This window comes from Thermodesulfovibrio thiophilus DSM 17215 (assembly GCF_000423865.1).
Classification (GTDB): Bacteria; Nitrospirota; Thermodesulfovibrionia; order Thermodesulfovibrionales; family Thermodesulfovibrionaceae; genus Thermodesulfovibrio; species Thermodesulfovibrio thiophilus.
The window spans coordinates 1-48,265 of record NZ_AUIU01000001.1; the positions used below are offsets into that span (position 1 = coordinate 1).

Consider the following 48,265-nt stretch of genomic DNA (forward strand, 5'->3'; position numbering starts at 1 on the left):
CAAGATCATCAAGACAGCCTCCTCCTGTTATCATGCTCACTGCCAGTCCCAGTACTGCCTCAGACTCCCTGTATCCACGCTCTCTTTCTTTGACCCTGACTGTGGAATCAATCATCTCTGCCAGTCCAAGCCTGTGGATAAATTCGTCTATGAGGATTCCCCCGCCATGACTGACGAGAGTTTCGTCTTGCTCAAGAATTATCTTGACTCTCTTGGCGGTGTTAATCTTTTTGATCTTCTTCATCTTCACCCTCCAGGTGATAACTTTAAAGATATTTTACATGATATCCAAAACCTTGTGTATATCTGATTTGAAGAACATTAGAAATAATGCAAATAGAAGTTATCGCTGGATTTGGGATCAATATTAATAAAAAATTTTCTTCCAAAATGCAACAATATGCTCATATAGCATCTATCGCAATGGGATTATCACTTAGAGGAACGGAGAAGATAAAGTGATAAAAATAAATCTTCTCCCAGAACGCAAAATAAAAAAACCAGTTAAAAAATTTGAACTCAATCTGTCAGGAGATATTGTTAAAAAACTTCTGATCCCTGCAGGAGTAACTCTATTTATTCTTGTTCTAGCATTTATTTATTGCGAGCTTACCAAGTCAGGGCTACAGAAAGATATAGCCAAACAGAAAGAAGCCCTTCAAAGTCTACAGAAAAAGATTGCTGAAGTTAAAAAATTTGAAGCGATGAATAAAGATATAGAGGCAAAGACGAAATTAATAGAAAATTTAAAAAGAATGCAGTCAGCTCCGGTAAATATTCTCAGTATTGTTGTTAAAAAGATTCCCGATGGAGTATGGCTTACTGGACTTAATTATGATGAAACAATTACAGTTGAGGGGATTGGATTTTCTAATTTAAATGTGGTTGCTTTTGTGGAGAATCTTAAAGAAACTCCAGAGTTACAGGATGTTTATCTTGTAGAGTCTCAACAAACGGAGTTTGAAAAACAGGCAGTATATAGATTTATAGTAAAATTCAGGCTAAAGGTGTAACAATGGAGTGGGAAAGTCTTTCAAAAAATAACAAAATTCTTTTAATGACGCTCATACCTCTGATGTTGATTGTATTATTTACTTCTGTTTACTTATTGCCTAACTTAGACACCATCAATAAACTAAAAAAAGAAAAAGCAAGCTTACAGGAAGAAATAGATAAAGCAAATTTAATTGTTAATAAATATGAAGAATTAAAGCTTCTCAATGCCGAGCTTCAAAAAAAGATGGATTTTCTCAAAACTCTTCTTCCGAAAGAAACAGAAGTTACTGATGTATTGAAAAAAGTTTCTGAGATAGGACTTCAAAAGGGGCTGGTTATAACTTCTTGGAAACCGAGAGACAAACAGATACATTCATCAAATGAAGTTTATGAAATCCCGGTGGAAGTTGGAATGCGTGGAAAATATCATACATTTGGAATATTTTTTGCTGACATTACGAATATACAAAGAATACTTAATATAAAAAAAATGGAAATCAGACGGGGAGATAAAGATCCAACTATGCTTAATGCAACCTTGATTGCTGTGACATATTCATTGATACCAGACGAAGAAAAACAAAAAATACAACAAAAGAAAAAATGATAAATAAAAAAAATATATTTATTATAGCTATAGTTATTTTATTAATAATGATATTGTTTACAGCATATTTTTTACTTAATGAAACCAAACAAACAAAGGAAGTAATAATTTCGAAACCTGTCAAAAAGCAGACAGTTCAGGCACAAAATGTGGAAATTGTTTTCCCTACATATTCCTATGATGCTGAGAAATTAAGAGATCCGTTCGCTCCTTTGATTGTCAGAAGACAACAATTTCTAAAAGGTACTTCTCCGCTGGAAAATTATGATATAGAGGAGCTTAAACTCACAGGAATTGCCAGAGATAAAAAAGGTAGTCTAGCACTTATTCAAGCGCCAGATGGTAGATTTTATATTGTTAGAGAAAATGATATAATTGGAATGCATAAAGGACGCATAATAAAAATACAAAAAGATCTTATTGAGATTAAAGAAGACAATAAAAAAGTTAAGTATTTGAAACTTTCGCCGGAGGACAAAAATGATAAATAAAATTTTTCTTTTTTTATGTATTTATTTATGTATATTTTTATTCTTTATTGCTAAAGACGTTACAGCAAGAGAAATTAATGCTATTATTCCGGAAAAAGATATGTTAAAGATACAACTAACAGAACAATTTGAATATACAATAATTCCTCAGGATGATCCATTCAAAATAAAGATTGAATTTAAAAACACCAAACCTGGAGTCCTTGATAAAAAAACCATTTTTCATGAAGGCAGTGTAAGTGAAGTGTCAGCACAGACTACAGGAAGTGACACTTATGTAAATATTCTTCTGGCTGAACCTGTTAAACCAGAGATAAAGATGGAAGGTGATACTCTTGTTTTTTATTTTCCTCAACAGCCACAACAAAAAGAGACAGGAGCAATAAGGACAGGGAGAATTATTGATGTATTAATGGATAAAATAGAAGATGGATTTGAAATATCAATTCAGGGAGATGGAGAATTTCCAGAACCTTCTGTAACTAAAGTTGATGATTATATCAATGTAAGTTTTCAAGATGTAAAATTTGAAGCTCAACCATCTAAGGATATCCCGGTTTCAGTAAAAAGACAGGGAAATGAGCTTATACTGAGTTTCTTTTTTGGTAAGGATTTTGATGCAGATACTATATATCTTGGAGATGAGGTAATACTTAATTTAAAAAAAGTTAAAGGAACTAAACCTGGTAAGTCCGAAATAATTGCTCCAGTAGAACCAGTTATACAAAAGATAGTTTCTGGAGAAAAAACGATTTCTCTTGATCTTCAAGATGCTGATATTGTAGGAGTATTCAGATTGCTCGGAGATATTGGAGGATATAATACGGTAATTCATCCAGATGTAAAGGGTAAAATCACTCTTAAACTGATAAATGTTCCCTGGTCAAAAGCTTTAGATGTAATGTGCAGAACATTTCAGCTTGAAAAAACTTTTGATGGTAATATCATAAGAATTGCTCCTATTAAAGTTTTTCAGGAAGAAAAAAAGCTTGAAGCAGAAAGCAAGGATCTTTTTAAGAAAGCAGAGGATGAACAGATTCGCATATTTGTTCTTAAGTATGCTTCTGTTGATAAGGTAAAAAGCACAATAGAATCATCAAAAATCCTCTCTTCAAAAGGAAATATTTCAACTGATGAAAGAACAATGACTGTAATTGTTAAAGATATTCCATCGGTTTTACAACAGGTAGCAGCATTAATATCAGATCTTGACAAACCAACAAGACAGATTTTATTACAATCAAGAATTGTTGAGATAAGCAGCTCCTTTTCAAAAAGTCTGGGAATTGATTGGGGAATAAACTGGCGAATATCTGACTGGAGAACCAACATAGTTGGATCACAGGGTGCTACAACAGGTACTACCAATACAATACCAGGAGGCACTACGCCAATTGCAATAAATTTACCAGCATCATCTGGAAGAGTTGGAGCAGGAACATCTGCTTTAACAATAGGATATCTAAATGCTGCAGGAACATTTGCTCTTGATTTCAGAATATCAGCTTTGCAGGATTCTGGAAAGGGTAAAATTGTATCTGATCCCAAAGTAATAACTCTTAACAATCAAAAAGCAAAAATAGTTCAGGGTGAATCAATTCCATACGGAGAAAAAGATGTGCAGAGTGGACAGATTTCAACAAAGTTTAAAGATGTTGCAATTACTGTAGAAGTCACTCCTCATATGATTGATGATCAATCAATGCTTCTTGATGTCAATGTTATTAAGGAAGACCTCATAGAATTTATAAATATTGGTGGAACTTATGCACCAAGAACCACAAAACTTGAAAGCGTGACGAAGGTATCTTTAAAAGATGGTGAAACACTGGTAATTGGAGGGATTTATAAAAGAAAGGATACATTTAAAGAAGGAAAAGTACCAGGACTTGGTGATATTCCTTTGCTTGGAGAACTGTTTACAACACGTGGAAGAGACGAAGATCTCTATGAAGTTGTAATATTTATAACTCCAAGAGTATTAAGCTATGAGTGAAGTCTTTGTAATGCATTATACTGTGTTAAACAATGTGTTTATCACAAGTGGTGAGACTTATTATGAAAATCTTACTCATAGAGGATGATAAACTTCTCGGCGAGACATTAGCTGAATATCTCCAGATAAAAGGCATTGAAACATTATGGTTATGGGACGAAAGACAGATTGTAAAAATAATAAAACAGTACGAATTTGATGTCATTGTTGTGGACCTTATACTTAAATTCAGCTCAGGAGAAGAATTAATTTTAGCCTTAAGAAAAGCAGGAATACAAACACCTATACTTGTAATCACGGCCAAAAGAAGCATTACAGATAAAGAGCGATGTTTTATTAGAGGAGCTGATGATTATCTGATAAAACCTTTTGAGTTCAAAGAGATAGTTTTAAGAATAAAAGCTTTATGTAACAGAAGACATCGTGAGAATATCGTGACTATTCGTGATATAGTAGTTAATCTTGATGCAAAAACTCTTCATAGTGGGAAAGAGGAGATAAAAATTTCTCAGAAAGCATGGGATGTTCTTTGTTTGCTTATTAAGAATAGAGGTGAAGTGGTTGACACTGAAACAATTCTTGACTATGTATGGCAGGATAAAGATGTAGGTGAAGAAATTGTCAGGGCTTATATAAAACAATTAAGAAAGATACTGCCACCTGATAGTATTCAGGTATATTATGGTCAAGGATATAAACTCAATTGAAGTTTCAAATCAAAATAATTGTGTCTTTTTCAGTTGTGCTGGCATTAATACTCTTCTATATAAACTATATGATGGTAACCTACCTTGATGTAAATCAGGGCAGGCTTTTTAGTCAAAGTATTGACAAAACAACAGAGCAAGAGAAAATTAAACTTATGGATCAGATAAAAGAATTTCTTACAGAAGTTTTGTTATGGGAATTTTTGCTTGTGTTAAGTTTGATGTTTATTTTATATCAAGTAATCAATAGACTTACGAAGCATGAAAGAGATTATAAAAACTTCTTGGAACTTATATTATTAACAGTATCCCATAAATTTGGAAATTTTATTACTATTCAAAAGGGGAATATTGAATTATTAAAAATAACACATGATGAAAAGGCAATTAATCGACTTGAAAGCAGTTATAATTATTTTCAGGAAGATTTTTACAGAATAGTTGACACAATAAAAAGTTTTAAAAATATTGGTATAGTGAAAGAAAAAATAAATCTGAAAGTAATCATAGAAAAGCATTTAGAACTTATCAATACAGACAAATCCATAATCAAGAACTTAAAAGATGTCTATATTTATGCTAATAAACAGAACATTGATAACATTGTTTTTTTTCTTCTTGAAAATGCTTTTAAGTATTCAGATGAAAGAATTCATATCAGGCTTACAAAAAAAATGCTTGCAATTAGAAACGACATAGCTCAGACAGATAAAAGTTCAGGGATTGGACTTAAAATAACAGAAACTTTTGCGAAAAAGGAAGGTTTTAAAATAAAATATAGGGCAAAAGAGAAAAGTTACATAGTTACCTTAATTTTGCAATAGAGTAAATACTAACTTTTTTCTTGAGTTATCGTATATGATTAGAAAACAATAAATTAGTAATTTTCCAGTTTGAGTAGCAGAGCTTTTCAACCCCCAGCAAAAATTGAACGCATTGGATCAATCAATACTATTAAACTTTATTGCTATATTTCATATATGTTATATTAAAAACTGATTTGTTAATTGGAGGTAAAATGGAAAAAGTTCTGATGTTAGGATGCGATGCTATTGCCCGAGGAGCAATTGAAGCAGGCATTTCTTACGCAGCTTCTTATCCAGGAACTCCTGCAACTCAAATTCTTGAATATGTTGCTAAAAATTCTTCAATAAAAGCAGAATGGTCTGTGAATGAAAAAGTTGCGTACGAAGTAGCTTATGGAGTTTCTTTAACTGGAAGAAGAGTATTATGTTCAATGAAACATGTGGGACTTAATGTGGCATCGGATCCATTTATGACATCAGCTTATCTTGGAGTAAAAGGTGGTTTTGTGCTAGCAGTTGGAGATGATCCTGGTGCTTATTCTTCACAGAATGAACAGGATTCACGCTTTTATGCCTCATTCGCCAAAATTGCATGCCTTGAACCATCAGATGCCAAGGAAGCTAAAGATATGGCATATGTAGCTTTTGATATATCTGAAGAATTGGAGCTTCCAATAATGATTAGAAGTATCACGAGGCTTCTTCATTGTTTGAGTCCTGTTTCTTTAGGCAAAATTAAAGCTGAAAAAGAGATAAACCTGAATAAGAATCCTGAACGACTTCTTGCAATTCCTAAAAATGTAGTGAGACTTCACTGTGAACTGAATAAAAAACAGGAAAAAATTAAAAAACTTATTGAAAAATATGAGTTTAATAAAATTTTTTCTGGTAATGGTAAAGTTGGTATAATTGCGTGTGGCATTACCTATAACTATGCAAAAGAGATAGGTGAAGACTTTCCAATCCTTAAAATTTCTGCTTATCCTGTAGATGAAGCTTTGATTTATAAGTTTATTAAAAACCTGGATGAAATAGTGGTCCTTGAAGAAGGATATCCTTTTGTTGAAAATTTAGTAAGGAAGTACAACATAAAAATAAAAGGAAAACTTTCAAGAGACTTACCTCTTGAGGGAGAGCTTGGGGCTGAACCTGTACTGAAGTTGTTTGGGAAAATTAATTTTCCTGTAAAAAAGGATATTTTACTCATACCGAGACCTCCCATGTTGTGTCAAGGATGCCCTCACAGAGAGTTTTACAAAGCATTAAATGAAGCAAATCCCACATTTGTTGCAGGAGACATAGGATGTTACACTCTCGGTGCCAATCCTCCGCTTAAAGCAATTGATACATGTCTTTGTATGGGAGCTAGCATAAGTAAGGCAGCTGGTATTTCATCACAGGGAATTAAAAAGGTTGTTGCAGTTATAGGAGATTCAACCTTTATTCATTCTGGAATACCTGCATTGATAAATGCAGTTTATAATAAAGCTAATATCCTTGTTTGTATTCTTGATAACTCAGCAGTGGCAATGACAGGGCATCAACCGACACCTTCAATTGGTATTACTGTGAAGGGAGAGGAGACAAAAAAACTGGATCTTGTGGAACTTTGTAAAGCCTGCGGTGTAGATTCTGTTGAATTGATTGATCCATACAATAAAAAGTCAGCTTTTGAAACTATAAAAAAAGGACTGGAAAGTTCAGGAGTCAATGTTGTAATAGCTAAGAGACCATGCGTTTTAGTTAGCCGAAAACTAAAGAGCTAAAACATTCTCCCATGTTAAAAGAGTAATCCCATTTTCCTGCAAAACAACTATTGTTTTATCAAGATTTTCAGTTCTCAGGACAACCACTGCTTTTTGTCCTGATTTTTCAACAAAAGCGTAAATATATTCAATATTTATGTTTGCATCATAAAGATACTTCAATGCTTCAGCCAATCCACCAGGTTTATCGTTTACTGCCATTGCCACTACATTCGTAAGCTTAACAGTAAACTCGTTTTTTTCAAGAATCTCTTTTGCTTTTTCAGGATCTGTAACTATTATTCTTAAAATTCCAAATTCAGATGTATCAGCAATCGAGAGCGCTCTTATATTTATCTCTTCCTCTGCGAGTGCGTTTAATGCTTCATAAAGTCTTCCTCTTTTGTTTTCCAGAAAAATAGAAATCTGTTTTATTTTCATGGTTTGCCTCCTAATCTATCAGAGTTCTTTTGTCAATTATTCTTTTTGCCTTTCCTTCACTTCTTGGAAGACTTTTTGGCTCAATAAGAGTTACTTTAACTCTTAATCCGATAGTTTCTTCGATGCGTTTTTCGAGCTTTTTTCTGAGATTTTCAATATGTCTTACTTCATCTGAAAAAGTATCCTTTGAGACCTCGACCATTACTTCTATTTCATCAAGATATTGCGGTCTTGTAATAACAATTTGATAGTGTGGTTCAACACCTTGAACTTCTAATATAGCTTTTTCAATCTGATATGGGAAGATCATAACTCCTCTTACTTTTATCATATCATCTGTTCGTCCACGAATTCTTTCAATTTTGACAAATGTTCTTCCACATGAGCATTTTTCTTTTATAATTGAAGTTACATCCCTTGTTCTAAACCTTAACATGGGCATTCCTTCACGAGTAAGCGTTGTAAGAACAAGCTCTCCTCTTTTCCCATCCGGTACAGGGTCTCCTGTATCAGGATGGATAACTTCCATAAAAAAATGGTCTTCAAAGACATGTAAACCTTTTTTTTCAATACATTCATGTGCAACCCCTGGGCCAATTATTTCTGTAAGCCCATAAATATTAAAAGCATTTATATTAAATCTTTTTTCAATTTCGTTCCTCATTTGCTCTGTCCACATCTCAGCACCGAAAGAGCCGGCTTTAAGCTTAAGAGTTGTTGGCGGTATGCCTATTTCCTGAGCAACTTCAGCCAGATAAAGAGCATAGGAAGGTGTGCAGGTAAGAATGGTAGTTCCAAAGTCTCTCATTATTTCAATCTGTTTTCTTGTGTTTCCAGCACTAGCAGGAACAACTGTTGCCCCAATTTTCTGTGCGCCATAATGTACTCCAAACCCACCTGTAAAAAGTCCATAACCATAGCAATTCTGAATGATATCATCTTTTGTTGTACCGGCCATTGTAAGAGCCCTTGCTGTCACCTCTGACCATATCTCTATATCATGACGTGTATATCCAGCCACAACTGGTTTTCCAGTTGTTCCACTTGACATGTGAATCTCTATAATATCACGTAATGGTGAGGCAAAAATTCCAAAGGGATAAACTTCCCTCAAATCAGCTTTGCTTGTAAATGGTATATTTTTAATATCATCAAGGGTTCGGACATCTTCAGGAGTGAGGCCTATTTCATCGAAAATTTTTTTGTAATATGAAACTCTTTCATAGGCTCTTTTAACTGTTTGTTTCAGCCTTTCAAGCTGAAGTGCCCTAAGTTGTTCTTCAGGCATGCATTCAACTTCTTTATTCCATATCATTTGATTTACCTCATTGTATTGAAGTTAAAAAACGCAGATTTTCACCTTTAAGACTTTCTATAGCCTTCTCAGTATTTTCAACTTCAACAATAAGATATGCTTTTTTTCTTGTCTCTGCAATATAAACAGCTGCACTTTCAATATTTATACCTTTTGAAGAGAGAACCTTAACAACTTCATGAAGTCCACCTGGCTGGTCTTTCATCTCAATCCCTATTGCCTCGTTGAGGGATACAGTAAATCCTCGTTCTTTTAGAAGTTGATATGCCTCTTTGCATCTGTCAACCATAAATTTGATTACTCCGAAACCATTAGTACTTGTAATTGAAAAGGCAAGTATATTTATATTTGCTTCAGCAAGAACATTTGTAATTTTTTCAAGTCTGCCAGGTTTGTTTTCAGCAAATACTGAAATAATATGAAGCTTATTCATTAAAACCTCCTAAATAGTTCTTTTATCGATCACTCTCTTTGCTTTTCCTTCATTTGCAGGCAGAGTTCCAGGCTCAAGCAGTTCAACTTTAGGTTTAACCAAAGTAGCAGCACGTATTTTATCTATGATTTCATCTTTTAATCTGATAAGTTTTTCAATCTTTCCATCAAATAGCTCTCTGTCTATCTCAACTTTAATTATCATTTCATCATATGCCTCAAGCACAATCTGATAGTTCTGTGCAACTCCTTTTATTCCCATTAATATATGTTCAATCTGCTGTGGGAAGATATTAACTCCTTTAACAATAAACATATCATCAGATCTACCAATAATTCTTGCAATTTTTCTATGAGTTCTCCCGCATTTACAGGGTTCTGAAATAATTCTTGTTAAATCCCTTGTCCTGTATCTGATAAGAGGCATTGCCTCTCTGTTTAGTGTGGTTAAAACAAGTTCTCCAATTTCACCCTCAGGAACCGTCTCACCATTTACAGGATTAATGATTTCCATAAGAAAGTTATCTTCCCAGATATGCAATCCATCTTTATATAAACATTCAAAACCAACACCTGGACCATTCATTTCTGTAAGCCCGTAACAGGTATAAACATCTATTCCGAGTATATTTTCAATTTTTTTTCTTGTTGCTTCAGAAAATGGTTCTGCTCCAAGATAAGCTCTTTTTAATTTAAGCTCCTTTTTGGGATCAATGCCTTTATCATAAAGCACAGAGGCAATATAGAGTGCATAACTTGGAGTTATATGCAACATTGTAGTGCCGAAGTCTTTCATTAAACTAATTTGTCTTTCTGTATTTCCAGGTCCAGCAGGAATAACAAGAATTCCAACTTTTTCAGCTCCGTAATGCATAACAAATGCACCTGTAAAAAGCCCGTAAGTCATACTGTTTTGTAAAATATCACCTTTTGTAGCACCTGTCATAACAAGACAACGAGCAATAAGCTCTGCAGAGTTATTAATATCTCTTCTGGAAAAGAATATTGCTTTGGGTTTTCCAGTTGTTCCACTTGATGTATGGAGTCTCAGTACCTTTTCCAGCGAAACAGCCAATAATCCGTAGGGATAGTCCACAAATAGATCTTCTTTTATGGTAAATGGAAACTTTTTAATATCATCGAGTGATTTTATATTTGAAACATTTATATTGCTATCCTGAAATTTCTTTTTATAATGAGGAACTTTTTGATATACTCTTTTTAAAACTTTTTTAAGTCTTTCAAGTTGCAGTTCTTCAAGTTGCTGTCTTGTCAAAGTTTCCGCTGTTTTGTTCCAGAATTGCATTTTCTTCTGCTAACCTCCTGCCTTTATTAAATGCCTTTAAATTCAGTTCAATTGTTTTAGGCGGAACTGACTTTGTAATTACCTCATGCCATGCTGTTTCTTTAAATGGTAAAAAAATAGACAGATATCCTAAAATAACAGAGTTTTCCACTTTTGGATTACCGATATTTTTAGCAATTTTTTCTGCATCAATATATTTAACGTTAAATCCTTGTTTCTTTATTAAAAACTCAACGTTGTCAGGATATTCATTATCTTGAATCATGGCAGGAATAACTTTTTTTCTATTTAAGATAATAATGCCTTCAGGTTTGAGAAAATATAAATATCTTAAAGCTTCAAGTTCTTCAAAAGAAACCATTATATCAGCCATGCCTGCAGGTATAGTTGGAGAGTAAACTATATCACCAAATCTTACGTGACCGATAACACTTCCACCTCTCTGAGCCATTCCATGAAGTTCACTCTCTTTAACATCAAAACCGCTTATGAATGCTACCTGAGCGATAATTCGGCTTGCAAGAACTATTCCCTGTCCACCTGTACCGGATAAAATAATGTTAGTTGTCGACACAGAAAAAATTCTAACACAGTATAAAAATAGTTTGCAACCGGATAAATGTTTAAACTTATTTTTTAACCTAAGTATGAAACTCTTAGATTTATAAAATCGATACCTGTATTGCCAGAATACTGTCAATACGTTGTTTTTATTTTCCTAATGTCTAAAGTTTATGAAGGGACAGTTGTAAGTTCAACTTATTTTTTACACAGTGCGTTAGGTAAAATAAAAACTAATATAATATCTTTCTGGTAAAATAAAAAACAGGATGTTTATTAATCAGAATGGAGTGTTATTTAATTTTCAATATTTTGATTTATTTCAGAAAAAAGGACTTCTTTCTTTTGATGCTCTCTGGAATCAACAAGACCATTATTTTTTTACCAAAAAACGTTATCGGATTGTTTCAGCTTATCAAATAAATGGATCTAAAATTTTTATAAAAAAATATCTTGCTCATATAGAAGAAGCTAAAAAAGAGTGGGAAAATATTTTTTTACTCTGGAGCAAAGGTTTTCCCACTTCTGTTCCTGTATTTTTTACAATGTCACAAGATAAAAGAGCCATGATAGGAACTGAAGAAGTAAACGGAGAAGGTTTTTTAGAGATAGTTCAAAATGATTCTTCAAAAACCGCATTTTTAATTTCTAAAATTGCTAAGTTTTTAGCTGAATTTCATATAACAGGGCTTTTTCATCAAGACTGTTATTTAAATCATTTTTATTACAATAAAAATCTTGATCAACTTATCGTTATAGATATATCTCGAGTGAAGTATAATCCTTTTTTTTCTAAATATTTTTTTATTAAAGACCTTGCGCAGCTTAAATTTTCTTTTTATACCTATTTTCAAAATGAAGCTTTAAATTTTTGGAACATTTTCTGGGAAAATTATAATAATGAGTTTAAAAATTCATTATTTCTGGCAAAATTAATAGACCTAAAAGTAAGGCTTATTAAAAGGCATACAGACAGAGTTTTAAAAAGAGGCGGAGAGATTTAAAATTGAAAAAAATCATTCTTATTCGTCCTAAAATAGGATTTGGTCTTGGTGGAGCTGAAACTATGGGAGCGATTCTGACTACAAAGTTCTTGGATTATGGTTATGAAGTGGGTATAATAGCCACTAAAATAAATTTTCCTCAAGATATCTTAGATAAAATTTCATTTTATCCTATAAAAATAAAGGGCAGGGGAAGTATTTTCAAATACTGGTTATTTTTAAAACAGGCTATGCGAATCTTAAAAATCATTGATTATGATTACCTTGTAAGCCCTTTTAGATTTCCAGGTTCTGATCTTTTAATACTTTGTGATCCGTTGCAGAGATTCTGGATAGAACAGAAATCAGAAAATTTTGTTGTTAAAAAAGTAAATTTTTTACGTCCTCGATATAGATTTTTGTTGAATGTTGAAAAAGAGTCAATTGAAAGTGCAAAAAAGATTATCGCTTTATTTAGGATGGGTAAAGAGCTTATATCTCAATACTATCCTCAGACTTACTCTAAAACTTTTATATGTAATTTAGGACTGGATTTCAATCGTTTTAATCCTGAATTGAAACAAAATAAGGCAAATTTAAAAACTGAATTCGGTTTTTCTCATGAAGATTATTTAATACTTTTTACAGGATATAATCCAAGACGAAAAGGATTACCTTTACTGCTTGGATTAATGAATGAACTTCCAGAAAATGTAAAACTTCTTATAGCAGGAGTAAACGGAAAATCTACAAACAGAATTATTTATTTAGGAAAAATTGGAAAGATAGAAAAATATTATGCGGTTTCTGATCTGGTAGTTCTGCCAACTTATTATGATCCAGGAGCTATGGTTACTTTAGAAGCTCTTGCATCAGGAAGCCCTGTTATTACATCTATTTTTGATGGCAGTAAAGAATTTATAAAAGAAGGGATAAACGGATTTGTAACAAATCTTGAAAAAGGAGATCTTAGAAATAAAATCTTACAGGCTATGAATATTTCTTTTGATCCATACATTTGTTCGCAAACAATACAACAATTAACCTGGGACAATTATGTTAGATGCGTTATCAACATTCTTTCTGGAATATAAACTAAAAATATTAAATAAAATAGATATTTCTGGCAAAATTTTTTCCCCAGAAATTATTAAAAGTGGCAAAAGCAATTTAAATCTTGTATTGATTGATTGTTATAATCAAGAACCTTTGATTTTTATAAAACTCTACCTTACTAAGCCGTTTACCTGTAATCGTTCAAAAAGGACTCTGAAAATCATTAATTTTTTAGAAGAATTAAAAGTGCCTTTCATAAAACCGCTTGGAGTTTTTTATATGTTTCCTTTTAAAGCATATCTTAAAAATAAACGTTTTTATGGTGGCACAATATATCCTTTTATAACAAACGGATTTATTACAGAAAGAAAAATTGTAGAATTTAAAGAAAATGGCAACTATAAAAAATTTTTAAATGAACTTGTAAAGTTTTTGTTTATGCTTCATGAAAAAGGAATATATCTCAGAGACACTAAATATAATAATTTCTGGTATGATGAAGAACGAACTTTAATAAGAATTTTTGATTTAGATGGTATAAAGTTTTATTTTAAACCTCTTAATAAAAAATTGAGATTAAAGGATTTGTCAACATTAGCCATGTCTTTGGAATGGACGCTGGAAACTTCCGAAGAAAGAAACATTATTTTCAGGCTTTATCAGCAATATTATGCTTATATTAAAAATGAAGATTTTTTAAATTTCGAAAAATATATAAAAAAGAGGCTTTTTAAAAGACAAAAATCTTATTTAAGATGAATTACCCTGTTTTTTTATCAATAAATAATCTTTTTTTCTTATTTTTAACTGATAAACCTTATAGTTTTCAGTGTTTATATAAAATAATTGATAGACTTTCGGAACTAACATCCAATCTTTAAAATAAGATTCATCACAATATTTTGAATATATTATATTTTCAATAATATGAAAACGATATTTTAAATAATAAACAATATGATGAGGCATTTCTTTACAGATATATAAAGAGTTATCTTTTTTTTGACCGGAAGTTATAATATTTCCAATTTCTAAGCTTGCATTTCTAAAATGGTTTAAGTGTGCTTGATGATAGGGATAATAAAAAGAAGTATAAATTTGCTTAACAAAAAATACTGCCAGTATTAAGAATGCAAAAATTAAAGTAAAAGAACTTTTTCGTCTTGATGATATAAAAAAAATTAAACTAAAAATAAAAAGACAAAAGAGATTAAATATCAAAAAAACAGGAATATGTTGTGATGGTTTCGCAACCATTAAATAGATTGTCAAAATGCAACAGCTTAAAACTAAAAAGCCTATAATTCCATAATAAAAAGTTTTAAAAAATCTTGATTTCCAGAAGCTATGACTATGGATGAAACAGTAGAAAACAGGTAAACATGTTAAAAAGACAAATCCTCCTGCTGAAGGAAGAATATATCTAAGTCTTGAACCAACAAAAATAAAATAGAAAAAATAAGAAAAGGCAAACAGACAGAAAGAAAACAAGGCTATTTTTTTTAAAGAAGGATATTGATTTAAAAAATTTTTAAATTCCTTATGTTTGTAAAAAATAAGAAAAAAAATCCAGGGAGAATAACCTATTACCACCCCTATGGTAAAGCTACTTAAATGATCTATTAAGGGGACCTCGGCTGTTGTAGCAGCAGTTTGGTATTCAGATATCCATGCTTTTAAAAAAGGAATGAATCCAATTTGAAAATTAACAGGTATAGCCCAGAGTAGAAAGACCAATAAATACGTAACAATTCCCAATAAATGAGGTAAACTCAAAAGTTCTTTCCATCTTTTTTGAAATAAAAAGTAAGGAACAATAGCCAGATAAAAAAAGGATAAAGCCTGAAAGGTTTTAGAAAGAATCCCCAATCCTAGAAAGAATCCACTTATAATAAACCCGAGATTTTTTTTGTTTTTAATTTCATAAAAATAAAACCAGGAAAATAAAGATACTGTAATAATAAAAGTGTAGGTCTGGTCTATTTCAGCTCGAATAGCTTTGTCTATAACCTCTGGTACAGTTAAAAATATTAGTCCAGGAATTAATAGACTCCAGAAAGAATATTTAATGTTGGAATTTTTTAAAATATTTTTCCATATGAAGGTTAAAAAAACAGCTCCACTTAATGCCATTACAGTAGAAACACTTCTTGCTACGAATTCAGAACAATTGTTAGTAATAGAAAAAACTAAAGCCAGAAGCCAGTAAAATAGGGGAGGTTTATTGAAATAAGGTTCTCCCAAAATATTGGGGATTAAAAAATTTCTGGTTTCAAGCATTTGCAGGGCAACAAGAGCTCTTCTTCCTTCCTCTCCCTGGAATTCTTTTAGTTCTATATAAGGAAGATATAATCCCAGAGCGAATATTATTAAAAAAATTATTCCAAGAATTTCTTTAAATCTGTACTTAATTTTAAAATTTTTTAAAATAGGGTTCAATTGTAATTCTCGCATTATAAATTAGATTTGCAAACATTTTTCAGGGAATTTTTTTAAAATCCAAAAGATCATACAGTTTGATATTTTAACCTGTTGATTTTGTTTAGTCAAACTAATGAGTCGTCAGAGCTTTTTTATATTCTTTTACAAATTCTATTTCTTCTTCTTTTGATAGAAGTCTTCCTCTAAGTTTCTCTCTTAAAATCGCCTCAAAAATTTTTCTATATACTGGTCCAGGTTTAATGCCAAGTTTTTTTAAGTTTTCACCTGTTATGGAAGGAACTATATCTTTAAGTTTTGTAAAAAAAAGAGAAATAGATTTTCTCTGGCTTTCGTTTGCATAAATCATCATCAGGATGATTGTTTCTATATTTAAAGGTTTCAATATATTGTATATTTCAACGCTGTCTTCTGAAGTTAGTCTCTGTAAAGCGGATTCAGCAGCCTGTATATCGTCAAGCATTTTCCCCTTAATGTTTTCTGGAACATATATTTTATCAAGAAGTTCTAATCTTTCATTCATATTTAAGTCTTTCAAAATAACCATGAGATATATAAACTCTTTTCGATATTTTTCCCTTAAAAATAACAGATCTATGCCGCTGAGTATCTCATATGCTCGAGCGAGGTTTTGATAAATAGGTTTTTCTTCTAGAGATGGATGAATTATTTTAAGCAATCCATAATCTTTCAATCTTTTTATTGAGTTTTGTGGCATTGTGTCCTGTAATAATAAAATAAGCTCTTCATAAAGCCTTGGACCTTTAAGTTTTTCAAAAATACCCATTTTTACAGCAAGCTTTATAAGATTTTCCGTGTGTTTAGAAATTTTAAAACCTAGTTTTTCAGCAAATCTTATGGCTCTTATAGCTCTTGTGGGATCTTCAACAAAGCTGAGGTTATGAAGTACTCTTATCTTTTTATCTTTTATATCTCTTTGACCTCCAAAAAAATCTATAAGTAATCCAAAGTCTTTTGTGTTGAGTTTCACAGCAAGAGCGTTTATTGTAAAATCTCTCCTGTAGAGATCTTTTTTTATTGATGAAGTCTCCACTTTTGGCAGAGCTGCAGGAGATTCATAGTATTCAGTTCTTGCAGTTGCAATGTCTATATGAATTGTCTTTATGTTTCCATCCTTTTTAATTTCTTTCATAATTTTTGCAGTTGCAAATCTTGCATGAGATGTTAGTCTTCCTCCGATTCTTTTTGAAAGGTCATGAGCGAATAAAATTCCATCACCTTCCACGACTATGTCTATGTCAGGACTTGGCAGTCGCATGAGAAGATCTCTTACTGATCCTCCAACAAGATAAGCTCCGTATCCCTTTTCCTGGGCAAGATTTCCTGCAATATTAAGGATTTCATAGACTTCTTCAGGAAGATATTCTTTAATTAAATTTGTCACATTTCGCCTTAATTCTTCAGTTTGTTCTTTTGGTTGCGCAATCTTAAACTTTCTTATCAGTTCTTCATGCAGATTTCTCAGTATATCTGTTCTTGTAATGACTCCTATCACTTTCTCATCTTTTAAAATAGGAACAAACCGCTGATTGAGTTCAATCATATTTTTTTCTATTTCCATTACAGGAGTGTCCTCTTCTGCGGTATAAGCATCAGTTGTGGCAAAGTCTCCCACTTTAGAACTTTTCAATCCATGAAAAATAGCCTTTTCTACAACTCCCCTTGTAATGATTCCTGTATATTTATCATCTTTTAGCACTGGTATTGCATTTATGCCATATTTTGTCATCATCTCTTCAACTTCTTTTATTGATTTATCCCATTGCACTGATATTACAGGAGTTGTCATTAAATCTCTGGCAATTTTCTGAGGTTTTATCTGTTGCTTGAGATTTTTAAGAAGTTCTTCAATCAATAAAGTTACAGGCATTTCTTTCAGTGTTGCACTGGCTGCTGCCCAATGACCTCCTCCTCCGAATGTGTTTAATACAGAACCAACATCTACCTGAGGTGTGTTGCTTCGTCCAATTATTAAGATTTTATCAGCCATTTCAATGATAATAAAAAGAGCATCTGTATCAACAACATCCATTATTTTATGAGCAATATGTGATACATCCTCAGGCTCTTCAATGATACCATGAGCAATATGGACTCTTATTCCATTAATTAAATGTTCCTGTAGAGAATTCAGTAATTCATTAAGCAGTGATATTTCTTTACGAGAAAGCTCTTCTTTAAGAAATTGGGATACTATATTCAAATTTGCTCCTCTTTTAAGTAAATACGCCACCGCCAGTACGTCTCTTTCTGTAGTTGAAGGAAAAAGAAGGCAACCTGTTTCTTCGTAGATTCCAAGACATAGCAATGTTGCCTCAATAGGAGATATTGATATGTTTTTTTTATGAAAAATCTCTGTAAAAAGTGAAGAAAGTGCTCCAATCTGCTCAGTAATTTCGAAGTCTGCTTTTATATCATCATCTCCTTTTGGATGATGATCATAAAGATGCACTTTTACAGCTTTTTGTAAAAGTTGAGCAAGTTCTCCTATTCTTTGAAGATTTCTTGTATCAACAACTATTAACGTTTTAATCTTGTCTGTTGCTATTTCTTTTATTTTTTTTATTTCAAATGGTTTAAAACTATCAAAAAAAAGTTTAACTCTTCTTGACATTGAACCTGGTAGGACAATATGAGCGTCAGGATAGAGTTTCTTTGCTGCCATACAGGATGCTATAGCGTCAAAATCAGCATTAAGATGAGTGGTTATAACTTGCATTTACTTAAAATTTTGAATGATTTTTTTAAAATCAACCATGTCCTGACAGTCATAGAGTGTAGATATAGCTGAAGTATATGTCCGAATAGCACTTTCTTCAATTGCAGCGATAGGATTTAAACCTCCAACCACTATAATGCCAACTCTGTCCATTCCAACTGGAATATCAAGTAAGGGCTGATTTGGTTCACCGAACATGAGTATACCCTGAAACCCTTTTTGTCGCATTATTGAATAGATCTCTTTAACCTTATCAAGACATACAATAGGAAGTTCTCTAAAGCTTGCCAGAACCCTTCCAGAGCCATTTTTAATTGCACCCATTACATCGGTCATCTTTCCTCGTATAAATATTTCCAGGGGATCAAGAGATGTGCCATCATAACTTATAAGAGCTCCGAACCTGTATGGTTTTCCATCTCTTATTTCAAGGACTCCACCAAATTTTGAAATAATATGAATACCATGCTTCAACAATATCGCATTAAGAGTAACACTGCATACGGTACCTATACATACATGTTCCTCTGGGACAATAATGAATTCATTATTCTTTTCAAGAAAGAGTATTTTGTCACTCATCACATATGGCGATTGAAAAATATTTTCCATTACCTTTAAAGCTTTTTTTAGTTTGCTTTCAGGAATATAAGTAATATTTAATATTAATCTGCCAGTAAGAGCGTCTATATTAAAATCAGATAAATAACTTAAAGTCTCAATTTTATTTATTATAAAACCTATTTTTTCTACTGTGCTTGCAGTTTCGAGTTCTTTTCTGCCCTTTTCAGTAATGATTCTACCTTCTTTGCCAAAAGCCTTTGTTAGCCCTCTTTCATCAAGAATTTTTAAATGATATCTGACAGTTCTTTCTGAAAGATTAATTCCGTGCATTTTAAGCCGTTTTGCAATTTCTTTTGAACCTATTATCTTATTTTCTTTTGAAAGAATTTTTAAAATAGCTAGAATTGTACGATTCATAAATCCTCCCTTAAATTCTTACCTAAGCATTATAACATGGGTTGATTTTTATTATAAAAAATAGTTTAAACTATCAAGTTTCGAATTTTTTCAAATAGTTACAGGGAGAAGACAAAATGAATTTATTTGATTTCTTTTTAGCCCTTTCTCCAATTTTTTTTGTGCTCATTGGTATACTTATTTTTAATCGTTCAGGAAGTTTTGTTTCTGTTGTAGGCTGGCTTTTTGCTGTACTTGTAGCAACTTATTACTTTAAAACTCCTTTGAATGTTGTACTGGGTGCTACTCTTACAGGAGTTGTTAAAGCTTTTGGTATATCATTAGCTGTTATTTTCACGATGTTTTTGATATTTTTAATGAACGAAACAGGAGCATTAAAACAAATTATTGAATATGTTAAAGGAATTGCAAGAAACAAAGAAGAACAGACTCTTTTTATTGGAATGGGTTTTGGTTCTTTGAGTACAGCACTTGGGATGGTAACTCCCGCAATGTTTCCTCCTATTTTTTTATTACTTGGATTTACTCCCATCGCAGCTATAGGAGTGAGCGTTCTATGTTATGCACCCATGACTTCATTCTCTCTTTTTACAATTCCACTGACACTGCCAGGTAAAGTTGCCATGGCTTTCGGCATTAAACCTGAAGGAATAACAGATATCAATAATTTTATATGGGATTATACGTTAAAAGTGACGATTCTTTTACCTGTTATATCTGTTATGTTTGCCTTTTTGATGCTTAAAGTTGTTAGCGGCAAAGAGGCAGCAAAGAAACACTGGACAGCAGCATTAATTGCAGGTTTGGTGCTTTCTGGTTCTGCTCTGGTTATCAGCATTTTCAGGATTCTTCCTGTTGAGATAATAGGAATTGTTTCAGGATTAATTACAATGCTTGCGGTTTACATCATTTATCGAAAGAATAACAATAAAGAAATAGTCACTAAATCATTCTTTAATAAAAAGGTTTTTAAATCATGTATGCCGTTTATTCTTTTGATAATTATTTCTCTTATTGTAAATATCCCATTTATAAAAATGAAACTTGAAAATATTCTGGGACAAACAGAGGTTGTAAGGATTATCGCTGACAAAACAGAAGATTTAAACATTTTTGGAAATGTCTGGTTCTGGATTATGGTTGTGTCAATTTTTTCAATATTTATGCTGAAACCAACAACTACCCAACTAAATAATATTTTTAAACTCTGGATGAAACGAATTTGGGGACCATTTCTTGCTTATTCTCTTTTCTTCGCGGTTGCATTTATTATGGCATGGTCTGCAATGGAAGTTGTGGATGGGAGGCTTGTTCAATCTCGGTATTTTGGACAGTATAATATGGATATAATAATAGGCTCCACTCTGGCAGATATTTTTGGTTCAGCTTATCCATTTACTGCACCCTTTTTAGGTTTGTTTGGAGCATTTGTTGGTGGAAGTGAGACAGCATCAAATGTTCTGTTTGCAAAAATTCAGTGGGAGGCAACTCATGCAACAGTTGGATCAAACATTTTCATGTGGATTTATGCAGCTCATGCTGTGGGTGGAGGTATAGCATCAGCAATTACTCCTTCAAAAATTACAAATGCTGCAGCTACAATAGGAGTTGGAGGGAAAGAAGAAGCACAGTTTATAAAAGCAGTACTTGTTCCTGCTTTAATTATGTGTGCAATCACAGGTGCAATGCTTATGGCAATTATTTATTTATAAGATTGTTTTTATTGTAAATCCTCTTATACTGAATCATGCAATATTTTATTGTCTTGATAGCCTGAATTTTTGTAAAAACTAATTAAAATAAATTATCATTAACTCATGAAGATAAAGTTGAAAAGAGTCTTTCAATGTCAAAATTGCGGATATGCTTCTCCAAAATGGATTGGAAAGTGTCCTGACTGTGGTGCCTGGAATAGTTTTATAGAAGAAGTTGTTGAAGAAGAAAAGAAACATACGCTGAACACAATGGATAAACCTCAACCTTTATCATTAAGTTCTGTTGAACTGTCAGTTACAGACAGAATTTCAACTGGCATCGGAGAGCTTGATAGAGTGTTAGGAGGTGGTATTGTTAAAGGTTCTTTAATTTTGATTGGTGGAGATCCTGGAATTGGAAAGTCAACTCTTCTGCTTCAGGCATCCAGTAGTATTGCCAAATTCGGGAAAGTGCTTTATGTATCTGCAGAGGAATCACTTTCCCAGATCAAACTAAGAGCAGAAAGACTTAAAATAAATTTACCAGATATTTTTCTTTTAAGCGAGACTTCTGTTGAGAGAATTATTGAATGTGCCAGACAGGATGATTTTGCAGCTATTATTATTGATTCAATTCAGACAGTTTATACAGAAGATGCAGTTTCGGCCCCTGGTTCAGTAAGTCAGATAAGAGAGTCTGCAACTAAATTTATGCATCTAGCGAAAACAACTGCAGTACCTGTCTTCCTCATTGGACATGTGACTAAGGAAGGAGCAATTGCGGGCCCGAGAGTTCTAGAGCATCTTGTTGATACAGTTCTTTATTTTGAAGGTGATAGAGGTTATGCATATAGGATCCTTCGTAGCGTTAAAAATAGATTTGGTCCTGCCAATGAAATTGGTGTTTTTGAAATGACGGGGATGGGGCTTGAGGAAGTTACAAACCCTTCACTTCTTTTCCTTTCAGAGCATGCAAATAGTAGTGGTTCTGTGGTTACAGCAACAATTGAAGGTACCAGAGCAATACTTACTGAAATACAGGCATTGGTTACTCCATCAAATTTTGGCATGCCCAGAAGAAACTTTATTGGCGTTGACTATCAGAGAGTGAACCTTCTTGTTGCGGTTCTTGAGAAGCGCGGCAGACTGAATCTTCAGGGAGCAGATATATTTATAAATGTCGTTGGTGGATTGAAAATTACAGAGCCTGCTCAGGATTTAGCAGTTGTGTCAGCAATCGTGTCTTCTTTCAGAGATACCCCTTTACCTGAAGGCGTTGTTGTATTTGGTGAGATTGGGTTAAGTGGAGAAGTGCGCGCAATATCGCAAACAGAAATAAGACTGAGAGAAGCATCAAGAATAGGCATGAAAGTCGCAATTATTCCGAAAAGTAACATGGAAAGATTAAAAGATACCTTCAGATTAAGAATCAAAGGGGTGAGGTCTATAAATGAACTTATTGAGATTATTAGCAGTTAGCTTTATTTTATTTGTATCTTTTGGTTGTGCTGAGAAAAAACCAGTGATGCTTGAAGAGTTTCACGCTGCAAGTCTGGAAGATTTTATTAAAAAGATGAAAAGTTATGCTATTCTTGAAAGTTCTTTAAGTCTTGATTACAAAACTAAAGGTAGTTCTCTTAATGGTGATGCTTCATTAAAAATCCATAAAAATGAAACGTTTCTTCGTGTTTATTACCTTGGTTTTCCAGCAGGAGATTTTTATGAAAAGGATGGAGAAGTATCATCAAATTTGAGAGTTGAAAAAGATAAAATAAAGCAACTAACTGTCGGTATAAGAAAAGGTTTTATGTGGTGGGATGGTGATTTTGAAGTCACTGAAAATGAAGACAATTTTATTTTAAAAGATAAAGATAGAGAGATTGTTTTAAATAAAAATGGTTTTATGCCTGTCAAACAGAGTTTTGTCATTGAAAATGAACCTGTTTTAATAACATATGACAAATATACCAAAATTCGAACAGATGACAATTTTTCGTTAACAATGCCTTCTAATATCACAGTTTATTACAAAAACAGGACTCTTAAAATAAGAATAGACTCCATAAAGCTCAGGCATGGGTAAAAGACTCGGTCAACATTTCCTGAGAAATAGAGGAATTCTTCAAAAAATAGTAGAAATTGCACAACTGACTCATGAAGACATAGTTGTTGAAATTGGTGCGGGAATGGGTGATTTAACGGAGTTACTCCTTAATAATGCACGAGAAGTTATTGCAATTGAGATTGATCCGGTTCTCTATAAAATTTTAAGAGAAAGATTTGGATTAACCAGAAATTTAAAGATAATTAATAAAGATGCTCTCAAAGTTTACTATGAAGAACTAGGACAATTTAAGGTAGTTGCTAACATTCCATACTACATAACTAAACCTCTAATTTTCAGGCTTATTGAAGCAGAAAATCTTATATCCATGACACTGACAATCCAGAAAGAAGTTGCTGAAAGATTGGTGGCAAAACCTTCCACAAAAGCATACTCTGCTTTAAGCATTATTACTCAATATCTTACAGAGCCAGAGATCAAGTTTTATATCCCTGCGACTTATTTTTCACCTCCACCTGATGTTTCATCAGCAGTAATAAAGCTGGACAGAAGACAGAAGCCTCCTGTAGAGGTAACTGATGAAAAGCTATTTTTTAGAGTTATAAAATTAGCCTTTGGTAAGAGACGGAAAATGCTTTCCAACTCCTTAATATCAATTATCGATGAATCAAAAGAGTTTCTTTCAAACATTGGTATAGATCCAATGAAAAGAGCTGAGGAACTTTCAATTGATGACTTTGCTCGTATTTCTAACGAACTTTGCAAAATTTGCAAAGATTGATGCAATTTTTGCAAAAATAATAACATCTTTCAATAAAAATATTAATAGATATCATTAATTTCTAGCATTTTTAAACCTGGCATGTAAATTGATTTATATCTGGAATAACAAAACAACCGATGAAAGGAGGTGAATAGAAATGAAGAAAACAATGATGATAGCTATAGTTGCTCTATTTGTTATTGGATTAATTGCTACAACATCATATGCATGGAAGGGTGCAGGACCAGGATCTGGAGGTTATGGTTATAACTGCCCAGCTTATGGTTCTGTTGATCCTGAGAAAGCTCAAAAATTTTACAATGACACTGCTCCGATTAGACAGAAAATGCTACAACTTAGAGGAGAGCTTGCACAGCTTTTTGCCCAACAAAATCCTGACTGGGATGCAATTTCTCAGAAAAGACAGGAAATGGCAAAACTTAAGACAGAGCTTCAGAAAAAAGCTCATGAGTACGGATTTGGATATGGTTATGGTTTTGGTAGAATGGGTCACGGCGGATATAGATGCGGACAAGGATGCTGGTAAAAAAGGGGCTTTCTGCCCCTTTTTTATGTAAAATAAATAGATAAAGACAATGAGAATAATTATAATAATTTTGATACTATCCATACCGGCCTTTGCAAATGCTCAAGGCTGGGAAGAAAGTTATGATCCAAATACTGAAATATTAATTCAAGGTAAAGTTGTTGATATAGTACTGAGAATTCGTGGGCCTGTTGTCATTGAAGTTTTAAAAAAAGATAGAATTTATAGCATTGTTACAGCTCCAGCATGGTATCTTGATCAGGAAAAAATAAAAATTAGCATAGGCGATGAAGTTGTTGTTCGTGGAGCAAAGTTTTTCTCAAGAAAAGGGGAGATTTTTCTTATAGCCAGAGAGATTCAAAATCTTTCAACCGGTAAAACATATCTATTCCGTGATGAATTTATGAAGCCTTGTTGGCGTGGTAGAGGACATCACCATTAAGTAAGATACTTATTTCTCAATAGCCGCTTTTTCTGCAGATTCAACCATTTCTGTGCTTTCTTCTTTGCCGATTAGTCTGTCCATGTCAAGTAAAATAATCAGTCTATCTTCAAGCTTTGCAATCCCCCAGATAAATTCAGAGCTGACAGAGTAGGTCATAGGAGGAGGTGGTTCAACTATATCAGTAGAAATTCGTAAAACTTCAGAAACTGAATCAACAATTAATCCTATTGTTACACCCTGAATATCCATTATCATAATTCTCTGTTTTGATGTATCTTCTTCTTCAGGAAGTCCAAACTTTTTTCTTAAACTTAAAACTGGAATAACTTTTCCACGAAGATTTATAACTCCTTCTACATAGTAAGGAGCATTTGGAACTCTTGTTATTTCTTTCATCCTATTTATTTCCTGAACCTTTAGAATATCAACAGCATATTCTTCGCCACCTAAAGTAAAAGTAACAAGCTGGAGAATTTTTGTATCTATACCACGTGTTTTTTCTACTAATGCTGTATCCATGCGCTCCTCCTAAAAACGTTATTAGATTTTATATAATCAAAGTGTAACCTATTTGTCCATCATACTGCAACAGTTGTTTCATTGACGTAGCTTATCAGATAAAAATTTCAAACTTTAGCAATAGCATGTATTTTAAAAAATATAAGTGTATGCAGCAACATTTAGTTTTACTATACATGTTTTAAAATTTTATATTCATTTATCAAAGGTGTTTTTATTTTGTAGCCCTGTCAGGAACTTAGCTGAGGAAGCATCGTATAATTTTTCTAGAGGATTTTTATTTTTTATAACTCTACATTAATATAATTAGTAAGGTAGCAATTCTAATAGTACACAAACAGCAGTTGATAAGTAAGTATATGAATAAAAAAATCAATAAAAAAATAATAAAAATATTTTCTCCGGCTATTTAACAACAAGAACAGGAAATTTGGAGTACTCAACAACCTTTGAAGAAACACTACCAATTAAAAATTTTTTTGTGCCATGCTTTCCATGAGAACCTGTAACAATGAGATCAACTTTCATTTTATGAGCTGTTTCAAGGATTTTTTCAGCAGGATCTCCTTCTCTAACAAGAAATTTAATCTCAATTGGCTTTCCTGAAAGAGCTTTTCTTATTCTTTCCATATTTTCCTCTGTTTCTCTCTTGAGCACTTCTGTAATTCTCTGTCTATCAGCATCAGAGAGTTCTGTAAGATACAGCTCTGGAACAACAGCAAGCACGGTAAGAGAAGCATTCATGCTTAAAGCAATCTCGAGAGCCTTTCTCAATGCTTTATCAGAAGCTTTTGAACCATCATGGGCTACTAAAATCCTCTGCATTTCATTCCCTCCTTTATATCTTTATGTTCTTTAATAACTCTCTATTTTCCCTGAACCAGTGCACTGTTTTTTCTATCCCTTCTTCTATAGAAGCCTTTGGTGACCATCCAATAAAATTTTTTGCCTCCTGTATATCTGCCCATGTGGCGTAAATATCTGCTGGATGTCTTGGTTGCCATTGAATTTGTGCTTTTTTCCCAAGAAGTTTTTCTATTAAATTTATTACATAAATTAGTTCAACAGGATTATCATTGCCAAGATTAAAAATTTTATAACCTTCCAGATTCAAAGATGATACAGTAGCCTCTGCTATATCTTCTACAAAGGTAAAATCCCTTTTTTGTTTGCCATCCCCGTATACAGTAATTGGTTCTCCATCATCAATTTTTTTTATAAATCTAAAAATACTCATATCCGGTCTTCCAAAAGGCCCATACACAGTAAAATATCGTGGAATTATGGTATTTACACCATAAAGATAGTGATAGCTATAGCAGAAGAGCTCTGCAGATTTTTTAGAGGCAGGATATGGAGCAAGGGGCTTATCCGTATTATCAGATACTTTAAAAGGCATCTGATCTGTATCACCATAAACGCTTGATGTTGAAGCATGAACAAAAGTTTTAACCCCATAATTCTTAACACATTCAAGAAGATTAATTGTTCCCTTTACATTTGTATCAAGATATCCCCATGGATTTTCTACTGAAGCTCTTACCCCAGCTCTTGCAGCAAGATTTATAACGCTTTCTATTTTATGTAGTTGAAAAATGTTCTTTAAAATTTCAAAGAATTCAATATCTATTTTATAAAAAATAAAATTCTGAAAAGTTTTAAGATCTGCGAGTCTGAACTCTTTAATTTTAGGATCATAGTAGTCATTTAAATTGTCAATACCAATGACTGTAGCACCTTTATTTAAAAGTAATCTGCAAGTTGCCCATCCTATGAAACCAGCACTGCCCGTAACAAGAATTTTTTGCATAGTTATCTATTTTAACATAAAAGCTATTTTCTTTTTTTGAGTTTTATATTTATTGGAGTGAATTTAAAATTAAAAGTTTCTCTGATGAGTTTTTCAAGAAATTTAATATGATGTTGCTTAACTGCCAGGTCATCGTTCACAAAAACAACAAACGTGGGTGGCTCTATACTAACCTGAGTTATATAGTAAAACTTCAGTTCTTTTCCACTGGATGGCAGGATTACATCTTTTAATTTTTCATTAAAAAGTTTATTCAATTCTGCGGTTGATACTCTTTTTTTGTATTCCTCAAGAATCTGATCAATAAGCGGGAATATTTTTGTAAGTCTTCGTTTATCTATTGCTGATACAGTCAAATATGGAGCATAATCAATAAACCATAGCTTACGTTTTATTTCATCTGCAAAATATCGAACTTTTCTATCTCGTTCTTCTGGTTGGATTAAATCCCATTTATTTAGTAATATTATCAACCCCTTTTTTTGTTCTGTCACCATTCCGACAATCTTCTGGTCCTGATTAACAATCCCATCTGCCGCGTCCATAACAACAATGCATATATGAGCTTCTTGAATACTTTTTAACGCTTTAAAATATGATAGTTTTTCAACAAAAGTTGATGCTTCGATGTCTTTTTTGTAATAAGAAAGCCTTTTTATTCCTCCTGTATCTATTATTAAATATTTTTTCCCATAGTAAGTGCATAATGAATCAACAGCATCTCTTGTGGTTCCAGGAACTGGACTAACAATCATTCTTTTTTTGCCAAGCAAGGCATTTATAATTGTTGATTTACCAACATTAGGCCTTCCAACAATAGCTATCTTTGGAATAAATTCCTGAGAGTTTTTTGTTTGCGGAGTTTCTGGAATTATCTCAATAATTTTATTAATGAGTTCTTCAAAACCGTAACCTGTAACAGCTGAAACAGGTATAAGTTCATCAGTTCCTATGCTAAAAAACTCATACATCCTGTTTAGTTTTGAGGGATCATCTATTTTATTGACAACCCAGAAAATTTTTTTACCTGTCTGCCTTAACTTTCTTGCAGTTTCAATGTCATCTGGAAGTAAGCCTTCTTTCCCATCAAGAAGATGAATTATCAGGTCTGCATCGGAAATCACCATTTCTATCTGTTCAAGCATCTGCCTGTGAATAATATCTTCAATTTTATCTTCAAGAAAAAATCCTCCTGTATCAACCACATTAAATTCTGCATTATCAAATCTCGCAACTCCGTAGTTTATATCCCTTGTAACTCCTGGAAATTTATCTGTAATTGCTTTTAATTTAGTATCAGACTTAATCATTCTGTTAAAGAGTGTTGATTTACCAACATTAGGCCTTCCAACAATAACAACAGTAAACATTCTTCACTCCTTTTAATTTTCTGAAAATTCTTTCGGAAGGTTGATTCCAAGAGATTTTATTTTTTTATAAAGATTGCTTCTTTCAATCCCTATTATTTCTGCTGTTTTTGTCATATTCCAGTTATTTTCCTTGAGCTTTTTTATAATAAAATCTCGTTCGAATGCATCTCTTGCATCTCTTAAACTGCTGAAAGAAAAATAAGTTTCTTCTTTTGCACTTTCTCGTATTATTCCCATATTTTTCATATCTGAAACTCCAATAATTTCAGAATCTGTCATAATCATCAATCGTTCCACTGCATTTCTCAATTCTCTAACATTTCCTGGCCAGGTATAACTTTGAAGTACTTTCATTGCATCATCGTTAATCTTTTTTCTTCTCCAGCCCTTTCCCCTGCTGAATTCATCTATAAAATAATTGACAAGTTCAGGAATATCATCCTTTCTTTCTCGTAAGGGAGGTATATGAATTGGAACGACATTAAGCCTGTAATAAAGATCTTCTCTAAAATTTCCTTTTTTTATTTCTTCCGTAAGATCTTTGTTAGTTGCTGAAATAATCCTTACATTCACTGTTATATCTCTTGTTCCACCAACCCTCTGAAATTTTTGAGTTTCAATTACTCTCAGAAGTTTTGCCTGAGTAAGTAAAGACATATCACCAATTTCATCAAGAAAAAGGGTGCCTTCATTGGCAAGTTCGAATTTTCCGATTTTTTTATCTATTGCACCTGTAAAAGCTCCTTTTTCATGCCCAAAAAGTTCAGACTCAATCAGTTCCTGAGGAATTGCTGCACAGTTTACTTCAATAAAAGGTGCATTTGCTCTCAGGCTTAATGAATGAATCATTCTTGCCACAAGTTCTTTGCCTGTTCCGCTTTCTCCAAGTATTAGAACTCTCGAATCTCCCTTTGCAACCATTTCAATCTGAGCTTTTATATTTTGCATTGTTAAAGAATTTCCTATAAGGTCATAGCTTTTTGTGATAGTTTTACGAAGATTTATATTTTCCTTTTCAAGGTTTTTAAATTGCAATGCTCTTTCTGTGGTAAGAATAATTCTTTCCATTGAAAGAGGCTTTTCAAGAAAATCAAATGCTCCAAACTTTACAGCCTGAACAGCAACTTCAATATTTGCATGTCCTGAAATCATAATTACAGGAATATCAGCGTTTTTCTCTTTTATTTTCTTTATTGCCTCAATTCCATTCATTCCAGGTAGCCATACATCAAGAAAAATAAGGTCTATATCTTCTCTTTCAAGAATATTTAAAGCAGTCTCTGCATCATTTGCTGTAAGCGTTCTGTATCCTTCATCTTCTAATATTCCAGCTACAGTCTCAAGAATTCCTAATTCATCATCGACAACCAAAATCTTACCTTTCAAGCAGGCACCTCTATTTTAAAAATTGTTCCACATGGTTTGTTATCCATAACTGATATATGCCCACCATGTTCTGTGATAATTTTTCTTGCAATTGTAAGCCCCAGACCTGTGCCATCTTTAGTTTTTGAAAAGTATGGTAAAAATAACTTTTCTTTTATCTCATCAGCAACTCCCGGTCCTGTATCAGCAACTTCTATAAAAAGACTACTATTTAGTTTAACAGATATTGTTATCTCTCCTTTAGCATTCATTGCCTTTATTGCATTATCAATTATATTTATCAGAACTCTTTTGAATTCCTGATAATCCAGTAAAACAGGTTTTATATCTCCATCAATTACAAGATTTATTTTCACATCTCTATAACCTCTGTAAAGCTCAATAACATCTTCGATTAAACTAACAGGATTTATCGGTTCTTTTTTTATCTCAGGAAGTTTGCCCAGTTTCTGAAATGCATTGATAAGATTTTTAAGTGATTCAACTTCTGAGATGATTGTTTTAGTGGATTTTTCAAACACTATATCAAAGTCTTTATCTTTGTTTTTCCATTTTTTAATGATTCTCTCTGTTGCAAGCTTAATTGGAGTCAGAGGATTTTTTATTTCATGGGCAAGTCTTCGTGCCACTTCTTCCCATGCAATTGCTTGCTGAGCTTTTACAATCTCAGTAATATCATCAAATACAACCAGAATGCCTGAAGCTTTATCTTTCTCGAATTCACGTAATGAAACAATTCTCGCCTTTATCATTTTGATTTGACCTTTGATTTTAATATTTAAATCTTTTGAAATCTCATAGATTTTTTCCTGCGAAAGCTTCGTAAGAAAGTCTTTTAACTCATCAGATTCAACAAAATTCAAAATTTTCGTATAGTGTCTACCTTCTAATTTATTAGCTGAAACTTGAAGTATCTCTTCGCCAGCTTTATTTATTTTAAAAATATTTCCATTGTATCCAATAAACATAATGCCAGAAGTAATATTGGAAAACATTCTTTCAAGCAAAATATTTCTCTCTGAAAGATCGATATAAGCCTGATTTAGTTTTTCTGTCATTTCATTAAATGAATTTACGAGTATTCCGATTTCATCAGTGCTTTGTGAGAGAATCTTTACCTTAAAATCACCACTTGCAACTCTATTAGTTGCCTGAACGAGCTCTTTTAAAGGATTAGTTATCTCTTGGGATATTTTTAATGATGCCCAGAGTGCTAAAAATATTATTATAAGGCTCAGAAAACTGAGAAAATAAAGATAGTTGGTCTTAACAGCTTTTCTTAAAGAACCTACTTTAAGATACTCTTCATAGTCTTCTTTAAGATCCTCAACTTTTGTGGTTATTTCAAGAGGGATAACAAATTTCGCCACATAAACACCATTTCTTGTAGGCAGTGCTGCTATAATTGTATCTCCATTTGGAGAAGAAATTATCTGTGATGACTTCTTACCTTGAAAAGCACTTACTATAACATCAGGCATTTGATTTGAAGGCGTTTCTATCTTTTCAATCGTGATGTCACGAGGAATATTTTTAAGCTTTCCTTTAGAGTAATCCTCGAGAATTTGAAGCAGTCTTTCCTTTTCAAAATCATAAAAAGCCTTAACTGTTGAAACAGCTTTGGATAATACTTGTCTATTTGATTTAGAAAAAATTTTCTCTATAGAGTTTTCCAGAACACCGCTGAATGCAACAAATAAAAGTGCAGATGGAATTAATACTAATCCTACAAAAACTGTTACAATTTTCATCCTGAATCTGTAACCAGGAACTCTTCTATGTCTTTCAAGATAGAGCTTGAAAATACTTCTTATAACAAAAAAAACAAGAGTTATAAGTGAAATGATATTGATTACAAAAAGTGAAACAATTATAAATCTTGTTGGAATTTCTTCAGGTGGTAACCTTAAAAGATATATTTCAAAGGCAAGTACAAGAAAAAGTAATGCTACAAGGAAAACCGGGAAAAAATATTTTTTAGCTTTCTCTTTCATGGTAATCTAAAGTTCCCTGACTTTTTTGTTATTTTTTTGTCATATGTTGGTATGAAAAATAAAAGATGTTCAAGAACTGCAGGAAGTTTTTTTATATTAGATTCAACAGTAATTTTTATGTAATATTTACCTCTTTCAAGGTTGCGGATGTCAACAATTTTTACAGGTTCAATTTTTAAAGCCCAATCCAGTGCTTCTTTCCAGCTTTTAAATCTTTTTTCAATTAACTTTTGTTCTTCTACGTTTTGTACAATAAATTCATCTTTTATAGGATCAGAAATCAAAATTCGCTGTATCTGGACACCACTAATAAACTCATCAGGAATAATTGACCATTTTCTATAAAGCTCTATTAATATGAATATATTCTTACTCAGGCCATTTTTAAACTCTTCAACAAACTCCTGGGAGGGAATAATACGAGCTTTAACAATTAGGGAATTACTATTTTTCTGGATTTCCATATCAATACTTTCAAGACTGTAGGCATAAGAGGGCCATAAAATTAAGGCTACTAATAAAATTAAAATACTAACTGAAAACTTTTTCATCAGTTTTATTATATTATTTTCCCTTTACTTTTTCTTAATTTTTGTGATAAAAACAAAATTAAAATCTTAAGGAGGAGGTTTACTGATGAAAAAAATTTTAATCATCACTGGAGCACTTTGTATTTTTCTAAGTGGTTGCGCAACAAAAGACTATGTAAAAGAAGAGATTGATCCAGTCAACAATAGACTTGATAAAATTGAAAAACAGCTTGAAAATATGAATAAAGAAATTTCAACTCTAAAACAAGATATTAAAACAGTTGATTCTAAGGTTGATTCTGTTAACTGGACAGCAAAAGAAGCTTTAAAAAAGTCAGAAGAAGCAGTAAGAGAATCTGAGACTGCTGCAATGAGAGCTCAAGATGCTGCTAGAAAAGCTCAAGCGGCTGCTGAGACTTCTAAGAAAGCCTTTGAGCTTCAGCAGAAAAAGTAGTTTGACATTTTAATTTTATAAATATTAAATTTTTTGATTGTGAAAAATCAGTTAATAAATTCTCTCTGGATAGGACTTTTAGCAGGTTGTTTTGGTGGTCTTGTAGGCCTTGGTGGTGGTGTTGTTATGATTCCGCTCATGGTTGGAGTGTTTAAAATTACTCAACATAGAGCTCATGGCACAAGCCTATTTGCTCTTGTATTCACTGGTATTACAGGAGCAGTTGCGTATGGGATGAAAGGCTCTGTTGATGTTATAGGATCTTTAATTCTCGCTGTAACAGCAATTTTTACTGCAAGGACAGGTGCAAGATTTGCACACAGTTTGCCAGAATGGAAACTTAAAAGGGCTTTTGGAGCATTTCTTATATTTGCATCATTAATACTTATTGCAAAACCATATCTTGCACACTTATATCATTTTGAAATTACAGGAATTCTTAAAGTTATTATTCTGCTTGCTATAGGAGTTTTTGCTGGTTTTCTTGCTGGAATGATGGGAGTTGGAGGAGGAAGTGTTATGGTCCCAGCACTTGTTTTAATATTGAACTACGGACAGCATATTGCACAGGGAACATCTCTTTTATGTATGGTTCCTGCAGGAATTGTTGGTGCTTACACTCATCTCAGACTTGGCAATGTCATTAAGGAACTACTCCCTGGATTAATTGCCGGGATAATCATTGGTACCTATGTTGGTTCTAACATCGCTCATGCACTTTCAGATGCCTATTTAAGAATAATATTTGCTTTAATTATAACCTTTACAGGAATAAAGTATTTGAAAACACCGAAGTCTGATAAATGATAAAAAAAACAATATGTCTGATTTTTTTTGTTTTATCCACTACTGTTTATGCTCAAGATGATGTCTTGAAAGTAACTTTCAGAGTAGGAAAACATCAAAATTTTTATAGATTTGTTTTTATATGTGAAAGACCTGAAATTATCCATTCAATTAATGTAAATCTGCTAAACAATGGTAAGATAAAACTTACTTTTCCAGAGTCTTTTGAAATTGAATTTGAAGGAAGACTTCTGTCTATGCAGGATAGAATAAAAGACCTAAAAACTGTTAGGCAGAATCTTAATACTTTTATTATTGAAACATCAAAAATTCAACAGATAAAAGTTTTAAAATATGAAGATCCTTTAAGACTGGTAATAGATGCTTATTTTGAAGAACAACCCGCAGAAGAAAAAGTTAAAATGGTATCCATATTAATTGATCCAGGACATGGTGGAAAAGACACAGGAATACAGTTCAAAGATAAGAATGAAAAGGATATAGTTTTATATATTGCAAAAGAACTAGCGTCAAAGCTAACGCAGAAAGGAATAATAACTGTTCTTACAAGAGCTTCTGATGAAGAAGTATCATTGAGAGAAAGAATAAAAATTGAAAATAGATTAAAACCTTTATTATTTTTAAGTATTCACTTATCAAGTGCAGAATCCTTTATTATTTATACTTCTCCAGCAAAGAAAAATATCTCAAAAGAAAAGTTATCAAAAATTTTACTAAATGAAAATAAGGCAATAAAAATTTTCATCAATAAACTAAAAGAATCTTTTCCCGAACCACTCTATCAAGAAAAACTACCAGCAACTGTCCTTAAAGAATCCTCTGTGCCTGCTTTAATGATAGAAATTCCTAAAAGGGCATTAATTTTTGATAAAGATTATTTAAATAAAATTACAGATGTATTTGTTCAGACAATTGAACAAAATTTAAAACAAAAAGCTAGATCAGACAAGGCTAACAATGAATAAAAAACTTATCCTAACTATTTCTATTATATTAATAACTATTACTATATCGATTATAGTTTACTTTTCATTTCAAAAGCCTGATAAACCACGTTTTATTGAACCAAATAAAGCCGAACAAACTACAGAAAGCTTTAAAATATATATACCTTCTTCAAATTCTTTAATAAGCAAAGAAATTTATTTTAAAGAAGATGAAGCTCAACTAAAAAACATTGAAAAAATTTTAGAATTTTTTTTAATAGAACTACCTGCACCATTTAAAGAATCAAAAGTTTTTGGATTATATAGAGACAAAGAAAATACAATTTATATAGATTTTTCAAAAAAATTTGCATCTCCTCAAAGCATGCGTGAAGAATATTTCATACTCAAATCCCTTTATAGGACATTAAAAGAGAATTTTGTATGGATAAATGATATAAAAATCCTTATCGATGGTAAAGAAGTTGAAACTTTGTCAGGTCATATTTCCCTACAATCATCTTTCAAAGAAATAATGGAGGAGGGTTAATGCAACAAAAGCCTATTGGTATTTTTGATTCTGGCGTTGGAGGATTAACTGTATTAAAGGAGATAGCCAAATTACTTCCAAATGAAGATTTAATCTATCTTGGAGATACAGCAAGAGTTCCTTATGGAATTAGATCAGCTGAAACTGTTGTAAAATACTCTATTGAATGTGCAGCCTTTCTCTTTAGAAAACAGATAAAAATGCTCGTTATAGCATGTAATACATCTTCTTCTTTAAGTCTTGAAGTTTTAAAAAAGAGATTACCGATTCCTGTTATTGGAGTTATTGAACCTGGTGTTAGAGCAGCATTAAAAACTACAAAAAATGAGAAAATTGGGATTATAGGAACTGAAGCAACAATTCAGAGTGAAGCTTATACCAAAAAAATAAAGTCATTAAATCCAAAAATAGTTGTTATTTCAAAAGCCTGTCCATTGTTTGTACCATTGGTTGAAGAAGGAATCCTAGAGGGTATAATTACTGATTTAGTCGTAGAAAGATATCTTAAGGATTTTAAAAATAGCGGAATTGACACTTTAATTCTTGGATGCACTCACTATCCATTGCTTAAAAGAGCTATTCAAAAATATATGGATGGAATTAAGCTTGTTGATTCTGCTGAAGAAATAGCTCAGGAAACAAAACTGATATTATCAAATAATGGATTGATTAATACAAAATCTGATTCTGGCTCTCAAATATTTTATGTAACAGATGCACCTGATAGATTTAAAAAAATTGGTGAAATTTTCTTAAACCATGAAATAAAAAATATATTCAAAATATTGCTTGAGGGAGAAAAATGAGACCTGATGGAAGAAAAAATGATGAAATGAGAAGTATAAAGATTATTAAAGAATTTGTCAAAAATGCTGATGGCTCTGTTCTGATTGAGCTGGGTCATACCAGAGTTATATGTACTGCTTCCATAGAAAATAAAGTTCCACCCTTCTTAAAAGACCAGAGAAAAGGATGGATAACAGCGGAATACGGAATGCTTCCTCGTTCAACACCAACCAGAATGATTAGAGAGTCTTCGGCAGGTAGAATTGGTGGTAGAACGCATGAAATTCAGAGACTTATTGGAAGATCATTGAGATCTGTTGTTGACCTTGAAAAACTTGGTGAAAGAACAATATGGATAGACTGTGATGTAATTGAAGCAGATGGAGGAACAAGAACAGCCTCAATTACCGGTGGATATATAGCTTTAAGAGAAGCAATTACAAGGGCCATGCATACAGGAATGATTGCTGAAAATCCAATTAAAGAAACTATTGCAGCTATCAGTGTAGGTATTGTTGCAGGAGAACCCAGACTGGATCTGTGTTATGCTGAAGACTCAGTAGCGGAAGTTGATATGAATATTATAATGACAGAGTCTGGAAAATTTGTAGAAATACAGGGTACTGCAGAAATAACTCCGTTTTCAAGAGAACAGTTATTACAACTATTAGCAATTGCAGAAAAGGGAATTAGGGAGATTATCAGAATTATTAATAAATAGATAGCTTAATTGAATCTGATTTATGCCATCTCTTAACGAGGCTATTACGAACACTAATATAATGTAAAAGTTTTACTTAAACCATTTAAATTATATATAATACTTGACATGAAAATTGCAATTGGTGCTGACCACGCAGGATTTGAGCTAAAGGAGATATTAACTCCTTTAATTAAGGAGATGGGATTTGAAGTTATCGATATGGGAACATCTTCGAGCTGTTCTGCTGATTATCCTGATTACGCCGAAGCAGTTGCACAGGAGGTGTCTGAAGGCAGAGTGGATAGAGGAATTCTTATATGTGGAACCGGAATAGGCATGGCAATTGTTGCCAATAAATTCAAAAATGTAAGGGCAACTCTTTGTAATGACCTGTACACAGCAAAACTGTCAAGACTTCATAACAATGCAAATATTCTCTGTTTCGGAGCAAGAGTAATTGGAAAAGACCTTGCAAAGGAAATTGTAACTGTCTGGCTTAACACTCCTTTTGAAGGCGGAAGGCATGAAAAAAGGCTTGAAAAAATAAATTTTATAGAGAGGAAGGTTCTTGGTCAATGATAATGAAACCTTTAAGAGAAGTTGATCCTGAAATTTATTCATTAATAAGGAAAGAAAAAAAGAGAGAATCAGAAAAAATTTTAATGATTGCTTCTGAAAATTATGTAAGCAGAGCTGTTATGGAGGCACAGGGTTCGCTTTTTACAAATAAATATGCTGAAGGCTATCCTGGTAAAAGATATTACGGAGGATGTGAATATGCAGATGAAGTTGAAAGACTTGCACAGGACAGAGCAAAACAACTCTTCTATGTTGAGCATGTAAATGTTCAACCACACTCAGGGACTCAGGCTAATATGGCTGTTTATTTTGCATTCCTACAGCCAGGAGATACAATTATGGGAATGAGTCTTCCACATGGAGGACATCTATCACATGGCTCATCTGTTAATTTTACAGGAAAGCTATATAAAACAGTTTTTTATGGTGTCAACAGAGAAACAGGTTATATTGATATGGATGAGGTAAAAAAGCTTGCATATGAACATAAGCCAAAAATAATCATAACAGGTGCAAGTGCTTATCCAAGAATTATAGATTTTAAAACATTTGCAGAAATTGCCAAAGAAATTGGTGCGTATCTTATGTCTGACATTGCTCACATTGCTGGTTTAGTTGCTACAGGTGTGCATCCATCACCAGTGCCTTATTCAGATTTTATCACAACAACAACTCATAAAACATTAAGAGGTCCAAGAGGCGGAGTTGTGATGTGTAAAGAACAGTATGCAAAGGCTATTGATAAAAGTGTTTTCCCGGGGATTCAAGGTGGACCACTTGTTCATGTGATTGCAGCAAAAGCTGTTGCATTTAATGAAGCTCTTTCAGATAATTTTAAAGAATACCAGCAAAACATTGTTAAAAATGCTAAAGCTCTTGCTGATGCATTGAAAAAAAGAGGCTTCAAACTTGTCTCTGATGGAACAGATAATCACCTTATGCTTGTTGACCTTACAAATTTTAATATTACCGGGAAAGAAGCTGAAGAAGGTCTTGATAAAGCGGGTATTACAGTAAACAAGAACACAATTCCATTTGATACAAAACCACCAACAGTTACGTCTGGTATAAGAATTGGCACTCCTTCAGTTACAACTAGAGGTATGGGTGAAAATGAAATGGAAGAAATAGCAGAGATTATAGAAAGAGTGATTAAAAATGTTTCAAATAATGCAGTTATAAAAGATATGAAGAGAAAAGTTCAGGCATTATGTGAGAAGTTTCCAATTTATTGATGTTTTCTTAGTTTTTTAAAAAATTTCTGTAAAATGTGTATGCATTGGTCTTCAAGAATGCCTCTTGTAATTTCAACATGATGATTAAGACGTGGATCATCAATAATATTGTAAAGACTCCTTACTCCTCCACCTTTTTTATCATCACATCCATAAACAAGTCTTTTAAGTCTTGCATTAACCAATGCTCCAGCACACATAATACATGGCTCTTTTGTTACATAAAGAGTTGACTCCGTTAGTCTCCATGCACCTAGAATCATTCCAGCTTGTCTTATCGCTAAAATCTCTGCATGAGCTGTAGGATCATTTGTTGTTTCTTTTATATTATGAGCTCTTGTAACTATCTCATTGTTTATTACCAAAACAGCACCAACTGGGACTTCTTCCTTCTCGTATGCCTTCTGTGCCTCTTTTAATGCCTCTTTCATGAAATAGATGTCATAAGCCAGTTCGTCCACTCATCAATACCATATCCTGTTTTACAGGAAACTTCAAAAATCTTTATGTTTGGATTAAGAGATAGAGCATCTTTTTTTATTTTATCAACATTTACATCAAGCAAATCTTTCAGATCAATTTTATTTATTATTAAAACTGATGATTCCTGAAACATCAATGGATATTTAAGTGGTTTATCATCTCCCTCTGTAAGGCTCAATATCATTACTTTCATGTCCTCACCAACTTTGAATTCCGCAGGACATACAAGATTGCCAACATTTTCAATGAATAGCACATCTAACTCTTTTAAAGGTAAATCTTTTACCGCATCAGCTATCATATTTGCGTCTAGATGACATGCTCCTTCTGTATTAATCTGCACGACCGGAACTCCCAGTCTATCGATTCTTTCAGCATCATTTGTTCCTGTAATATCACCTTCAATAACACCAACTTTAACTTTATCTTTAACAGCCTGAATTGTTCTTTCAAGAAGAGATGTTTTACCAGCACCGGGTGAACTCATGAGATTTATAACATAAACTCCTAGATCTTTGAACATTTTTTTGTTCTCTTCTGCTATTCTGTCATTTGCGTCCAGTATTCTCGTTGTAACTTTAATTTTCATCATTTACCTCCATTTCTGTAATATTAAGCTCTCTTCCGGAGACTATTTCTAATGAAAAACTACCACAGAAAGGACACTCAACAACCAGATAGGATTCATTGCTTGTGAACTCGTGGCCACATTCTTTGCAAAGCCCTTTCACTGGAATTTCCTCAACAATTAATTCAGCATCTTGAGCAGGGGTGCCCTCTTTTAAAACATTGAAAGCAAAAAGCAGGGCATCAGTCATCACTCCTGATGCCCTGCCGACGATAACTTTAATTGATTGAATTTTGCTGTATCCGTTTCTACCACACTCTCTTGTAGCAATATTAAGTAACTCATAAGCTATAGAAGCCTCGTGCATTATCCTTCTTGTTCCTTTTCTTTGGAAACTTCTTTTTCATAAGCTTCCTTACCTGCCTCTAACGCTTTTGTAAGAGCTGACTTTTTTTCTTCAAGTGTTTCCTTTGCTTTATCAAGGGTAGAGACTATTTTCCCCTTTGCTTCTTGGACATAAACTTGTGCTTTTTCTTTTACATCGTCAGCTGTTTCTTTAATCTTTCCTCTTGTTTCTCTTCCAGATTGAGGAGCAAGAATTAGTGCCATTCCAGCTCCAAGTATTCCACCAAGGAGAAATGATAAAAATACCGATTTTGTGCTGAATCCTCTGTCATCTTCCATCTTATTTACCTCCTTTTTTTAAGATTTTCAATAAAAACAGATGCAGCCACCCTTATGGCAGTTTTTAAAGCACTTCTTTTTAAAGATACCGCACTTTTTACTTTATCAAAAGTGCTAATAAACTCTGAAACAATTAAAATAAATTTTTCTACTGTTTCAGAAAGAAGTCTTATCTTTTCAGTAACTTCATTTACATTATCAATGGATGAACGAATTCCTTTGATTGATGCATGAGCATCATCAATAGCTGGTTCTAATTTTATTTTTGTAGAAATAAGAAATTCTTTGAATGCATTAATTCCTCTTCTAAGCTCAACAACCACGACAATGAGAAAAATAACTGCTGCAATGAGACTAAGCGTAGCAAGAAAATATCCAATACTTAAAAGAATTACCAATGTTTCACTCATTTACGCCTCCTTTTAAAAAGAATAACATTTTAAATGTTACCCCGGCAAATTTTTTAACTGCTTTTTTACATAAATAATTCTCTGAATAACAGTTATCCAGCTCAGCACTGTGAGAATAATAATCACAGGATACAGAGATTCTGTTAGACATCCAAAAGCAAGAAAAATAAGTCTTTCTGGTCGTTCTATAATTCCTATCTTACAGGAAACTCCGATTCCCTCAGCTCTTGCCCTTACATATGAAATCAGAAATGAAGCTATCATGCATAACAGGTTAAAACAAAGAGCGAGGTCATCTGAAATTTTAAAAAAATACAATGCAATACCAAGAAATATCAAGCCATCTGCAATTCTGTCAAGAGTTGAATCAAGTAAAGCTCCGAATCTGGTTACCTTACCATTCACTCTTGCAATAATGCCATCAAGCATATCAAAAACTCCACCTAAAAGAATAATAACTCCACCCCAGAAAAGACTGATAGGAATCAAAAATGCTGAAGATGCGGTAATTATCATTCCAAGAAAAGTAATAAAATTTGGATTAAACGGAAAGACTCTGGCTAAAGGACTGAGAGGTTTATCTAGAAAATGGCTGAATTTTTCACCAAGCAAGGCTATCTTTCCCTCTTGCCTTCTATAAACTCCTCCACCATATTTCTTGCTTCCTCGTCTGGATACTGAGTAAGTGGATGTTTCATAAAATATGCTGACGGAGAAATAAGTAATCCGCCCACTCCTCTATCACGTGCTAATTTACAACATCTTATTGCATCTATAACTACACCTGCACTATTAGGTGAATCCTCTACACTTAACCTTAACTCAAGATTGATTGGGATATTGCCAAAAATTTCGCCCTCAATTCTTAAAAAACATATCTTGTTATCATTTAACCAAGGAATATAATCAGATGGACCAATATGAACATGATCAGCTGTAATATTATGACAGATCTGACTTGTAACTGCTTCTGTTTTTGAAATCTTTTTTGAAGCAAGTCTACTGCGATTTAACATATTCAGAAAATCTGTATTGCCTCCAACATTTAACTGATAAGTATTTGTTATTTTTACCCCTCTGTCCATACATAGCTTTGTTATCGCTCTGTGAACAATAGTTGCTCCAATCTGACTTTTTACATCATCTCCTACTATAGGTACATTTTTCTCTTCGAATTTTTTAATCCATTCATTATTTGATGCAATAAATACAGGAATACAGTTAATAAACGCAACATGAGCATCAAGAGCTGCCTGTGCATAATATTTTGTTGCCTCTTCTGAACCAACTGGAAGATAACTAACCATTACGTCAGCACAGGCTTCTTTGAGAACTTTTACCACATCTACAGGCTCTATCTTTGCCGGGATAAATCTTTTGTCATCAGGATAATCTTTCATATGATCAGCAACTCCGTCAAGTACAGGTCCCATAGAAACCTTAACAGGTATATCTGGCAAATCAGGATAAAATATTTGTGTACAATTTGGTTTTGCAAAAATAGCTTCACGAATTGGTTTATTTACTTTTCTTTCATCTATGTCAAAAGCTGCCACAATCTCTATGTCTCCTGGGAAATATCCTCCAAGATTAAAATGCATTAACCCAGGAACATGGTCTATAACACCATGCTTTTTATAGTATTCAATTCCCTGGATAAGAGCACTGGCACAATTTCCAACACCAACAACTGCAAGTTTTATTTTACCCATTCAAAGCTCCTTTATTTTAAATCTAAAATGATAAAACAAAATTTTATAAACTAATATATGCCTTTATGTCAAGCTTGAAAGTGTTGATTTAATTTATTATTGAATTTTACAATATTTCTTAAGCGTGAGCAAAATTAAAAGTTATATAAACGATTTTTTAAATTATATAAGCCTGCAAAAAGGCGATTCACCTCATACGTTAAGAGCCTATAGAAGTGATCTTGAGGAATTTTTCAATTTTGTAAAAGTAGAGCCAGAAAAAGTTGAACCTATACTGATTAGAGGTTTTCTATCAGAACAGTTACTTAAAGGTAAAACAAAAACCACTGTTGCAAGAAAACTTTCCACATTGAGGTCATTTTTTTTGTATCTTTATTCAGAGGGAATCATAGACATAAATCCAGCAAGAGTTGTCTCATCAGTAAAAATAAAGAGAGCCTTGCCTAAATTTCTTACTGTAGATGATGCTTTCAGACTTGTAGAGTCTCCATCTGAAGATAAATTCAGTGCTTATCGAGATAGAGCTATTCTTGAAATTCTTTATGGCAGCGGTATAAGAGTAAGCGAGCTATGTGGATTAAATTTAGATGATTTAGATTTAAAGGAAGAATTAATAAAAGTGCGTGGCAAGGGGAATAAAGAAAGGATAGTGCCTATTGGAAATAAAGCCAAAGAAATCCTGAAAAAGTATTTAGCAATAAGACAGATATTGCGGATTAAGAAAAAACTTGTAGTGGATGAAACCCCTCTATTTATAAATAATAGAGGTAACAGGCTATCCACCAGACATGTAAGAAGAATTATAGACAAACATGCAAGAGCTATTGGATTGATTGAAAAAATCTCTCCTCATGTTTTACGACACACATTTGCAAGCCATCTTCTTATGGAAGGTGCTGACTTAAGGGTAATTCAGGAATTACTCGGACATTCGTCTCTCTCAACAACTCAGATTTATACCCATGTAGATTTAAAGCATTTAATAGAAGTTTATGATAGATCACATCCGCTCTCAAAGGAGGACTAAATGGAGTTTCATGGAACAACTGTATTATGTGTAAGAAGAGACAACTCAGTTATAATGGCATCTGATGGACAGGTTACAATGGGCAATACTGTGCTTAAACACAATGCAAAAAAAATAAGAAGACTTTATAATGGGCAGGTACTCACAGGCTTTGCTGGTTCCACAGCCGATGCTTTTACGCTGTTTGAGAGATTTGAGGGAAAACTGGACTCTTATAAGGGAAATCTGTTAAGAGCAGCAGTTGAACTTGCCAAGGAATGGAGAACAGATAAAATCCTGAGAAGACTTGAAGCATTACTTATCGTTGCGGATAAAGAACATATATTAATTATTTCGGGAAATGGTGACGTCATTGAACCAGAAGATGAGATAGCTGCAATTGGTTCAGGAGGCCCTTTTGCCTATGCAGCAGCAAAAGCGTTGTATGAAAATACCATGCTAAGTGCAAAAGAAATAACCACAAAGGCAATGGACATAGCATCAAAAATATGCATTTATACAAACAATATTATAGTTGTGGAGGAGTTAAACTAATGGAAAATCTTACACCTAAAAAGATAGTTGAAGAACTGGATAAATTCATAATAGGACAGGAACAGGCAAAAAAAGCTGTTGCAATTGCTTTGAGAAACAGATATCGCAGACAGTTACTTCCCAAAGAGTTACGTGATGAAGTTTTACCAAAGAATATTCTGATGATAGGCCCAACAGGAGTTGGTAAAACAGAGATTGCAAGAAGGCTTGCAAGACTTGTTAATGCTCCTTTTGTAAAAGTTGAAGCATCAAAATTCACAGAGGTTGGTTATGTTGGAAGAGATGTTGAATCAATAATCAGAGATATTACGGAGATAGCTATGAATATGATTAAGCAAGAACATACTAAAAGAGTTCAGGAAAAAGCAAAACAGATGGCAGAAGAAAGAGTCCTGGATATCTTATTACCTCAGCCAGGATACAGTAAAGAATCGGATGTCACAGAAGAAAAATCAAGCTATAAAGAAACGAGAGAAAAATTAAGAAAACAACTCAGAGAAGGAGTTCTTGATGATAGATATATTGAAGTTGATTTAAAGGAAAAGGTTGTGCCGTTTGGCATAATCTCAAATGTTGCAATGGAGGAGATTGAGATTAATCTTAAAGAGATGCTTGGAAGCTTTCTTCCTGAAAAGGTTAAAAGGAAAAAAGTAAAGATTTCAGAGGCTCTTACTCTATTCACTCAGGAAGAGGCAGGAAAGTTGATTGATATGGAAAAAGTTACAAAGGAAGCAATTGAAAGGGTTGAACAGACTGGTATTGTTTTTATAGATGAAATTGATAAAATTGCTTCTCGTGGCAGTTCCTACGGTCCTGATGTATCTCGTGAAGGTGTGCAAAGGGATTTACTGCCAATTGTAGAAGGTTCAACTGTTACAACAAAATATGGCCCTGTAAGAACTGACCATATTTTATTTATTGCCGCAGGCGCTTTTCATATTGCAAAACCAAGTGATCTGGTGCCAGAGCTTCAGGGAAGATTTCCTATAAGAGTGGAGTTAAGTTCGCTTGGCAAAGAAGAATTTATAAGAATTCTTACAGAACCTGATAATGCTCTTATAAAACAATATATTGCTCTTTTAGCTACAGAAGGCGTAGAGATTGAATTCACCCCTGATGCTATTGCAGAGATAGCAGAGATTTCTCAGGAAGTAAATGAAAAGACAGAAAATATCGGTGCCAGAAGGCTTCATACTGTTATGGAGAAACTTCTGGAGGATATTTCATTCAATGCTTCGGATTTAAAAGGACAGAAAATTATTATTGATGCCAGGATGGTAAGAGATAAACTTAATGAAATTCTTAAAAGTGAAGATCTCAGCAGATATATTCTTTAAAATTAAGACCATATTTTTGGTGATTTCTGTTTCACTGATGTTTTCATGTGCTCCACAAAGGCCTCCTTCTATTGAATATATTCCAGAGGGTGCGAAAAGAGGTATTGCATCATGGTATGGCCCTGATTTTCATGGAAAGCCAACAGCATCAGGAGAAATATACAACATGTATGACTACACATGTGCGCACAAAGAATATCCATTCGGGACAAAATTAAGAGTTGTTAATCTAAACAATAATAAAGACGTTGTATGCACTGTAAATGACAGAGGCCCTTTTATTCCTGGAAGAGACATTGATTTGTCTTATGCTGCAGCAAAAAAGATTGGTTTAATAGGTCCTGGAGTTACAGAAGTTTTAATGGACCCTGTTGGAAGAGAATCCAGGTATGTAAAATATGTAAAATATAGTCCTCTTTCAGGTCCTGCAACAATTCAGGTTGGTGCTTTCAAAGAAATTGACAATGCTTTGAGACTCAAACAGGCATTAAGCCTCAGATATGGTAATGTTTATATATACAAAGCAAATGTTAAGGGTGAAATATTCTACAGAGTACGGGTTGGCAAGTTTTCAAACTACGATGAAGCATATAATATAGCTAAAGAGATGGGGAAAGAAGGTTATAAAGCAATAATTACCAAATTTGAAGGAGTAAACGATGAAATTTAACGATGTAGTACTTTTTCACGGACATAGCTGCCCAGGACTTGCTTTAGGATATAGAGCTGCAATGGCTGCATTAGAGGAGCTTTCCTTAAAACACAGTGAAGATGAAGAGATTGTATGCATTGTAGAGAATGATTCATGCGCAGTTGACGCAGTACAGGTAATTACTGGATGCACGTTTGGAAAGGGTAACCTGATATTTAAAGACTATGGAAAGCAGGTTTATACATTCATTGACAGAAAAGCAGGCAGAGCTATAAGAATCTCGGTTGATTTTGATTATAAAGAAACAGAGGAAGAAAAAGCACTATGGCAGAGATTTGTGAAAGGTGACAGGTCATCAGAGGTTACAAATTTTATAAATCGCAGAAAAACAGAAAAAATAAATCGTATTCTTGAAGCACCGAAAAATGAGATTTTAAAAATAACATATCCTGCTATTATTCCTCCAAAAGAAGCAAGGGTATTTAAGAGTGTAAGATGCCAGTACTGCGGAGAAAAAGTTGCAGAGGCGAAAGCAAGATTACTGAATGGAAATATTTTATGTATTCCATGTTTTGAGAATTCATTATGAACGTTGTGGAACTTACTCTTACTGGAATAGCTCATCTCGGAGAAGCCATTGGAAAACATAATGGTAAAATTGTTTTTGTTCCATATGCAATACCTGGAGAAACTGTTAAAGCCAGAATCATAAAAGATGAAGGAGACTACTTTCGAGCGGAATTAGTTGAAGTGATAAGTCCTTCGTTTTTTAGAGAAATTCCTCAGTGTAAAATTTTTGGAATATGCGGAGGTTGTAGTTTCCAGCATATTGCATACAGCTATCAGACAAAACTCAAAGAAATAGTTTTAATGGAACAGTTGAAAAGGATTGGAGGATTTGAAAATCCGGAAGATTTTACAGAAATTACAATTAAAGCGGACAATCCTTATAACTACCGTAACAGGGCAGACTTTTCTATAAACACACAAAAGCTTTTAGGCTTTAAAATAAGAGGTTCGCACAAATTTATCAATGTTGAATACTGCCATATAATGCATGATAGTATAAACAGGATTCTTTCAATTATACAGAGAAAATCGCCAAAAAGAAAAACTCACAATATTACAATAAGATACGGGATAAATACCGGACAGTTGCTTGTTCAACCTGAAATTAATACAGAGGAAATAGAAACAGGGCAGAAATTTTATTTTGAAAAAATTCTTGACAGAGAATTCATGATCTCAGCACCATCTTTTTTTCAGGTAAATACTTACCAGGCTCAGAAATTAATTGAAGTTGTATTAAGCTATATCAATCCAGCAGACAGAATAATTATAGATGCATACGCAGGTGTGGGAACATTTACGGTATTTCTTGCTGAAAGGGCTGAGAGAGTGATTGCCATAGAAGAGAGTCGCTCAGCTTTTAAGGATGCGCAGGTAAACATAAAAAAATTTGATAACATATCCTATCTATGTAAAAAAACCGAAGAGGCATTGTTTGAGCCTAATATTAATGGAAATGTTATAGTGATTGATCCTCCAAGAGTTGGATGTATGAAAGAAGTGCTTGAGGCAATTGCGCAAAAGCAAATTAAAAAAGTTATCTACGTATCCTGTGAGCCTTCAACTTTGGCAAGAGATTTGAAATATTTAAAAGAGAAAGGTTATAGACTTGTGGAAGTTCAACCTGTTGATATGTTTCCTCAGACATACCACATTGAAAATGTTGCTTTAATGCAACTTGAAAAATAAAGGAGGACAGTTATGGCAGTGAAAATCAGTTTAAATGAATTACCAATGCAGCCTCATCAAAAATTCAGTGGAGTGAAGGTAGGTTATGTAATTACAAAAGAAAAACATCCTGAATTAAGTATCATTATAATGGAACTTGATCCTGGTGTTGAAATACCTTTACATACTCATGAAAAGGAAGTAGACAGCATATTTATAGTTGAGGGTGAAGGTGAAATATATATAGAAAACAACTGGCAAATAGTTAAAAAAGGTGATATTATAGCCATAGGAGCTAAAGAACTTCATGGATTAAAGGCAAAAGGACAGACACCTCTAAAATGTTATGTTGTCCA

54 protein-coding genes and 1 pseudogene are annotated in these 48,265 nt (G+C 33.1%); 32 read left to right on the plus strand and 23 right to left on the minus strand.

What is annotated here, in order from left to right; translation table 11 throughout:
* A pseudogene (locus G581_RS10025) lies at positions 1–244 on the minus strand (hypothetical protein); the annotation flags it as partial.
* A gap of 86 nt (positions 245–330) precedes the next feature.
* Here G581_RS10025 and G581_RS12290 point away from each other — a divergent pair.
* The 8 genes from G581_RS12290 to G581_RS0100045 all read left to right on the plus strand — a co-directional run bounded on the left by G581_RS12290 (position 331) and on the right by G581_RS0100045 (position 7,369).
* Entirely contained in the window at positions 331–462 is a 132-nt protein-coding gene (locus G581_RS12290) for a hypothetical protein (RefSeq protein WP_275574432.1), read from the plus strand.
* Positions 459–1,013: a PilN domain-containing protein gene (locus G581_RS0100015; RefSeq protein ID WP_028844062.1), complete on the plus strand. Its 555-nt coding sequence runs from the start codon at positions 459–461 to the stop codon at positions 1,011–1,013. The genes G581_RS12290 and G581_RS0100015 overlap by 4 nt, the downstream gene beginning before the upstream one ends.
* A 2-nt stretch (positions 1,014–1,015) precedes the next feature.
* On the plus strand, positions 1,016–1,603 hold the full coding sequence (locus G581_RS0100020; protein ID WP_028844063.1) for a type IV pilus inner membrane component PilO: 588 nt from the start codon (positions 1,016–1,018) through the stop codon (positions 1,601–1,603).
* A gap of 47 nt (positions 1,604–1,650) precedes the next feature.
* Positions 1,651–2,094: a pilus assembly protein PilP gene (locus tag G581_RS11430; RefSeq protein WP_169368338.1), complete on the plus strand. Its 444-nt coding sequence runs from the start codon at positions 1,651–1,653 to the stop codon at positions 2,092–2,094.
* Complete coding sequence (gene pilQ / locus G581_RS0100030) at positions 2,084–4,090, plus strand: type IV pilus secretin PilQ (RefSeq protein ID WP_028844065.1); 2,007 nt, start codon at positions 2,084–2,086, stop codon at positions 4,088–4,090. Before G581_RS11430 ends, pilQ begins: the two co-directional genes overlap by 11 nt.
* Before the next feature lie 62 nt (positions 4,091–4,152).
* Positions 4,153–4,797: a response regulator transcription factor gene (locus G581_RS0100035; RefSeq protein ID WP_028844066.1), complete on the plus strand. Its 645-nt coding sequence runs from the start codon at positions 4,153–4,155 to the stop codon at positions 4,795–4,797.
* Positions 4,794–5,621 (plus strand): ATP-binding protein, encoded by an 828-nt coding sequence (locus G581_RS0100040; RefSeq protein WP_028844067.1) that lies wholly within the window; start codon positions 4,794–4,796, stop codon positions 5,619–5,621. The genes G581_RS0100035 and G581_RS0100040 overlap by 4 nt, the downstream gene beginning before the upstream one ends.
* A gap of 194 nt (positions 5,622–5,815) precedes the next feature.
* Positions 5,816–7,369 (plus strand): thiamine pyrophosphate-dependent enzyme, encoded by a 1,554-nt coding sequence (locus G581_RS0100045; RefSeq protein WP_028844068.1) that lies wholly within the window; start codon positions 5,816–5,818, stop codon positions 7,367–7,369.
* Here the strand turns inward: G581_RS0100045 and G581_RS0100050 are convergent.
* The 5 genes from G581_RS0100050 to G581_RS0100070 are packed head-to-tail and all read right to left on the minus strand — an operon-like array spanning position 7,358 to position 11,416.
* Complete coding sequence (locus G581_RS0100050) at positions 7,358–7,789, minus strand: ACT domain-containing protein (RefSeq protein WP_028844069.1); 432 nt, start codon at positions 7,787–7,789, stop codon at positions 7,358–7,360. The genes G581_RS0100045 and G581_RS0100050 overlap by 12 nt on opposite strands.
* 10 nt (positions 7,790–7,799) lie before the next feature.
* Positions 7,800–9,104, minus strand: a complete 1,305-nt coding sequence (locus G581_RS0100055) for a phenylacetate--CoA ligase (protein WP_028844070.1) — start codon at positions 9,102–9,104, stop codon at positions 7,800–7,802.
* 10 nt (positions 9,105–9,114) lie between these two features.
* A complete protein-coding gene (locus tag G581_RS0100060; RefSeq protein ID WP_028844071.1) occupies positions 9,115–9,537 on the minus strand; it encodes an ACT domain-containing protein in 423 nt (140 codons plus the stop codon).
* 9 nt (positions 9,538–9,546) lie between these two features.
* Positions 9,547–10,842: a phenylacetate--CoA ligase family protein gene (locus tag G581_RS0100065; RefSeq protein WP_028844072.1), complete on the minus strand. Its 1,296-nt coding sequence runs from the start codon at positions 10,840–10,842 to the stop codon at positions 9,547–9,549.
* Positions 10,793–11,416: an indolepyruvate oxidoreductase subunit beta gene (locus G581_RS0100070; RefSeq protein WP_028844073.1), complete on the minus strand. Its 624-nt coding sequence runs from the start codon at positions 11,414–11,416 to the stop codon at positions 10,793–10,795. Before G581_RS0100070 ends, G581_RS0100065 begins: the two co-directional genes overlap by 50 nt.
* Positions 11,417–11,672: 256 nt before the next feature.
* Here G581_RS0100070 and G581_RS0100075 point away from each other — a divergent pair, with 256 nt between their 5' ends.
* The 3 genes from G581_RS0100075 to G581_RS0100085 are packed head-to-tail and all read left to right on the plus strand — an operon-like array spanning position 11,673 to position 14,201.
* A complete protein-coding gene (locus G581_RS0100075) occupies positions 11,673–12,407 on the plus strand; it encodes a lipopolysaccharide kinase InaA family protein (protein ID WP_028844074.1) in 735 nt (244 codons plus the stop codon).
* A gap of 2 nt (positions 12,408–12,409) precedes the next feature.
* Positions 12,410–13,480: a glycosyltransferase family 4 protein gene (locus tag G581_RS0100080; RefSeq protein ID WP_028844075.1), complete on the plus strand. Its 1,071-nt coding sequence runs from the start codon at positions 12,410–12,412 to the stop codon at positions 13,478–13,480.
* Complete coding sequence (locus G581_RS0100085) at positions 13,443–14,201, plus strand: hypothetical protein (RefSeq protein WP_028844076.1); 759 nt, start codon at positions 13,443–13,445, stop codon at positions 14,199–14,201. The genes G581_RS0100080 and G581_RS0100085 overlap by 38 nt, the downstream gene beginning before the upstream one ends.
* Here G581_RS0100085 and G581_RS0100090 read toward each other — a convergent pair.
* The 3 genes from G581_RS0100090 to G581_RS0100100 all read right to left on the minus strand — a co-directional run bounded on the left by G581_RS0100090 (position 14,193) and on the right by G581_RS0100100 (position 19,602).
* Positions 14,193–15,896 (minus strand): glycosyltransferase family 39 protein, encoded by a 1,704-nt coding sequence (locus tag G581_RS0100090; RefSeq protein WP_083962501.1) that lies wholly within the window; start codon positions 15,894–15,896, stop codon positions 14,193–14,195. The genes G581_RS0100085 and G581_RS0100090 overlap by 9 nt on opposite strands.
* 97 nt (positions 15,897–15,993) lie before the next feature.
* Entirely contained in the window at positions 15,994–18,621 is a 2,628-nt protein-coding gene (locus tag G581_RS0100095; protein WP_028844078.1) for a CBS domain-containing protein, read from the minus strand.
* Positions 18,622–19,602, minus strand: coding sequence for a DUF128 domain-containing protein (locus G581_RS0100100; RefSeq protein ID WP_028844079.1), 981 nt, complete (start codon positions 19,600–19,602; stop codon positions 18,622–18,624).
* Between the two features lie 116 nt (positions 19,603–19,718).
* Between G581_RS0100100 and G581_RS0100105 the strand changes: the two genes are divergently transcribed.
* The 6 genes from G581_RS0100105 (at position 19,719) to G581_RS0100130 (ending at position 25,113) form a co-directional block, all read left to right on the plus strand.
* A complete protein-coding gene (locus G581_RS0100105) occupies positions 19,719–21,314 on the plus strand; it encodes an L-lactate permease (protein WP_028844080.1) in 1,596 nt (531 codons plus the stop codon).
* 105 nt (positions 21,315–21,419) lie between these two features.
* Positions 21,420–22,775, plus strand: coding sequence for a DNA repair protein RadA (radA, locus tag G581_RS0100110; protein WP_028844081.1), 1,356 nt, complete (start codon positions 21,420–21,422; stop codon positions 22,773–22,775).
* Positions 22,747–23,379 (plus strand): hypothetical protein, encoded by a 633-nt coding sequence (locus G581_RS0100115; protein WP_028844082.1) that lies wholly within the window; start codon positions 22,747–22,749, stop codon positions 23,377–23,379. Before radA ends, G581_RS0100115 begins: the two co-directional genes overlap by 29 nt.
* Positions 23,372–24,142, plus strand: coding sequence for a 16S rRNA (adenine(1518)-N(6)/adenine(1519)-N(6))-dimethyltransferase RsmA (rsmA, locus tag G581_RS10035; protein ID WP_038064424.1), 771 nt, complete (start codon positions 23,372–23,374; stop codon positions 24,140–24,142). Before G581_RS0100115 ends, rsmA begins: the two co-directional genes overlap by 8 nt.
* A gap of 139 nt (positions 24,143–24,281) precedes the next feature.
* The gene (locus G581_RS0100125; protein ID WP_028844083.1) at positions 24,282–24,671 is read left to right on the plus strand and encodes a periplasmic heavy metal sensor; all 390 of its coding nucleotides are present in this window, start codon (positions 24,282–24,284) and stop codon (positions 24,669–24,671) included.
* A gap of 49 nt (positions 24,672–24,720) precedes the next feature.
* Positions 24,721–25,113, plus strand: coding sequence for a MamS/MamX family magnetosome protein (locus G581_RS0100130; protein ID WP_028844084.1), 393 nt, complete (start codon positions 24,721–24,723; stop codon positions 25,111–25,113).
* Between the two features lie 9 nt (positions 25,114–25,122).
* Here G581_RS0100130 and G581_RS0100135 read toward each other — a convergent pair whose 3' ends face one another.
* The 7 genes from G581_RS0100135 to G581_RS0100165 form a co-directional block, all read right to left on the minus strand.
* Complete coding sequence (locus G581_RS0100135; protein ID WP_028844085.1) at positions 25,123–25,635, minus strand: chemotaxis protein CheW; 513 nt, start codon at positions 25,633–25,635, stop codon at positions 25,123–25,125.
* A gap of 405 nt (positions 25,636–26,040) precedes the next feature.
* Positions 26,041–26,460: a universal stress protein gene (locus G581_RS0100140; RefSeq protein WP_028844086.1), complete on the minus strand. Its 420-nt coding sequence runs from the start codon at positions 26,458–26,460 to the stop codon at positions 26,041–26,043.
* A gap of 13 nt (positions 26,461–26,473) precedes the next feature.
* Positions 26,474–27,445 carry a GDP-mannose 4,6-dehydratase gene (locus tag G581_RS0100145; protein WP_028844087.1) on the minus strand — a complete coding sequence of 324 codons (972 nt, stop codon included), beginning with the start codon at positions 27,443–27,445 and terminating at the stop codon, positions 26,474–26,476.
* A 23-nt stretch (positions 27,446–27,468) separates the two neighbouring features.
* The gene (der, locus tag G581_RS0100150) at positions 27,469–28,815 is read right to left on the minus strand and encodes a ribosome biogenesis GTPase Der (RefSeq protein WP_028844088.1); all 1,347 of its coding nucleotides are present in this window, start codon (positions 28,813–28,815) and stop codon (positions 27,469–27,471) included.
* 12 nt (positions 28,816–28,827) lie between these two features.
* Positions 28,828–30,201, minus strand: a complete 1,374-nt coding sequence (locus tag G581_RS0100155) for a sigma-54-dependent transcriptional regulator (RefSeq protein ID WP_028844089.1) — start codon at positions 30,199–30,201, stop codon at positions 28,828–28,830.
* The gene (locus G581_RS0100160; RefSeq protein WP_028844090.1) at positions 30,198–32,195 is read right to left on the minus strand and encodes a sensor histidine kinase; all 1,998 of its coding nucleotides are present in this window, start codon (positions 32,193–32,195) and stop codon (positions 30,198–30,200) included. The genes G581_RS0100155 and G581_RS0100160 overlap by 4 nt, the downstream gene beginning before the upstream one ends.
* Entirely contained in the window at positions 32,192–32,746 is a 555-nt protein-coding gene (locus tag G581_RS0100165; protein WP_028844091.1) for a DUF4390 domain-containing protein, read from the minus strand. Before G581_RS0100165 ends, G581_RS0100160 begins: the two co-directional genes overlap by 4 nt.
* An 85-nt stretch (positions 32,747–32,831) precedes the next feature.
* Between G581_RS0100165 and G581_RS0100170 the strand changes: the two genes are divergently transcribed.
* The 8 genes from G581_RS0100170 to G581_RS0100205 all read left to right on the plus strand — a co-directional run bounded on the left by G581_RS0100170 (position 32,832) and on the right by G581_RS0100205 (position 38,765).
* The gene (locus G581_RS0100170) at positions 32,832–33,179 is read left to right on the plus strand and encodes an alanine-zipper protein (protein WP_028844092.1); all 348 of its coding nucleotides are present in this window, start codon (positions 32,832–32,834) and stop codon (positions 33,177–33,179) included.
* A 39-nt stretch (positions 33,180–33,218) separates the two neighbouring features.
* On the plus strand, positions 33,219–33,986 hold the full coding sequence (locus G581_RS0100175; protein WP_083962503.1) for a sulfite exporter TauE/SafE family protein: 768 nt from the start codon (positions 33,219–33,221) through the stop codon (positions 33,984–33,986).
* A complete protein-coding gene (locus G581_RS11435) occupies positions 33,983–34,951 on the plus strand; it encodes an N-acetylmuramoyl-L-alanine amidase (RefSeq protein WP_051178567.1) in 969 nt (322 codons plus the stop codon). The genes G581_RS0100175 and G581_RS11435 overlap by 4 nt, the downstream gene beginning before the upstream one ends.
* Positions 34,944–35,462 (plus strand): GerMN domain-containing protein, encoded by a 519-nt coding sequence (locus G581_RS0100185; RefSeq protein WP_028844094.1) that lies wholly within the window; start codon positions 34,944–34,946, stop codon positions 35,460–35,462. The genes G581_RS11435 and G581_RS0100185 overlap by 8 nt, the downstream gene beginning before the upstream one ends.
* Positions 35,462–36,268 carry a glutamate racemase gene (murI, locus tag G581_RS0100190; protein ID WP_028844095.1) on the plus strand — a complete coding sequence of 269 codons (807 nt, stop codon included), beginning with the start codon at positions 35,462–35,464 and terminating at the stop codon, positions 36,266–36,268. The genes G581_RS0100185 and murI overlap by 1 nt, the downstream gene beginning before the upstream one ends.
* Entirely contained in the window at positions 36,265–36,969 is a 705-nt protein-coding gene (gene rph, locus G581_RS0100195) for a ribonuclease PH (protein WP_028844096.1), read from the plus strand. Before murI ends, rph begins: the two co-directional genes overlap by 4 nt.
* A 108-nt stretch (positions 36,970–37,077) precedes the next feature.
* Entirely contained in the window at positions 37,078–37,530 is a 453-nt protein-coding gene (gene rpiB, locus G581_RS0100200; protein ID WP_028844097.1) for a ribose 5-phosphate isomerase B, read from the plus strand.
* Between the two features lie 2 nt (positions 37,531–37,532).
* Complete coding sequence (locus G581_RS0100205; RefSeq protein ID WP_028844098.1) at positions 37,533–38,765, plus strand: serine hydroxymethyltransferase; 1,233 nt, start codon at positions 37,533–37,535, stop codon at positions 38,763–38,765.
* Here G581_RS0100205 and tadA read toward each other — a convergent pair.
* From tadA to G581_RS0100240, 7 genes are read right to left on the minus strand one after another with little or no spacing between them, the layout of a single operon-like run.
* Positions 38,759–39,226, minus strand: coding sequence for a tRNA adenosine(34) deaminase TadA (gene tadA, locus G581_RS0100210; RefSeq protein WP_083962505.1), 468 nt, complete (start codon positions 39,224–39,226; stop codon positions 38,759–38,761). The two genes, G581_RS0100205 and tadA, sit on opposite strands and share 7 nt — an antisense overlap.
* Positions 39,193–39,837: a hydrogenase nickel incorporation protein HypB gene (hypB, locus tag G581_RS0100215; protein WP_028844100.1), complete on the minus strand. Its 645-nt coding sequence runs from the start codon at positions 39,835–39,837 to the stop codon at positions 39,193–39,195. Before hypB ends, tadA begins: the two co-directional genes overlap by 34 nt.
* Positions 39,827–40,183 (minus strand): hydrogenase maturation nickel metallochaperone HypA, encoded by a 357-nt coding sequence (hypA, locus tag G581_RS0100220; RefSeq protein WP_028844101.1) that lies wholly within the window; start codon positions 40,181–40,183, stop codon positions 39,827–39,829. Before hypA ends, hypB begins: the two co-directional genes overlap by 11 nt.
* Positions 40,183–40,500: a YtxH domain-containing protein gene (locus G581_RS0100225; protein WP_028844102.1), complete on the minus strand. Its 318-nt coding sequence runs from the start codon at positions 40,498–40,500 to the stop codon at positions 40,183–40,185. The genes hypA and G581_RS0100225 overlap by 1 nt, the downstream gene beginning before the upstream one ends.
* A gap of 5 nt (positions 40,501–40,505) precedes the next feature.
* Positions 40,506–40,910 carry a hypothetical protein gene (locus G581_RS0100230; protein WP_028844103.1) on the minus strand — a complete coding sequence of 135 codons (405 nt, stop codon included), beginning with the start codon at positions 40,908–40,910 and terminating at the stop codon, positions 40,506–40,508.
* A gap of 36 nt (positions 40,911–40,946) precedes the next feature.
* Positions 40,947–41,522, minus strand: coding sequence for a CDP-alcohol phosphatidyltransferase family protein (locus tag G581_RS0100235; RefSeq protein WP_051178569.1), 576 nt, complete (start codon positions 41,520–41,522; stop codon positions 40,947–40,949).
* Between the two features lie 2 nt (positions 41,523–41,524).
* Positions 41,525–42,622, minus strand: coding sequence for an inositol-3-phosphate synthase (locus G581_RS0100240; RefSeq protein WP_028844105.1), 1,098 nt, complete (start codon positions 42,620–42,622; stop codon positions 41,525–41,527).
* 124 nt (positions 42,623–42,746) lie between these two features.
* Here G581_RS0100240 and xerC point away from each other — a divergent pair, with 124 nt between their 5' ends.
* The 7 genes from xerC to G581_RS0100275 form a co-directional block, all read left to right on the plus strand.
* A complete protein-coding gene (gene xerC, locus G581_RS0100245) occupies positions 42,747–43,649 on the plus strand; it encodes a tyrosine recombinase XerC (protein ID WP_051178571.1) in 903 nt (300 codons plus the stop codon).
* On the plus strand, positions 43,650–44,183 hold the full coding sequence (gene hslV / locus G581_RS0100250) for an ATP-dependent protease subunit HslV (protein ID WP_028844107.1): 534 nt from the start codon (positions 43,650–43,652) through the stop codon (positions 44,181–44,183).
* Positions 44,183–45,520, plus strand: a complete 1,338-nt coding sequence (gene hslU / locus G581_RS0100255; protein WP_028844108.1) for an ATP-dependent protease ATPase subunit HslU — start codon at positions 44,183–44,185, stop codon at positions 45,518–45,520. Before hslV ends, hslU begins: the two co-directional genes overlap by 1 nt.
* Complete coding sequence (locus G581_RS10045; RefSeq protein WP_169368340.1) at positions 45,492–46,190, plus strand: septal ring lytic transglycosylase RlpA family protein; 699 nt, start codon at positions 45,492–45,494, stop codon at positions 46,188–46,190. The genes hslU and G581_RS10045 overlap by 29 nt, the downstream gene beginning before the upstream one ends.
* On the plus strand, positions 46,180–46,761 hold the full coding sequence (locus tag G581_RS0100265; RefSeq protein WP_028844109.1) for an FmdE family protein: 582 nt from the start codon (positions 46,180–46,182) through the stop codon (positions 46,759–46,761). The genes G581_RS10045 and G581_RS0100265 overlap by 11 nt, the downstream gene beginning before the upstream one ends.
* Entirely contained in the window at positions 46,758–47,930 is a 1,173-nt protein-coding gene (locus G581_RS0100270) for a class I SAM-dependent RNA methyltransferase (RefSeq protein ID WP_038064433.1), read from the plus strand. Before G581_RS0100265 ends, G581_RS0100270 begins: the two co-directional genes overlap by 4 nt.
* Before the next feature lie 12 nt (positions 47,931–47,942).
* Positions 47,943–48,265: cupin domain-containing protein (locus tag G581_RS0100275; protein WP_028844111.1), on the plus strand; the 323-nt coding region annotated here is incomplete at its 3' end.

Excerpts from the sequence above, each read along its gene's own strand:
- pilQ (WP_028844065.1), top strand. The coding sequence starts at position 2,084 with ATGATAAATAAAATTTTTCTTTTTTTATGTATTTATTTATGTATATTT.
- rph (WP_028844096.1), top strand. The coding sequence starts at position 36,265 with ATGAGACCTGATGGAAGAAAAAATGATGAAATGAGAAGTATAAAGATT.
- G581_RS12290 (WP_275574432.1), top strand. The coding sequence starts at position 331 with ATGCAAATAGAAGTTATCGCTGGATTTGGGATCAATATTAATAAAAAA.
- G581_RS0100160 (WP_028844090.1), bottom strand. The coding sequence starts at position 32,195 with ATGAAAGAGAAAGCTAAAAAATATTTTTTCCCGGTTTTCCTTGTAGCA.
- hslU (WP_028844108.1), top strand. The coding sequence starts at position 44,183 with ATGGAAAATCTTACACCTAAAAAGATAGTTGAAGAACTGGATAAATTC.
- G581_RS0100055 (WP_028844070.1), bottom strand. The coding sequence starts at position 9,104 with ATGATATGGAATAAAGAAGTTGAATGCATGCCTGAAGAACAACTTAGG.
- G581_RS0100075 (WP_028844074.1), top strand. The coding sequence starts at position 11,673 with ATGTTTATTAATCAGAATGGAGTGTTATTTAATTTTCAATATTTTGAT.
- G581_RS0100270 (WP_038064433.1), top strand. The coding sequence starts at position 46,758 with ATGAACGTTGTGGAACTTACTCTTACTGGAATAGCTCATCTCGGAGAA.
- G581_RS0100130 (WP_028844084.1), top strand. The coding sequence starts at position 24,721 with ATGAGAATAATTATAATAATTTTGATACTATCCATACCGGCCTTTGCA.
- murI (WP_028844095.1), top strand. The coding sequence starts at position 35,462 with ATGCAACAAAAGCCTATTGGTATTTTTGATTCTGGCGTTGGAGGATTA.
- G581_RS0100240 (WP_028844105.1), bottom strand. The coding sequence starts at position 42,622 with ATGGGTAAAATAAAACTTGCAGTTGTTGGTGTTGGAAATTGTGCCAGT.
- radA (WP_028844081.1), top strand. The coding sequence starts at position 21,420 with ATGAAGATAAAGTTGAAAAGAGTCTTTCAATGTCAAAATTGCGGATAT.
- G581_RS0100045 (WP_028844068.1), top strand. The coding sequence starts at position 5,816 with ATGGAAAAAGTTCTGATGTTAGGATGCGATGCTATTGCCCGAGGAGCA.
- hslV (WP_028844107.1), top strand. The coding sequence starts at position 43,650 with ATGGAGTTTCATGGAACAACTGTATTATGTGTAAGAAGAGACAACTCA.
- G581_RS0100050 (WP_028844069.1), bottom strand. The coding sequence starts at position 7,789 with ATGAAAATAAAACAGATTTCTATTTTTCTGGAAAACAAAAGAGGAAGA.
- G581_RS0100060 (WP_028844071.1), bottom strand. The coding sequence starts at position 9,537 with ATGAATAAGCTTCATATTATTTCAGTATTTGCTGAAAACAAACCTGGC.
- der (WP_028844088.1), bottom strand. The coding sequence starts at position 28,815 with ATGTTTACTGTTGTTATTGTTGGAAGGCCTAATGTTGGTAAATCAACA.
- G581_RS0100170 (WP_028844092.1), top strand. The coding sequence starts at position 32,832 with ATGAAAAAAATTTTAATCATCACTGGAGCACTTTGTATTTTTCTAAGT.
- G581_RS0100090 (WP_083962501.1), bottom strand. The coding sequence starts at position 15,896 with ATGCGAGAATTACAATTGAACCCTATTTTAAAAAATTTTAAAATTAAG.
- G581_RS0100020 (WP_028844063.1), top strand. The coding sequence starts at position 1,016 with ATGGAGTGGGAAAGTCTTTCAAAAAATAACAAAATTCTTTTAATGACG.
- G581_RS11435 (WP_051178567.1), top strand. The coding sequence starts at position 33,983 with ATGATAAAAAAAACAATATGTCTGATTTTTTTTGTTTTATCCACTACT.
- G581_RS0100105 (WP_028844080.1), top strand. The coding sequence starts at position 19,719 with ATGAATTTATTTGATTTCTTTTTAGCCCTTTCTCCAATTTTTTTTGTG.
- G581_RS0100185 (WP_028844094.1), top strand. The coding sequence starts at position 34,944 with ATGAATAAAAAACTTATCCTAACTATTTCTATTATATTAATAACTATT.
- G581_RS0100225 (WP_028844102.1), bottom strand. The coding sequence starts at position 40,500 with ATGGAAGATGACAGAGGATTCAGCACAAAATCGGTATTTTTATCATTT.
- G581_RS0100230 (WP_028844103.1), bottom strand. The coding sequence starts at position 40,910 with ATGAGTGAAACATTGGTAATTCTTTTAAGTATTGGATATTTTCTTGCT.
- G581_RS0100125 (WP_028844083.1), top strand. The coding sequence starts at position 24,282 with ATGAAGAAAACAATGATGATAGCTATAGTTGCTCTATTTGTTATTGGA.
- G581_RS0100140 (WP_028844086.1), bottom strand. The coding sequence starts at position 26,460 with ATGCAGAGGATTTTAGTAGCCCATGATGGTTCAAAAGCTTCTGATAAA.
- G581_RS0100165 (WP_028844091.1), bottom strand. The coding sequence starts at position 32,746 with ATGAAAAAGTTTTCAGTTAGTATTTTAATTTTATTAGTAGCCTTAATT.
- G581_RS0100145 (WP_028844087.1), bottom strand. The coding sequence starts at position 27,445 with ATGCAAAAAATTCTTGTTACGGGCAGTGCTGGTTTCATAGGATGGGCA.
- G581_RS0100065 (WP_028844072.1), bottom strand. The coding sequence starts at position 10,842 with ATGCAATTCTGGAACAAAACAGCGGAAACTTTGACAAGACAGCAACTT.
- G581_RS0100085 (WP_028844076.1), top strand. The coding sequence starts at position 13,443 with ATGTTAGATGCGTTATCAACATTCTTTCTGGAATATAAACTAAAAATA.
- G581_RS0100100 (WP_028844079.1), bottom strand. The coding sequence starts at position 19,602 with ATGAATCGTACAATTCTAGCTATTTTAAAAATTCTTTCAAAAGAAAAT.
- G581_RS0100035 (WP_028844066.1), top strand. The coding sequence starts at position 4,153 with ATGAAAATCTTACTCATAGAGGATGATAAACTTCTCGGCGAGACATTA.
- G581_RS0100095 (WP_028844078.1), bottom strand. The coding sequence starts at position 18,621 with ATGCAAGTTATAACCACTCATCTTAATGCTGATTTTGACGCTATAGCA.
- G581_RS0100135 (WP_028844085.1), bottom strand. The coding sequence starts at position 25,635 with ATGGATACAGCATTAGTAGAAAAAACACGTGGTATAGATACAAAAATT.
- G581_RS11430 (WP_169368338.1), top strand. The coding sequence starts at position 1,651 with ATGATATTGTTTACAGCATATTTTTTACTTAATGAAACCAAACAAACA.
- rpiB (WP_028844097.1), top strand. The coding sequence starts at position 37,078 with ATGAAAATTGCAATTGGTGCTGACCACGCAGGATTTGAGCTAAAGGAG.
- hypB (WP_028844100.1), bottom strand. The coding sequence starts at position 39,837 with ATGAAAATTAAAGTTACAACGAGAATACTGGACGCAAATGACAGAATA.
- G581_RS0100205 (WP_028844098.1), top strand. The coding sequence starts at position 37,533 with ATGAAACCTTTAAGAGAAGTTGATCCTGAAATTTATTCATTAATAAGG.
- G581_RS0100115 (WP_028844082.1), top strand. The coding sequence starts at position 22,747 with ATGAACTTATTGAGATTATTAGCAGTTAGCTTTATTTTATTTGTATCT.
- rsmA (WP_038064424.1), top strand. The coding sequence starts at position 23,372 with ATGGGTAAAAGACTCGGTCAACATTTCCTGAGAAATAGAGGAATTCTT.
- G581_RS0100265 (WP_028844109.1), top strand. The coding sequence starts at position 46,180 with ATGAAATTTAACGATGTAGTACTTTTTCACGGACATAGCTGCCCAGGA.
- hypA (WP_028844101.1), bottom strand. The coding sequence starts at position 40,183 with ATGCACGAGGCTTCTATAGCTTATGAGTTACTTAATATTGCTACAAGA.